This window comes from Corynebacterium sp. HMSC072G08 (assembly GCF_001809185.1).
Classification (GTDB): Bacteria; Actinomycetota; Actinomycetes; order Mycobacteriales; family Mycobacteriaceae; genus Corynebacterium; species Corynebacterium phoceense.
The window spans coordinates 57,672-113,996 of sequence record NZ_KV796420.1; the positions used below are offsets into that span (position 1 = coordinate 57,672).

Genomic DNA, 56,325 nt, shown 5'->3' on the forward strand with positions numbered 1-56,325 from the left:
TTTTCGATGGACGCGATGACGACCACGTTGTCGTCACCATCGCGCATAAGCTCGAGCTCGAATTCCTTCCAGCCGAGAATGGACTCCTCGATGAGCACGTTGGCTTCCGGCGAGGCGGCCAAGCCACCGCCGGCGATGCGGTCGAGGTCTTCGTTGTTAAACGCCAGACCGGAGCCCAAGCCACCCATGGTAAACGACGGGCGGACGACGACGGGCAAGCCCAGTTCCTTGACGGTCTCGTGGACTTCGTCCATGTTGCGGCACACGCGGGAGCGCGCGGACTCGCCGCCGACGGAGGCCACGATGTCCTTGAACATCTGGCGGTCCTCGCCGCGCTCGATGGCCGGAATGTCCGCGCCGATGAGCTCGATGCCGTACTTCTCAAGGATGCCAGCACGGTCGAGCTGGATGGCCGCGTTGAGCGCCGTCTGGCCGCCCAAGGTGGCGAGCACGGCGTCGATCTTGTGGCCCTCTTCGATTTCCTTCTGGAAGACCTTCTCGATGTAGGCCGGATCGATGGGCTCGATGTAGGTGTGGTCCGCGAACTCCGGGTCGGTCATGATGGTGGCCGGGTTGGAGTTGATGAGCGTAACGCGCAGGCCTTCTTCTTTGAGGACGCGGCAGGCCTGGGTGCCGGAGTAGTCAAACTCGCAGGCCTGACCAATAACGATCGGGCCAGAACCGATGACCAGGACGTGGTTGATGTCGTTGCGCTTAGGCATGAATTTCTTTCTCTTCCCTTTTTCCTGGTTGCTTACTTGTGGTCGTCCATAAGCTGGATGAACTGGTCAAACAGCGGGTTGGCGTCGTGCGGGCCGGCGGCGGATTCCGGGTGGTACTGCACGGAGAAGGCCATGCCGGACTTGAGCGCCACACCCTCAACGACGTCGTCGTTGAGGCAGGTGTGCGTCACGAGAGCCGGGCCGAAGTCGGTGTCGAACTCGGCGCCGCCGGCGGGCTTGCCCTCGCCAGCCGGGTTTTCGAGCGCGAAGCCGTGGTTCTGTGCGGTGATATCGATCTTGCCCGTGAGGTGGTTCTTCACCGGCACGTTGATGCCGCGGTGGCCGAACTTGAGCTTGTACGTGTTCAGCCCAAGTGCGCGGCCCAGAATCTGGTTACCGAAGCAGATGCCGAAGAACGGGGTGCCAGACGCGAGGATGTCGCGGGTGATGGCGACCATCTTGTCTGCGGTGGCTGGGTCACCCGGGCCGTTGGAGACGAACACGCCGTCTGGGTTGTACTGCTTGATGTCCTCGTAGGGCGTATTCGCCGGAACGACGACGGTTTCGATGCCGCGCTTGGCGAAGTTATTCGGCGTCGAGGTCTTAATGCCCATGTCATAGGCGACGACGGTGAACTTCTTCTCCCCCTCCGCCGGGACGGTGTAGGGCTCAGTGGTGGAGACGTCCTCGGCCAGGTCGAGGCCCGCCATAGACGGCTGTGCCTTGACCTCGGCGAGCAGCTCCTCGACGGGGCGCTCGGCAGCCTCGCCGGAGAAGACGCCGGCGGCGATGGAGCCGAAGTTGCGCAGATGGCGCACAAGAGCGCGGGTGTCGATGCCGCGGATGCCGACGATGCCCTGCTTCTCCATCTCCTCAGGCAGCGAGCGCGCCGCACGCCAGTTAGAGACGCGGTGTGCAAGGTCGCGGATAACGAGGCCGGCGACCCAAATCTTCGAGCCGTGCGACTCGTCGTCCTCGTCGTTCCAACCGGTGTTGCCAATCTGCGGCGACGTCGCGACCACGATCTGGCGGTGGTAGGACGGGTCGGTCATGGTCTCCTGGTAACCGGTCATGCCGGTGGTGAACACTGCTTCGCCGAGCGTGGTTCCGGTCTTGCCAAAGCCGAAGCCGCGGAAGACCTTGCCATCGGCAAGAACGAGCACGGCGGGGATAGGAGCAGAAGTCAAGGTTTCATCCTTTGATATTGCGTTCTGTGATGTAGATCGGGTTGTGCTATTCATTATGGTCTGGTTCCGCCTACTCGGCAGCAGATTCGTCAGCAGCCACGTCGTACGTGAGCGTGCCGCGCAGGAAGGTGTGCGTGACGCGGGCGTTGAAGTCCTCGCCGGCGTACGGGTTGTTCTCGGCCTTGGACGCGAGGTGCTCGACGTCCGAGGTCCAGGCGCGCTGCGGGTCGACGATGGTGAGGTTTGCCGGCTCCCCCACCGCGATCGGGCGACCGTGGCCCGGCAGACGGGTGATTTCGGCCGGTCGCTCGGACATGACGCGAGCGACGAAGCGCCAGTCGGCCAGGCCGGACTCGACGAAGACCTTCGCGATGACGGCGAGCGAGGACTCGAGGCCCAGCATGCCGGGTTTGGCGTGCTCGAACTCCACGCACTTGTCTTCCGAGCCGTGCGGCGCGTGGTCCGTGGCGACGCAGTCGATGGTGCCGTCGAGTAACGCGTCGCGCAGTGCGAGGGCATCGTGCTCCTCGCGCAACGGCGGGTTGACGCGGAAGAGTCCGTCGTAGTCGGCGATCTTCTCGTCGGTGAGCATGAGGTGGTGCGGGGTGACCTCGGCGGTGAGCGGAATGTCCTGGCCCTTCGCCCACTTGAGCAGCTCCACCGTACCCGTCGTCGAAGCGTGGCAGATGTGCATGCGATTGCCGTAGTCGCGTGCAAGCAGCGCGTCGCGCGCCACGATGGATTCCTCGGCGACGCGCGGCCAGCCACGCAGGCCCAGGCGTGCGGCGACCTCGCCCTCGTGGGCGACAGCCCCCTCGGTCATACGGGAATCCTCGGCGTGCTGCGCGAGCAGGACGTCCTGGCCCTTGGCGTACTCGAGGGCGCGACGCATGATCTGCGGGTCCTGGACGCACTTGCCGTCGTCGGAGAACATGCGGACCTTGGCGTCCGAGTTCTTCATCATGCCGAACTCGGTAATGGTCTTGCCCTCGAGGCCCTTCGTGATGGAGCCCACCGGGTGGACGTCGCACACGCCGAGCGCCTGGCCCTTGGCCCACACAGACTCGGCGATGATGGGCTGATCCATCACCGGCATGGTGTTCGCCATGGTAAACACGGCCGTGAAGCCGCCCTTTGCCGCGGCGCGAGAGCCGGTCTCGATGGTCTCGGTATCCTCGCGGCCCGGCTCGCGCAGGTGCACGTGCATGTCCACGAGGCCCGGCAGAAGCACGTGGCCCTCGCCGTCCACGACGCGGTCTGCACTCGCGTCCGCGTCGGCGTTCACGGACTCGATGAAACCGTCACGCACGAGCACGTTGACGGGCTCGCCCTCGCCGTACGGGCGGACGTTGGTGATAAGCAGCGTGCCGGCGGCGGGTGCGGACAGGCGACCGGTCGCCGGGAAGTTCTCAGGTGAAGTCATAATCTACTGAACGTCTTTCTGTACTCGAACCGGTTAGAATCCAGCATTCTCGCCGTTGGCCAGGAGGGTAAACAGGACGGCCATGCGCACGTGCACGCCGTTGTTGACCTGCTGCAAAACAGCGGAGCGCGGTTGATCCGCGACCGCGTAGTTGATCTCCATGCCGCGCAGCATGGGACCTGGGTGCATGACGATGGCGTGGTCCTGCATCTTCTTCGCACGGTCCTTGGACAGGCCGTAAAGCGCCGCGTATTCGCGGTGGGACGGGAAGAAGCCGCCGTTCATGCGCTCGGCTTGGACGCGCAGCATCATGACCACGTCGGCATCGACAAGCTCGGCGTCGAAGTCATAGGAGACGCGCACCGGCCACTTCTCCACGCCAAACGGCATAAGCGTAGGCGGGGCGACGAGGGTGACCTCGGCGCCGAGCGTGGTGAGCAGGTCGACGTTGGACCGCACGACGCGGGAGTGGAGGCAATCGCCCACGATTTTGACGCGCAAGCCTCGGAAGGAGGCGGCATCGGAAAGCCCGAGACGCTGGCGCATGGTGGTGGCGTCGAGCAGTGCCTGCGTGGGGTGCTGGTGCGCGCCGTCGCCGGCATTGATGACGGACGGGCCGTCGCCATTGGGGGCGACCCAGCCAGCGAGCTGCTTTGCTGCGCCCGAGGACGGGTGGCGAATGATGATGGCATCCGTGCCAATCGCCGAAATAGTCAAGCCGGTGTCCTTGAGGGACTCGCCTTTCTTCACCGACGAGCTCGCCGCGGAGATATTGATGACGTCCGCGGACATCCACTTGCCGGCCGTCTCGAAGGAAGAACGGGTACGCGTGGAGTTCTCATAGAACAGGGTGTAAACCGTGCGCCCGCGCAGGGTGGGCAGCTTCTTCACTTCGCGGCCATTAATGGCCTCGCGGAAGCGGTCGGCCTCGTCCATGAGCCCCAGGATCTCGTCTGCCGTGAGATCCGCGATATCGATGAGGTGCTTCATTTACTTGTCCTCTTCTGCTTTGCGCGTTAAAACAACCGCATCGCGGCCGTCAATGGCCTCGATGAAGACGGTGACATCCTCGTCGCGGGCCGTGGGAATATTCTTGCCCACGTAATCGGCGCGGATGGGCACCTCGCGGTGGCCACGGTCAACGAGGCAGGCGAGTTGGATGATGTCCGGGCGTCCAATGTCGCGCAGGGCATCGAGTGCTGCGCGGATGGTGCGTCCCGAATACAACACGTCATCGACAAGGATGACCGTGGCGCTATTAATGCCGCCGTCGGGGATCAGCGTGGGGCGCAACGCGCGGTGCGGCTTGCCGCGGAGATCGTCGCGGTACAAGGTGATATCGAGTGCCCCGGCCGGAATTTCCACCCCCGAGAATTCCTTGATTTTTTCAGCCAGGCGCTCCGCCAACGGCACGCCACCAGAGGGAATGCCAAGGAGCACGACGCGTGGTGCGTCGGCCGAATCGAGCGCCGTCTTTTCAATGATCTGGTGCGCGATGCGTGCAACGGTGCGCGCGACGTCATCCGAGCTGAGCAGCTCAGTTGCGTCCGCGGTAGCGTTATCAACACTCATCGTGACCTCCTTCCCCGCCTCACGGTGCGGTCTTTAAAGGATGCCTATATATGTGTGTCCTCAAATCGAACGACTCCAACTGTAGCACCCACCCGCCGTAATGGGGGTACCTCGACTAGAGTGGACGGAGTTCTTACGGCGCCGCCGCGCGTCCTCCCCGTCCAAGGAAGAATCCACCCCGTTGAGTTTTGAGGCTTCCCACGTCATCGACGCACCCCGCGAGCTCGTGTGGCAATGGCACACTCGCCCCGGCGCCTTAGCGCGTCTTACCCCGCCTTTCTTGCCCGTGACCCCGCGCCGCCAGGCCGAACGGCTCTCCGATGGCACCACGGTCCTCGGCTTTCCTGCGGGTCTCACATGGGTCGCGCGCCACGATCTCTCCCGCTACCAGCGCGGCCGCAGTTTCGCCGACGTGTGTATCAACGCGCCCATGCGCAAGCTCGCGAACTGGCGTCACACCCATACCTTCGCGGACTTTGAGACGGCCAGCGCCGCCCTGCGAGGCGAGCGCACACTCATCACCGACACCGTCGACACGCGTATTCCGGCATCGGCGCTGACGCCGATGTTTGCCTACCGCCAGCGCCAGCTCATCGCGGACTTCGACTTCCTCGCGCGAGTGCAGAGTATCAACGGTGCGGCCCGCCCGCTTACCGTCGCTATGACCGGCTCCCGCGGCGCCGTGGGTCGTGCCCTGACGGCACAGCTCACCACCGCCGGTCACACCGTCATCCAGCTCGTGCGTTCCAAGGCCAAAGAGGGCCAACGCGTCTGGAACCCCGCGAATCCTGCGCCCGATCTCCTCGCGGACGCCGACGTCCTTATTCACTTGGCCGGCGAGCCCATTTTCGGCCGCTTCAACGACTCCCACAAGGCGGCCATACGCGACTCCCGCGTGGGTCCCACGCGCAAGCTCGCAGAGCTGGTCTCCCGCACGCAGTCTGTCAAGACCTTTGTCTCCGCCTCCGCCATCGGCTACTACGGCCCTGACCGTGGCGATGAGCTCCTTACGGAGTCCTCGGACTCCGGCGACGGCTTCTTGGCCGAGGTCTGCCGCAACTGGGAGGCCGCCACGGCGCCTGCTGCCGATGCCGCCCGCGTTGTCCAGGTCCGCACCGGCGTCGCGCTCACCGGCAACGCCGGGTTGCTTCCGCTGCTCCGCGCGCTCTTCCACACAGGCCTGGGCGGCACCTTCGGCGACGGCGACTTTTGGCTGAGTTGGATCGCGCACGACGACCTCACCGATATCTATTTCCGTGCCGCGATCGACGACGCGCTCACCGGCCCCGTCAACGCCGTAGGGCCTGAACCCGTTCTCAACCGCGACATGGCGCATCTGCTGGCAAAGGAGCTCGGCCGTCCCGCTATCATCCCCATCCCCACCCTCGGTCCGGCCCTGTTGCTCGGCCGCGAGGGTGCTCAGGAGCTGGCGCTGGCGAACCAGCGCGTCGCGAGCGAGAAGCTCACGCCTGCGAACCACACGTACCGCTTCGAGACGATAGCCGCGGCGCTCACCCACGAGCTTGGCGGCGAGGAACTCGTCGCGCTGCCTGCCGTCTAAGGCCGCTCGCCACGCCACACGCCCGCATGCCTTAAGCTGGTGGGCGCACTTTATCGACACAAGTTAAGGATTCACGTGACTTCACCCGAGCAGAAGATCCTGCCGGATACCGAGGTATCCCCCGCGACGGTCGCCCGTATCGCGGAGATTTTTGACCAGCAAGGACTGCAGTACCGCACCGAGGAGCACCAGCACGAGGACGGCTCGACCGTCGAGGTCTTCCGCTCCGGCTTCGCGAACACCGCGATTGCCATGCAGGTGCGCGAGGACACCCTCATCATCGACTCCATCTGGCGCGGCCAGGTACCGGTTTCCGAGGGCCCGACCATCCTCACCCACATCAACCAGTGGAACGCCGAGCACTTCGCGCCCACGCTGCGCTTCTACGAAGGCGGCGCGGACGAGAAGGCACTCGTCGTCTCCGCCGTGCGCGAGCTCACCATCTCCGAGGGCGTTTCCCGCAATCAGCTCGGCGCCTTCGTCATGTCCTCGCTCAACTCCATCCTGGAGGCGTGGACCTTCATCGAATCGCAGTACCCGCAGCTCGTGACCTGGGAGGAACACAAGCATGACTAATCAGCAGACCCTCAACCCGGAGGATCCGAATTCGTTGCCCGTCGTGACGCTCGAGCGCGTTATCGACGCCATGGCGACCTTCGACGTCACCCTCGACAAGATCGAGGGCCGCGACGACTCCGCCACGGCGAACCTCAACGGTCTGCCCTGCCTATTCGCAGTGCTCGACTCCGTTCTCATCGTCCGCTGCGACGTGCAAACGGACGCGACCTTCTCGCAGGCGGACGCCGGTCTCTTCCTCGCCGCCAACCAGATCAACTCGGTGCAGATGGGTGCCCGCGCCGCCATCACTGATTTCGACGACTCGCTCGTCGTGCGCACCGAGCGCGACATTCCGGTCGCCGCCGGCATGAACGACACGCAGCTCGCCGCCGCCCTCAAGGCCGCCGTCGACGGCGTCATCGGCGCCCAGAATGCCATGGTCGCCGCCGCAGAGGAGATGGCAAAACTCGGTTCTGAAGCCGCCAACCAGGCTCAGAACGGCGAATAGCAATGGCCTCCAACGCTCCGTCTCACGCGGCCGACACCGAGGTACAGCCCGTCAACATTCACCGCCTCGTGGAGATCTTCGAGCTCCTCGGCGCAGACTACGTGCTCGTCTCGGCGCCCAACGACTCCGAGACTGACCCCGAGACCGACACGGATGCCGATGCTGCGGCCGCCGCGCCGGAGGACGAGCGCATCGTCCTCCAGACCGGCCTGCCGCATCTCACCATCCACTTCGACATTCAGGATGACACCCTGAGCGCCTTTGCGACGTGGGAGGGCCGCCTCGACGCGTCCGCGGAGGAAACTGTCGCGCCCATCATTGCGGACTTCAACTGGCAGATGGTTGCGCCGACGCTGAGCTACGCCTTCAGCGACGGTCAGGGCAAGCACCCCACCGAGCAGATCGTCATCAACGGCAACCGTGCGATGGCCATCGGCGAAGGCCTCAGCCGCAACCAGCTGGGCACGTTCATCCTGAGCGTCTTTGGCAGCTTCTCCGCCGCTTTTGAGGCCGTCGCGCAGGCCTTCCCCCAGGCCGTCACGTGGAACGAGGAGGACTAGTTCATGACTGATGCAACTCAGCAAGCACCAGAGTTCGAGAACCCCTACGAATTCTTCTCCCACACTGACCTTCCCGCCGTCACCCTCGAGCGCGTCATTGCCTCGCTCAACGAGGACGACTTTGGCGCCGTCGCCCACCCCGAGACTCCGAATATGGCCGTCGCTCAGCGCAACGACCTTGACTGGGTGTTTAGCATCACCGACGAGCTCGTGCGCGTCGAATGCGTCCTGCCCACCGAACTCGACTTCGCCGAGATCGCCCCGGTCTTCCACGTCATCACCAACGAGCTCAATGCCGCCGCCTTCGACGGCCGCGCGCTCGTGGGCGACGTGGACGGACACGCGGAGCTGCGCGGCGACGCCACGTTCACGGCCGGCCCGGGCATGAACGATGATCAACTCTTCCACGCACTTAACTACGCCGTCGTCGCGGCGCAGGAAGCACTGCTGGGCACGCTCGACAACTTCAACGAATTCGCCCGCACCGTCCAGGAGCGCGACGCCGAGTAATACGCACACCCGCTCACACGCTCATCCAAAAAATCCCTTCCGCACATATAAGCTCTGCCCGCCGCACCGAGCGGGCCCGTTATATGTCCTGAAGGGATATGTACCACCTAAGACTCCTCGATACGCGTGCGCACGGTCTCTGGATCACACTCCGCCGCCGGCCATGGCAGGTCCGGGTGACGCAGCACGTCGACGATGAGGAACATGAGCGCCATGCGCGCGTACTTCTTATTGTCCGTGGGGATGACGCACCACGGCGCGTGGTAGGCATCGGTGCATCGAATGGCGTCCTTATAGGCGGCCATGTAATCATCCCAATAGGCACGTTCCTCGACGTCGGACGGGTCGTACTTCCAGAACTTGTACTCACGCTCGGTGCGCTCGAGGAGGTTCTCTTTCTGCGCCTTCTTCGACAGGTGCAGGAAAACCTTAATGATGTGGACGCCGGACTTGGCGAGCTCACGTTCGTAGTCCTTGATGGCCTCAAAGCGGCGGTCGATCTCGTCTTCATCAACCCATGTGTGGACACGCTGGATCAGCACATCCTCGTAGTGCGATCGGTCAAACGCGACCACGTGGCCCGGCTTGGGGTCGTGCTTGCGGATGCGCCAGAGAAAGTCGTGCTTCATCCCTTCCTCGGTCGGCTTGCCAAAGCCCACGGAGTCCGTGCCCTGCGGATCAAACGTACTGAACACGTGGCGAATGACACCCCCTTGCCGGAGGTGTCCATGCCCTGCAGAATGACGAGCACCGAGGGGGCCTTCTCCCCGTAGGCACGACCATTGGCGTAGAGCTCCTCGTCGTAGTGACTGGGGCGCGCGGCCAGTTCGTCCTTGTCTCCGTCAAAGCCCGGCGTGGAGCTCGGATCGACGGAGGACAGCTCGACGTTCTTTCCGGCGCAGCGCTAGCGCGTCGGCAATCTTAAATGTCGACATTCCCCCACTGTAAGCGTGAGCCCTTCCCTTTTGCCTCGAATCACGCTACTATGTAATACATAGTAGTTGGCACAACAAAGGAGCTTGCATGGCAGATACACAGCTTCGCAAAGGCGTGTTGGAACTCATCGTTCTGCGTTCCCTTCACGTCAGCCCCGGCTACGGAGGCGCGCTTCTCGAGCGGCTCAACGCGCAAGGGCTCGAGGTCTCCTCCGGCACCCTCTACCCGCTCCTCGCGCGTCTAAAGAAAGCCGGATACCTCACCAGCCGCTGGGAGGAATCCCCCAGCGGGCCACCACGCAAGGTCTACGTCGTCACCGACGCGGGCCGCACTCAGCTCGCCGCTCTCACCGCCGAATGGCAGACCCTCACCACGATCGTCGACACCATCCTGAAAGGGCAGTAACCATGAAACTCTACGATCCCACCACCCACCGTTTCCTCGGTATCCCGGCCGACTTCTCGGGCCTTACCAACCCCGCCGCGCGACTCGGCGCCTTCGAACCGGAGAACCCGAAGCTCCTCGTCCCGCGCGCCGCAGGCATCGGCTGGGACTTCAACATCGGCGCCATTGCCAGCCGCCTAGGTCTCATCCGCCCCGACGACTCGCTCCCCGACCTCGAGGCCCACATCCCAGCCACCACGATCGCCGTCCTGCGCGGCGCACCGTGGACGCTCCTCGCCCTGAGCACCGCAGCGGCCCTCCCCGCCATCAAGGACGGTCGCCCGCTTCCCCGGAAGTGGTCAGCCACCTTCGCCCCCAAGAAATGGACGAGCCCCGCCCGCGCCATGCTGAGCTCCATCCTCCCCGCCGCAGCCGTCGCTGGCTTCGCCGAGTGGACCACGCGCCGCGACAACAAGCTGGATGTCACCGGCAGCCTTCTCGCGACCAGCCTGGGCGCCATGTCCCTGCTGCTCACTCTCGCCGCCCGCCAGGCTGCCGATGCCCCCGCTACCGCCCGCGCGCTCAGCGCCGCCGGCACGCTCGCCCTCCCCGTCGTCGAGGTCGCAGGCTTCGTCGCCGTCATCAAGTCGGCGCTCGCTCAGGTCGACCGCGAGCGCAAGCGCCCAGCATCGTCCGTAGCTGCGGCGTAAGGCCCGCGCATTCGACGCGCGCCGCCGGCGTGTAGTCGGCGGCACGCAGCCGTCCGCGTCGCACGGGCCTAGGCTTACCTTCCGGACCGCACGGCGTGGTCTCCCCGTCGTCCGGCAGCAGCTCGTAGCCCAGCTTGCGAGACACGCTTTCCGATGCCGCGTTCCCCACGACCCAGTCACTCGCAATGCTCGCCGCTCCCAGGTGGTCAAAGCAGAACTGCGCGACGGCATGGCGCACCAACGTTCCGAAGCCTTGGCCCTGGAACCGGTGGAAGACCCACGAGCCGGTGCTGACCTCGCGCGTATGCGCGAAGTCGCTGCTACGCATGTCGACGACGCCAATAGGCTCGCCGCCTGCGGTCACCAAGAAGTCGAGCGACCACTCTTCGGAGCTCAAGTTCGCACGGTTAAACCAGCGATGCTGCACCGAAGACTGCGGCGAATTATGGAAAACCCACGGAAACGCGTGTTCGGGCACATCGTCGCCGTAGACGTCGTGGACGCCCACGCCTGCAATACGCGCGACGTCTTCGTCGCGCAGGACGCGCACAGCAATCTCGTGCCGGTCATCGCGCGCCGCAATGCGCAATCCAAACGGCGGCCACATGTCCACCAGTGCAGCTTCGGAATCAACAGTCATGCGCAACATCGTACTGCGCGCACCACTACTAAAAGCGAAAACCCACGCCAAGCGGCGTGGGTTCGGCTCACAGCCGGTTACTTCTCAGCATCGTCCTCGTCGAGCGGAGGGAACTCAGGATCCCCGAACTCGTCGAGCGGCTGCGCCTCCGCAACCTCGTGGTCTGCTGGGGCTTCGCCTTCTCCGAGACCCGACTCGTTCATTGGGTTCGACAGCGAGCGCGACTGGGCGATGTCGTCGAGGACGGCATGCACGTAGGGTGCCGCCTTGTCTGTCGAGTACTCGCTGGCGAGCTCGACGCCTTCCACGATGGCCGTCGCCGTGGGCACGTCTGGGTTGAACAGCAGCTCCCACGCCGCGACGCGCATGATGGCGCGGTCGACGGCCGGCAGGCGATGGAACTCCCAGTCCTCTGAGAGGAAGCGGGCGATATTCTCGTCGATAATGTCGAGTTCCTCGGCCGCGCCGCGGACGATCTCTGCCGTGTACTCCGCGATGGGAGCCACACCGGACTCCTTGTCGCGGGCAAGCTGAATGCGGTCCTCCACGATCGCGACGGGATCGATATCGCGAGTCTCGGCCTCGAAGAGGATGTCGGCCGCGCGGCGACGCGCGCGGTAACGTGCGGTGTGTCGCTTGTAGTTGATGTCGCGCGACTTCTCTTTATCACTCACAGCGAGGGGGTGCCTTAGTTATTGACGCGGGAGAGGTACTCGCCGGTGCGGGTATCGATCTTGAGGACGTTGCCGATCTCGATAAACAGCGGGACCTGGATCTCAGCACCGGTCTCGAGGGTGGCAGGCTTGGTGCCGCCCGAGGAGCGGTCGCCCTGCAGGCCCGGCTCGGTGTGCTCGACCTTGAGGTCGACGGAGATGGGCAGCTCGCCGAAGAGGATCTCGCCCTCGTGGAAGGAGACCTGGACCTGCATGTTCTCCAGCAGGAACTTGCCAGCGTCACCGAACTTGTCGAACGGAACCTCGAACTGCTCGAAGGTCTTGTCGTCCATGATGACGTAGTTGGAGCCGTCGTTGTACAGGTAGGTCATCGTGCGGCGGTCGACCGTGGCGGTCTCGACCTTGACGCCCGCGTTGAAGGTCTTATCCGTGACCTTACCGGTGACGACGTCCTTGAGCTTGGTGCGCACGAACGCAGGGCCCTTGCCCGGCTTGACGTGCTGGAACTCGATAATCTGCTGCAGCTTGTTGTCCATCTTGAGGACAAGGCCGTTCTTAAAGTCGGTGGTATCAGCCATGGAAGGTTTTTCTCCTGGGTCTTTTACGAATGAATGGGCGTATGAAAACAGTGTCTAAGCCTACCACCGCGCACGGTCCCTGCTGGAATGGGACCCGCGCACGGGGACGCAGGCATTAAATCTCGCGCATATCCTTCGGGTACTGCGTAATGATCTGCGGCGCGCCCGAGGTGATGATGAGCGTGTCCTCGATGCGCACGCCGCCCTTACCCGGCACGTAGATGCCCGGCTCGATGGTAAGCGTCATGCCCTCGGCCAGCTCGCCCGTGCCGGTCTTCGCAGCGTACGGCCCCTCGTGGACGTCGAGACCCACGCCGTGGCCGGTGGAATGGACGAAATACTCGCCGTAGCCTGCGTCCTCGATGACGGTGCGGCTCGCGGCGTCGACGTCGACGAGCTTCGCGCCCGGCACCGCGGCGCGCACGCCGGCCAGCTGCGACTCGAGCACGACGTTGTAGATTTCCTTGGCGAAGTCGTTGGCCTCGCCCACGACGAAGGTACGCGTGCAGTCCGAGTTGAAGCCTCGGAGGTGCGCGCCGAAGTCGATGGTGACGAGGTCGCCGTTTTCAATAACGCGGTCGTCCGCGCCGTGGTGCGGCTTCGCGGAGTTCGGACCGGAGGCAACGATGGTGTCGAAGGACACGCGCTCCGAGCCGAGGGTGCGCATGCGGTACTCGAGATCCGCGGCGACCTGGCGCTCGGTGCGTCCCGCGGCGAGCTCGCCCGCGTCGATGAGCTGGGTGAGCGCCGTGTTGGCCAGCTCCGCGATCTCGGTGAGGCGGCGCAACTCGTGCTGGTCCTTGACCAGACGGATGTCTTCGATAACACCGGTGACGGGCACGAGCGTGATATCGGAGGGCGCGGCTGCGGTGAGCTTTTCCAGCTGGGAGACGGAGACGTAGTCCGCCTCGTAGCCCACGCGCATGGGGCCGGTGAGGGTCTTGAGCAGCTCCTCGCCTACCGCGCGGCCCAGAATGGCCTTGAGATCCGGGACCTCCTCGGCGATCTGCGTGGTGTAGCGGCCGTCCGTCGCCATCGTCGCCGTGAGATCCTTGCGCAGCAGCAGGCCGCCGTTGGATCCGGAAAAGCCGGACAGGTAGCGCACGTGCGTGAGGTGGGTGACCAGCATGGCGTCGATGCGCTGGCCGGCGAGCTGCGCGGCGAGCTTGCGGCGACGGTTACTAAAACGGGTATCAGCCAGGGCCATGGTGGTCTCCTCTGTCATACAACGGCCGGGACCCCAGCGCGTGACGCGCGGGGTCTCGTGCGGACGAAACGAACGCCCTCTATGGTAGCCCGGTCCACGGCCGGAAATGCTCGATTGGGGGTAATTGACGCCGCGCCGCTGCGCCTACGCCGACTGCGCGAAGTATTCGAGCGCCGCGAGGTAGCCAAAGGTGCCGAGACCCGCGATAACGCCGCGCGCAATCGGTGACAAATACGAGAAGTGACGAAATTCCTCGCGGGCGTGGACGTTGGAGATGTGGACCTCGACGAAGCCCGCGCCGTCAGCAATCTCCGCCAGCGCGTCACGCAAGGCGACCGAGGTGTGGGTAAAGCCGCCGGGGTTGATGATGACGCCCGCCTTCGCGTCCGCCGCGGCGTGGACTCGGTCGATCAAGGCACCCTCGTGGTTGGACTGGAAAAACTCGACCTCCAGGCCCAGCTGGGCGGCGCGGTCGGCGACCATGGCCTCCACGTCCGCGAGCGTCGTCGAGCCGTAAATCTCCGGCTGGCGCTTGCCCAAGCGGTTGAGATTCGGTCCGTTGAGAACGACAATCTTCATGAATTCTCCTTTACTCCGAAATGGCCTCGTACGCCGCACGCATCTCATCCTCGGTGGCGTCTTCAATGCGCGTCGTCGCGCCGATATCCGTGAGCGCGACGAAGCGGATATGGCCGCCGCGGTTCTTCTTATCGTGCGTCATGCCGGCGTAAAGCTCCTCGAAGTGGCCGCCCTCATACGTCGTGGGCAAGCCTATCGCGGTCAAAATAGCGCGGTGCGTTGAGAGCAGCTCAGGCGTAATAAGCCCGCGCGCCGCCGAGAGATTCGCGATAAACATCATGCCCACCGCGACGGCGTTGCCGTGGCGCCAGGTGTAGTGCTCGCGCAGCTCGACCGCGTGGCCGAAGGTGTGGCCGTAGTTGAGGGTTTCGCGCAGGCCCGACTCTTTGAGGTCCTGGCCCACGACGTGGGCCTTAACCGTAATCGAGCGCGTGACCAGCTCGGGCAGGAAACCGTCCACGTCGAGGCACGCAGCCGGATCTACGAGATAACGCTCGATAATGACGGGATCGTGGATGAAACCGGTCTTAATGATTTCCGCTGAGCCGGCGCGCAGCTCGTCTTCCGGCAGCGTGCGCAGGAGGTTGAGATCCACGAAAACGGAGTCCGGCTCATGGAACGCGCCCACGAGGTTCTTGCCTGCTGCGGTGTTGATGCCGGTCTTGCCGCCCACGGCGGCGTCGACCATGGCCAGCAGCGTCGTGGGAGCTTGAATGACCTTGATGCCGCGCATCCAGCCAGAGGCCACGAAGCCGGCGAGGTCCGTCGCCGCGCCGCCGCCCAGGCCGATGAGCGCGTCGGCGCGCGAAAAATTCGCCTCGCCCAGCTGGTCCCACAGCTCGCCGCACACGGCGAGCGTCTTACCCGCCTCCGCGTCCGGGATGGGCAGGAGCACCGGCGTCACATTGAGCGATTCCAACGCCGAAGCGATCTGGCGCGCCGCCGCCGCAAGCGCCGGCTGGTGGACGATGCCCACGTTACGCGCACCGATGGTGCGCACCCGCGCGACGATATCGTCAGACAAATCGTGGCCAATGCTCACCACATAGGGGCACGGGCCGTTGACGGCAACGGTGTCCTGGATCATGTCTTCTCCTTAGAGGCTTTCGAGGAAGCTCAAAATATCGCCCACCACTTGCTGCGGCGAGCGGCCGTCGGTACGCGCGCGGAAGTCCGCGACCTCGCGGTAGTACGCGGCGCGGTCCTCGAGCAGCTGGCGGTAATGCGCGACGGGATCTGCAGCGGCGAGCACCGGCCGGGTGTTCTCGTTGGCCGTGCGGCGCACGCCTTCCTCCGCGCTCACGTCGATGAGTACGACGGTCATCGCCTCGAGCAGATCGCGGTTGGCCTGCGAGATCACGGCGCCACCGCCCAGCGAAACCACGCCATCCGACAGCAGCGCGTTGGCCACGTGCTTTTCTTCCAGCTCACGGAAGGCCGGCTCGCCGAGAGCTGCGAAGACCTCGCCACAGGAGCGGCCCTCGGCGGCCTCGATGAGCGCGTCCGAATCCACGAACTCACAGTTGAGCGCACGAGACAGGCGGCGGCCGATGGTCGACTTTCCCGCCCCCGGCGGGCCCACAAGCACGACGCGCGGACGGTGACCGAAGTGGATGGCCTTCTCGACGGTCTCCGGCCCCGCGGCCGTGACCTCGTCCGCGACAGGCTGCGGGCTATTGAGTCGGTCGGTCATCTACTCCCCCTCCGGAAAGCTCAGGCGTTTAGCGACATACTCCTGGTACGCCGCGATATTGCGCTTCGTCTCGGCGAGCGAATCCCCACCGAACTTCTCCAGGACCGCACGCGCGAGCACGAGCGCCACCATGGCCTCGGCGACCACGCCGCCGGCAGGCACCGCACACACGTCGGAGCGTTGGTGAATACCGCTCGCTGCCTTGCCCGTGGCCATATCCACGGTCTTCAGCGCGCGCGGCACCGTCGAAATCGGCTTGAGCCCCGCGCGCACGCGCAGCGTCTGGCCATTGGTCATGCCACCTTCCAGGCCGCCCGCGCGGTTCGTGAGGCGCGTGACGCCGCCCTCCGCGCGCACCATCTCGTCGTGCGCCTCGGAGCCACGGCGGCGAGCTTCCTCAAAGCCGTCGCCAATCTCTACGCCCTTGACTGACTGGATGCCCATGAGCGCGGCCGCCAGCTGGGCATCCAGGCGATCCTCGCCCGAGATGTGCGAGCCCAGCCCGATGGGCAGGCCGTCCACGATGACCTCCACGATGCCGCCTAGCGTGTCTCCCTGCTTCTTCGCCGCCTCAATCTCGGCGACCATGGACGCCTCCGCGCTTGCCGATGCCGCCCGCACCGGCGAAGCGTCGATACCCTCCAGGTCAGCGAAGGTAGGGGTGGCATCGGAAGGCTCAGACGCCCCGATGGAGATGACGTGGGAAAATACCTCGACGCCGAGGGTCTCGCGCAGGAAATTGCGCGCGACGGTAGCGGCCGCAACGCGGGCGGCGGTCTCGCGTGCAGAGGAACGCTCGAGGATGGGGCGCGCGCCATCGTGGTCATACTTCACCATGCCGGCGAAATCGGCGTGGCCTGGGCGCGGGCGGGTGAGCTTGGCGCCGCGGCCCGACTCCATGCCCTTGGCGACCTCCGGATCGTCCATGTCCAGCGGTGCCGGGGACATAATCGTGGTCCACTTGGGCCACTCGGTGTTGCCGATCTGGATGGCGATGGGGCTGCCAATCGTCTTTCCGTGGAGGATGCCGGCGAGCAGCGTGAGCTCATCCTGTTCAAACTTCATGCGCGCGCCGCGGCCATAACCCAGACGACGGCGGGACAGTTGCAAGGCAATCTCTTCTTCTGTGATGGGAACGCCAGCGGGCATGTGCTCAATCATCGCGATGAGCGCCTGGCCGTGGGATTCTCCGGCAGTAGTCCAACGAAGCATGCGGATTATTATCGCACGCCGCGCGGGCCCATGCTGGCACTAGGTCGCCAGTGCTTTTAAATTCATATGCCGTGCGGCCCCCACATACCCCACGCGAGGACGCTGCCCGCCGCAGCAAGCATGCCAGGGCCATGCGCGGGAGCGGGATCACCTGCGCCAGCCCAGTGCCACCGCGCTGCCTGCGCGACGAGCGTCGCAACGTTCGCGAGGAAGACCGCCGCAAGCACGCCCGGCCACCCCGTTACGTGTGCCACGGCGATGCCCAGCGATAGCGCAAGCTTGATATCCCCGCCGCCGATGCCGCCCCGGGCCACCCCCAGCGCCAAATACAGTCCCGCCCACGCGCAGCCGGCGAGGCTTATCCAGGGCAGCGCGCCAGCCGCGGCGGGCAGCGTGAGCCACGCGGGCAGCCGGCGCTCGCGCACGTCGAAGCGCCACAACGCAGCCGCCCAGGCTACGACGAGTATCCCCACGAGTCCACCCCACATGCCGCCCGATACTAGCGGTCCCGAGCGTGACGCGCAGGCTTAGCCGATCTGCAGCACGCTGCGCAGCTCGGGCTGCTCTACACCATCGTCGTGCTCTTCTGTCTCCAGGGGTGAGTACGTCATAGCGCAGCCCTGGGCCGTCGCGCGCGTCGCGCTGCCGCTGCTGTGCTACTTCGTCGTGATGTTCGGCGTCGCACTCGTCGCGGCCCGGGCCGCGGGCATGCCCTACGATCGCTCCGCGTCCGTCGCCTTTACGGCAGCGGGCAATAATTTTGAGCTTGCTATCGCCGTGGCCATCGGTACCTTCGGCGCCGAGTCCGGCCAAGCGCTCGCCGGTACGGTGGGCCCGCTCGTCGCGCTCGTCTACTTCATGCGTTGGGCGGGCCCACGCTCTTCCCCGATGACGCGACGTTGCCACCGGCGCGCGTTTAGTCGCGCTTCTTCAGCGTTTCGAGGAGCGCGTCCACCATCGCTGCGCGCGGCGCCGAGAGCCCGGTGAACTGCTCGAATTGGCTGAAAGACTGGTGCGCCAGCATGATGTGCCCACCCACGGTGGGATAACCGTCCGCCGCAGTGTATGCCATGAGCGGTGTGGGTAGCGTGTCGTAAATGACGTCGAGCACCGGCGCATGGCTGAGCGCCTCGAGGTGGTCCGTGAGTGCAGCGGACGGCACTGTCGAGACGATGACGTCAGCCTGCTTGACGCGCGCCCGCAGATTGTCGGCGTAGCTCACCGGGGTGAGGTTGAGCTCGAGGGCATCGGCAAGCTTGGCAAACTCTGCCGTGCGGTCCCGGCGGTTGAGCACATCGATGTCGCGGTAGCCGCGTTGCGCCAAGCCCCACAGTGCCGGGCGGGCCGTGCCACCGGCCCCAATGACCAGTGCCCTGCGGCCCGTGCCAGGCGTGGCCCCCATGAGCTCAGCCAAGGCGCCGGCGATGCCCTCGGTGTCTGTGTTGTCCGCGCGCCAGCCGCCGCCCTCGAGGCGCACGAGCGTATTCGCCGAGCCCATAAGCCGCGCGCGATCGGTGACCTCCGTCGCGAAGTTGAGGGCAGCGAACTTGCCGGGCATCGTCACCGAGAACCCACGGAAGTCGGACTCGGACTCCCCCACGCGCTCCGGCAGCTCCTCGGCGGTGGTCTCGAAGCACTCATAGCTCCAGTCGTCGAGCCCCAAGGCCGCGTAACCCGCATTGTGCAGGACGGGCGAGAGCGAGTGCGCGATGGGTGAACCAAGAACGGCGGCGCGGGGCATGGAAAGGGCCTTTCACTAGGACGAACGTGAGCGGCAGACGGCGGAGGGGACCCGGCGAGAACCTACGGTTCCGTATCCACAGTCTGGATCTTTGCCCATTATATTGGGCAAGAAAATCGGGGTTATCCACAGGCGCACGCACGGGCCATTGCCGCGGTAGTGACGCTGGCCATAGCGTCGCAGGCATGACTATCTCCTATGTTGAAGCGACCACCATTGGCGTCGACTCTCTCCGCGACCTCGTCGGTCTCGAATCCAAAGACCTCCGCGCCCAGGGCGTGCCGAAGACCGATGCCTTCGACGGCGTGAAGCTCGCCCACATCTACTGGGGCCCGACGCACGCGACGCGCTTACAGCGCAAGGCTCGCGATGCTGCGCGCACCCGCAGGCATACCGTGAAAACGTTGAAGAAGATCGAAAACCACGTCAAAAAGGAAAAGAAAACTCCCGACCGGCTGCGCGTGAAACTTTGCGATACGCCCGCCGAGAAAATCGACGAGGTGGCCGCGAAATGGCTGCCCGCGCCGGAGAAGAAGCCAACGGCGCGCCACACGTACCGCAAGGACGGCTGGCACAAGCTCGTCCTCGACACGAACGAGCCGTGGCTCATCGACTTGTTCAATCTTCTACCCGGAGTCAACGAATCCGGGCCGCAGAATTTCGACAACCTATTAGAAGGATTCAAGGCGCTCACCGAGGGCAAAGCCAAAGACACCGTGCCCGGGCGCGCGGCGCATATCGTCATCACTCTCGATGATGTTGAAGAGATCCTCGATGGAACCGCGGGCGAGAAGAAGTTTCGCGCCACGGACGGGACGGTGCGCACGGGCAAACAGCTCGTCGAGGAGAAGCTGCTCGGCGCGGGGCTTGTCACGCTGGCCACGCGGTGGAACGAGCCGGTGGATTGCTACCGGGTCACGCCGCTGTTCAATCGGAAGCAGACCGCCATGGCGTGGGCGCTATGGCCGCAGTGCATCCACCCGGGTTGCAAGGCGCCTGCCATGAAGTGCCAGCGCGACCATCTCATCGCCTGGGCGAAAGGCGGGATGACGAACGCGTCGAATCTCGTGCCGCTGTGCGCCCACCATAACGGCAAGAAAGCAGATGGGAATTCCTATTTTCGAGACGAAGATGGCGTGCTGTGGTTCGTCACACCGTACGGCAAGCGCATCGAGTGCACGGTGGACTAACACGGCAAGCGCCCCGCCCGCGGAGTGCGGACGGGGCGGCATGCGGCGGCGTTACTGCTCGGCGTTGCCTGACGCGCCGGCGCCTTCGCCCTCGCGCTGCGAGTCGAGAATGCCGGAGTTGATGGCGCGGTCGACGTTGGCCAGGTGCTCATCGTAGTTGTTGCTGAACACCGTGGTGCCCTGCTCGTCGACGGTGACGAAGAACGTCCAGTCGCCCTCAGCCGGGTTCTCCATGGCCTGGATGGCGTCTTCGGATGGCGACGCGATCGGAGTATCCGGCAGACCGTCCTTGGCGTAGGTGTTCCACGGGGTCTCGCGGGCGCGGGCCTCGTCCGTCGTGGCGAGTTCGACGTCCGCGAGGTCATAGTTAACCGTGGAGTCGAACTCGAGGCGCATAGGCTCGGCGAGACGGTTGAGGATGACGCGGGCGACCTTGTCGAACTCGCCGGCTGGCGCCTCGCGCTCGACGAGGGAGGCTGCGGTGAGCAACTCGTAGGGGCTCAGGTTCATCGCCTGCGCGCGCTCCACGATATTGGTCTCGTTGTACTGCTTCGTCGAACGCGTGATGAGGTCGGTGAGGATCTCCTGGGCCGACATATTCGGGTCCAGCACGTACTGGCCAGGGGCGATGAGGCCCTCAAGGCGCTTCGGGTCGTTGCCGCGCGCACGGATAGCGTCGAGTGCCCATTCCGGGGCACCAAGCTCGACCGGGTCGACGTTGGCCGCGACGCGCTCCAGTTCTGCCTTGTCCACGCAGGAACCGTCAGAGCAGGAGACCTTGGAGATCTTCGAGTAAATGCCGTAGCGGATATCGCCGCCGACGACGACCACGTCGCTGAGCGTGAGGCCGCCGGGCACGTCGAGCATGTCCACCTTATTCTCGTCGTTGAGCAACGCGGATACGGCGGACTTCGCGCTCATCTCCTCCTGCAGGCGGAAGAAGCCGGGCTGAATCTGCGAGGCCATCGGGTTGTTGGCGACGGCGGTCTGGAAGGACTCCTCCGAGGCGACGACATTCTTCTCCACGAGCTGGGGTCCCAGCTGCGACATAGAGCTGCCCTCTTCGACTTGTACGAGCTGCGTCACGCCGTTGCCCTCACCTTCGTAGTCCTTAGGCACGCCGAGATCGCGCAGGTTATGCCACGCGACATAGCCGATCGTTCCGACGATCAGCACGATGGACGCGACGAGCACGGCCAAGCCGTTTTGGCGTCGCTTGACGTACTTCGGTTCCATGCGCTTGCCGATGCGCTGTTCGTTACGGCTCACTGAAGCTTCAATCTCCTCGTTTCCGGGGTGCCGCGGCCAGGCGTCGCGCCGAGCCGCGGGCGGGGGCTTAGTCCGCCAAGGCGTTAGCGCGGCCGTCTAGCCACGACTGCAAAATCTCTACCGCCGCCGCTTGGTCGATGACCGCGCGGCCCTTGCGCTCGCTCACGCCAGACGCACGCAGTGCATGAGTCGCAGCGACTGTGGTGAGCCGCTCGTCCGCCATGCGTACGGGAGGTAGAACTTTATCCATAGTGGCACCTGCGGCCAGCCTACGGCGGATGCGAAACGCGATTTCTTTAGCATGTTTCACACTTTTTGACCCATTGGCGTGCAAATCACGGGGCAAACCGACCACGACTTCCACGACATCGTAGTCCTCGATGAGTTCGAGGATGCGGTCGATGTCGCCTTTGTCGCGGTCCTTGAACCCCGTCTCGCGCGGCACGGTCTCCACGGGCGTGGCGAGCTTCGCGTCACGGTCGGACACGGCGACACCAATGCGCACCGTGCCCACGTCGAGCGCAAGGCGGCGGCCCAGGCCCGGGTCGTCGACGCCGGGCTTATCGGGTTCGACTTTCGCCATTGGCTTAGAGCGACTCGACGTAGCTCTTGAGGGCGGCGAAGCCCTCTTCGATGCCGGCGGCGTTGGAGCCGGAGCCCTGCGCCATGTCCGGCTTGCCGCCGCCCTTGCCGCCGACGAACTCGCCAAAGCGCTTGACGAGGTCGCCGGACTTGACGCCGCGGGCGATGGCGGCATCGGAAGCAGCGGCGATGAACGGCACCTTGGGGCCGTCCTCGGCAGCGAGGAAGATGATGGCAGCCTCGTCGCGGACGCGGTTGCGAATCTCCGTCGCGACGGTGCGCAGGTCCTTGCCGGACGTGCCCTTGGGCAGGCGCGTGGTGAGCACGCGGAAGCCGTTGATGTCACCGGCACCGGCGAGGAACTCCGAAGCCTTCGCTGCGAGCTGGGCGGAACGCAGATGCTCGATTTCCTTCTCCGCGGCCTTAAGCTTCTCTGCCAGCTGGGCGACGCGCTCCGGCAGGTCCTCGGTCTGGACCTTGAGCTCGCGGGAGACGCCCTCGATAAGCGCGGTCTCCTTAGAGTAGTAACGGAAGGCGTCGAGACCCGAGTAGGCCTCGATACGGCGTGCGCCGGAGCCCACGGAGGACTCGCCGAGCACGGAGACCGGGCCGATCTGAGCCGTGGCGCCGACGTGCGTACCGCCGCAGAGCTCGAGGGAGAACGGGCCGCCCATCTCAACGACGCGGACCTTCGAGCCGTAGTTTTCGCCGAAGAGCGCCATGGCGCCCATGGCCTTGGCTTCCTCGAGCGAGGTCTTGATGGTGTTGACCTGGAAGTTCGCGTCGACAGCCTGGTTGGTAATCGTCGCGATTTCCTGCAGCTGCTCCGGAGTGAGCTGCTCGGTGTAGTTGAAGTCAAAGCGCAGGTAGCCCGGGCGGTTCATAGAACCGGCCTGGACGGCCGTGGGGCCGAGCACCTGGCGCAGGGCGGCGTGGATGAGGTGCGTGGCGGAGTGCGCCTGGACGGCGCCATGGCGCCACTCTTCGTTGACCTCCGCCGTGACGGACTGGCCGAGGTCCAGGCCGCCAGCCGTGACGGTCGCCTTGTGGACCCACAGCTTCTTGCCGATTTTCTGAACGTCGCCGACCTCAAGCAGGGTCTCGCCCGCAAAGAGGCGACCGCGGTCAGCCATCTGGCCGCCGGCCTCGGCGTAGAGCGGCGTCTGGTCGAGGATGACCTCGACCTCGTCGCCCTCGGAGACCTCGGTGACCTTTTCGCCGCCGCGCAGCAGGCCGATGACCTTTGCGTCGGAGGTGAGCTCCTCGTAACCGGTGAATACGGTCGGGTTATTATCGACCCACTCGCGGTAGATGGACAGGTCCGCATGGCCGTGCTTCTTGGCCTGATTATCGGCCTTAGCGCGGCGACGCTGCTCGCCCATTGCCTCGTTGAAGCCGTCCATGTCGACCTCGAGGCCGGCCTCGTTAGCCATCTCAAGCGTGAGGTCGATCGGGAAGCCGTAGGTGTCGTGCAGCTCGAAGGCCTTGTCGCCAGAAAGGACCTTCGGCGTCTTGGCGCGTGAGGTGTTCTTGAGTTCCTCGACGGCCTCGTCGAAGAGCTTCGTGCCGGACTCGAGGGTCTTGAGGAAGGCCTTCTCCTCGGTGAGGGCGACGCGCAGGATGCGCTCGCGGTTGTCTGCAATTTCCGGGTAGGACGGCGTCATGGTGTCCATGATGGTGTTCATGAACTGCTCCAGCGTGGCGCCCTTGGCACCCAGCAGGCGAGCGGAACGCACGATGCGGCGCAGCAGGCGGCGCAAGATGTAGCCGCGGCCCTCGTTGGACGGGGTGACGCCGTCGAGGATGAGCATCATGCCGGTACGGGAGTGGTCAGCGATGACGCGGAAACGGATATTGTCTTCCTTCGGCGCGCCGTCGCCGTACGTGGAGCCGGTAAGTTTCTCCGCCTCGTCAATGACGGGGCGCAGGAGGTCCGTCTCGTAGACGTTGTCCACGTCTTGGAGGATGCAGGCCACGCGCTCGATGCCTAAGCCGGTATCGATGTTTTTCTTCGGCAGCGGGCCCACGATCTCGAAGTTGCCCTTGCCGATGCCCTCGCCGCGCTCATTCTGCATGAAGACCAGGTTCCAGATCTCCATGTAACGGTTATCGTCAGCAATGGGGCCGCCCTCAGCACCGTACTCCGGGCCACGGTCGTAGTAGATTTCCGAGCACGGGCCGCACGGGCCGGGAATACCCATGGACCAGTAGTTGTCTTCCATGCCTAAACGCTGGATGCGGTCTTCGGGCACGCCAATCTTGTCGCGCCAGATGTCGCGCGCCTCGTCGTCGTCGAGGTACACCGTCACCCACAGCCGCTCCGGGTCGAGGCCGAAGCCGCCGTCCTCGAGCGAGCCGGTGAGCAGCGCCCAGGCGTGCGTGATGGCGCCTTCCTTGAAGTACTGGCCGAACGAGAAGTTGCCGGCCATCTGGAAGAACGTGTTGTGGCGCGTCGTAATACCGACTTCCTCGATGTCGAGGGTGCGCACGCATTTCTGGATGGACGTCGCCGTGCCGTTGGGGAACGGCGGGTTCTGCTGCCCCAGGAAGTAGGGCTTAAACGGCACCATGCCGGCGTTGACGAACAGCAGGTTCGGGTCGTCGAGGATCAGCGAGGCGCTGGGCACGGCCTGGTGGCCGGCTTTGACGAAGTGCTGGGTAAAGCGTTCCCGAATCTCATGGGTTTTCACGTCGCAAACATCCTTATGTGCGGTAGCGTCAGCGGGGCGCAGCGCGCCCCTGGGTTTAACTCGCACAACTTTACCCGCTCCCCGCACATCGGGCGGAACCGGGGCGCCTACGCGCCGCTATTTTTTCCCGCGAATGAGGTTGCGCAGCCGCCCCAGGTAATCGCGGATGCGCGACTCGGCGCCGTGATTAGTGGGCTCGTAGTAGACCGCACCCGCCAGCTCGTCCGGCAGATACTGCTGCGCGACGACGCCGCGCGGGTCATCGTGCGGGTATTTGTAGCCCACCGCGTGGCCGAGCTTTTTCGCGCCTTCGTAGTGGCCGTCGCGCAGGTGGGGCGGGACGTGGCCAATCTTGCCCGCGGCGACGTCCGCCTGCGCCGCAGAAATCGCCGCGATAACCGCGTTCGACTTCGGCGCCGTCGCGAGATGAATGGTCGCCTGCGCGAGCGGAATGCGCGCCTCGGGCAGACCGATAAGCTGCGCCGCCTGCGCGGCCGCAACGGCCGTGTGCAGCGCCGTGGGATCCGCCATGCCGATGTCCTCAGACGCATGCACCATGAGCCGCCGCGCAATAAATCGCGGGTCCTCCCCCGCCTCAATCATGCGCGCGAGGTAATGCAGCGCCGCGTCAACATCCGAGCCACGGATGGACTTAATAAACGCGCTCACGACGTCGTAGTGCTGGTCACCGTCGCGGTCATAGCGAACGACGGCGCGATTGACGTTGTCCTTAATCGCCTGCGGGGTGATCTCCCCGCCGTCCGGCACAGCCTCCGCCGCGGCCTCCAGGTAGGTCAGCGTGCGCCGGGCGTCGCCGCCCGCGAGCAGGACCAGCTGGTCCAGCGCCTCTTCCGTGGCTCCCACGCGCTTGCCGATGCCCCGTTCGTCCTCCAAGGCCCGCCGCGCCAAGGTTTTCAGATCCTCCGGCTCCAACGAGTTGAGCTGGAGCAGCAGCGAGCGCGAGAGCAACGGCGCCACGACCGAGAACGACGGGTTCTCCGTCGTCGCGGCGACGAGCAGCACGGTGCGGTTCTCCACGGCGGCAAGCAAAGCATCTTGCTGCGTCTTGGAGAAACGGTGGACCTCGTCGATAAAGAGCACGGTGCGTCGGCCTTGGATGAGCTCTTGGCGCGCGTGCGTAATGACCTCACGGACTTGTTTTACGCCCGAGTCGAGCGCGGACAGCCCCACGAAGTTCTGGCCCATCGCCGACGCGATGAGCGAGGCGATGGTCGTCTTCCCCGTACCAGGCGGGCCGTAGAGGATGACGGAGGCCTCGCCGGAGCCCTCAACGAGGCGACGCAGCGGCTTACCCTCGCCGAGCAGATGGTCCTGGCCGAGTACCTCGTCAAGCGTGCGCGGGCGCATGCGCGCGGCGAGCGGGCTGCCGGCATGCGTAGCGAAGAGATCGCGGCCGGGGCGGGGCGCTGCGCCGGAGGGGGCATCGGCAGGCGCACCGAAGAGGGATTCCTGTGCCATATCAGTACGTGGATGGCGGGAGAAGGCGTGCGGCGACGTTCTGCGCGAAGACGGAGACGGGCAGGCATTCGTCAGTCTCACATTGTGCAGCGAAACGGCCGAGCGCCTCGAAGGTTTCGAAGAGGTCCTGGCGCACGAGCAGTTCGTCCTCGCTGAAGTGGCCCTCATCCGGGCTGCGGAGGATGGACTCACGGTTTTCCGTGGCGAGGATGTCCTCGCCGCGCGCGAGCGCGAGGATGCCCTCCAAGCTATCGGCGTAGAGCATCGTCACCGAAGACAATGCCCAGCCGATGAGCGAGGAAACAAGCAGGCGGTGGAGCTTATGCTCGTCCGCGTAGCGTGGCCAGGTCTCCGCGATTTCGCGGGCCCACGCGCCGACGAAGACGTCGGCCTCTTCGTTGGAGATGGGGCGCGAGAAGAGGAACTGCGGGAATCCGGCGATGACACACGCGACGTCGAATCCGACGTTGCGGAAACCGGCCCACTCGTAGTCGAGGAAGTAGATCTTGTCGCCGACCACGATATTGTCCGGCGAGAGATCAAAGGGCGTAAACGCGCGGGAGCGGCCGGACTGCTGGATTTCGGTGGCGTGCGTGGCCAGCTCCGTGAATTCAGCGGGCGGCTCGAGACCCGCGTCGCGCAAGAGGTCAAGGCCCATGAGAATAGAGCGCTGCAGTGCATCGTCGCGCTTAGCCTGGTTCGCGCGGTAATCGGGGTGCTTGTGCAGCATCCGCGCGAGCAGCGCCTCATAGTCCTGTTCGCGGCCCGCAGTGCCCGCATGCATGAGGCCGAGCTGCTCGCCGAGCAGGCGCACGATTTTGATGCGCTCCGCGTCATCGGCGGCGCGCAGGCGATCGACGAGGGTGTCGGCATCGCCGATGTCGGTGAGCACGACGATGCGCTGGTCCATGTCATAGGCCAGCAGCACCGGACCAGGGCGCACCTCCTCGGGAAGCGAGGTCGTGAACTGGTACGCAACGACCTCACTCATGAACGCCGAGTCGTCGATGGCGTGGCCTGTGACGGGCATGTGCTTGACCACGACGGAGCGATGCGGAAGGAACGCCGACGAGGACAGCCGCGCGCGGACGACCGTGGCGTTGCCCGAGCCACCCAACAGCTCGACGTCGCCAAGGTCCGGCGTGCCACCAAAGCGCCGCGCCAAGAGGTCGCGGGCGATGGCGACGACGCGATCGACGTCGAGGTCTTCTTGGGGAGCGTGCGGTGCGCCTAACGCGCCGTCTGGCGCGGGACTACCCGTCGCTGCGTCCATGATCTCTACAGCCTCCTGCACGAGTGCGTGCGGCGTGGATGCGCACGCGAAATAGAAAGTCTTGGCGGCGCGGCTGCGTAGGCCGCGCCATGGGCGTGGGCTCAGGCTACCTGCGACCGGTTCGCGTGAAGCACGCCGGTCCGCGGCAGCCGAAGCCTCGACAGGCTCGCCTTAAGCCTGGGCGGCGTCCTTCTTCGCCTTCTCCGGCTTGAAGTCCACGCCGGTCTCCTTGCGCTGCGCGGCCGGAATCGGGGCCGGGGCATCGGTAAGCGGGTCGACGCCGCCGCCGGACTTCGGGAAGGCAATGACGTCGCGAATGGACTCAAAGCCACCGAGCAGGGAGACGATACGGTCCCAGCCGAAGGCGATGCCGCCGTGCGGCGGAGCGCCGTACTGGAAGGCGTCGAGCAGGAAGCCGAACTTCTCCTGGGCTTCCTCTGCGCCAATGCCCATGACGTCGAAGACGCGCTTCTGGACATCATCCTGGTGGATACGGATGGAGCCGCCGCCAATCTCGTTGCCGTTGCAGACAATATCGTAGGCGTAAGCCAGCGCGGAGCCCGGGTCCTTGTCGAAGGAGTCGAGGAACTCCGGCTTCGGCGAGGTGAACGCGTGGTGCACAGCAGTCCACTTGGAGTGGCCGAGCGCGACGTCGCCGGAGGCGGTGGCGTCTGCGGACGGCTCGAACATCGGGGCGTCGACGACCCAGGTAAAGGCCCAGTCGCCGTCCTTGATGAGGTCGAGCTTCTTGGCGATCTCGCCACGCGCGGCGCCGAGCAGCGCGCGGGAAGACTTGGTGTCACCGGCAGCGAAGAAGATCGCGTCGCCCGGGTTCGCGCCGACATGGGCAGCGATGCCCTCGCGCTCAGCGTCGGTGATGTTCTTAGCGACCGGGCCGCCCAGCGTGCCGTCCTCGCCCACCGTGATGTAGGCCAGGCCCTTAGCGCCGCGCTGCTTCGCCCACTCCTGCCACGCGTCGAACTGACGGCGCGGCTGCGAGGCACCGCCTTCCATGACGACGGCGCCGACGTACTCGTTCTGGAACACGCGGAAGGTGGTGTCCTTGAAGAAGTCCGTGCACTCGACGATCTTGATGTCGAAACGCAGATCCGGCTTATCGGAGCCGTAGTACTTCATGGCGTGGTCGTAGGTCATGCGCGGGATCGGCGTGGTGATCTCGTAGCCGATGAGCTTCCATAGCTCGACGAGGATTTCCTCGGCCAGCGCGATGATGTCGTCCTGGTCGACGAAGGACATCTCAACGTCGAGCTGGGTAAACTCCGGCTGGCGGTCAGCGCGGAAGTCCTCATCACGGTAGCAGCGGGCGATCTGGTAATAGCGCTCCATGCCAGCGACCATGAGCAGCTGCTTGAACAGCTGCGGGGACTGCGGCAGGGCGTACCAAGAACCCGGCTTCAGGCGAGCCGGCACGAGGAAGTCGCGGGCGCCTTCCGGCGTGGAACGGGTGAGCGTCGGAGTCTCGATTTCCGTGAAGTCGTGGGAGTCGAGGACCTTGCGCGCAGCACGGTTGGCGGCAGAGCGCAGGCGCAGGGCATCACCTTGGGACTTGCGGCGCAGGTCGAGGTAGCGGTAGCGCAGGCGGGCTTCCTCGCCCACCTCACCGGAGGTGGAGGGGTCATCGATCTGGAACGGCAGCGCAGCAGACTTGTTGAGGACCTCGAGGTCAGACACGTTGACCTCGATCTCGCCCGAGGCGAGGTTCGGGTTGGCCGAGCCCTCCGGGCGCGGCTCGACGACGCCGGTGACCTTGACGCAGTACTCGGATCGCAGATCGTGGGCGCGCTCAGCAACCTCGGACTCGCGGAAGACGACCTGGGCAATACCGGAGCGGTCGCGCAGATCGATAAAGATCACTCCGCCGTGGTCGCGACGGCGGGAAACCCAGCCCGTCAGCGTCACGGTCTCACCGGCCAGCTCCTTGCGAAGCTCGCCTGCCAAATGGGTACGCAGCACTAGTGCTCATTCCTTTCAGATTTTTATTTCTCGGGGCCATCCGCCACGCGTAAACGGCGCGCGCAGTATGACCCACAAGTCGTGTTCCCGCCGAATGGGTCCTCGTTGGCCCCGGGGCGGCACCCCGCCTGGCGGCGTGCTCCGCGGCGCGGCGCACTGTGTCATAAAGGGCGGCCCTCAAGTTTACCCGCCCTCGCCCCACCGGGCAGTGATGAGGTCACCCCCACCCGTCCGGGTGAGTGGCCTGCAGACGCCGGATACACACTCGTCACTTATCTTTTACCCCAACCTGCGGGACGCGCAGTCCGAAACTGTGGTTGGATTGATTTTATGACATTTCGCTCAGGAGCAAATTACGAAGGCAGGCGCGCACGATCGGGTTCAGGCGGTCGCCGCGGCGGAACCATTGCGGCCGGCGGCGGCATTGGCACCCTGCTCCTCATCGGCCTGTTCCTGCTCATGGGCGGCAACCCCGGTGATCTAGGCGGGATGCTGGGCGCGAACGATTCTCAGGGCCAGATCGAGTCCGGCGAATCCACAGACGGAACCGATCCGCTCGCGCACTGCGACTCTGCAGAAGCTGCCAACACGTACGACGACTGCCGCGTCGAGGCGACGGCTCGTTCCGTCGACCAAGTGTGGACGGCCATCCTGCCGGAGCAAGCGGGGCTCGACTACACGGAGCCGGGACTTGTCATCTTCCAAGACGCCACCAATTCCGGCTGCGGCTATGCCAGCGCACAGACCGGCCCCTTCTACTGCCCGGGCGATCAGTCGGCGTACTTCGACACGTCCTTCTTTGACCAGCTCACCCAATTCGGCGCCGAGAACGCTCCGCTTGCGCAGGAGTACATCGTCGCGCACGAGTTCGGTCACCACATCCAGCAGATTGAAGGCACACTCGGCCTGTCGAACTACAACCAGCCGGGCGAAGACTCCAACGCGGTGAAGATCGAGCTGCAGGCCGACTGCTACGCCGGCATCTGGGCGCACCATGCCTCTGAGCCAGGCGCCAACGGCGAGGAGCCGTACATCGAAAAAATCACGGACGAGCAGGCGCAGTCCGCCATCGATACCGCCCGCGCCGTGGGCGACGACAATATTCAGCGTCGCTCCGGTGGCAAGGTCCGCCCCGACCAGTGGACGCACGGTTCTTCGGAACAGCGTGGCAACGCTTTCCTCACGGGTTACCGTGAGGGCACGATGTCCGCATGCGACTACTTGGAGCGCGGCGCCTACAACTCTTAAACGTCACACTGCGAGAGTCACGCATCATAGGCCCGCGACAACAGTGGGTAATCTCACGTGGTCACGGGCCGTTATGTATACAGTAGCCAACTCCACGCCACTGTCCGTTAACCTCCTGGCAACCTTGATCTTTTAGGTTTGACGGGTCCCGTTCGCGGGCTCTCGACTTAGAAGGAAAGGAAAGCCGTTGTCCCAAGCGATACACGCTGCCGCCCCCGCACCCAACAGTGCGCCGGGCAGCACAAAATCCAATGACTGGATATGGCATCTCTCGTTCGGCTTGCTCACGGCCGTCACGCTCGTCTGGTTTCTGCTGTGGACGAACGGTTACGTGGCCGAAGGCTCCAACAAGCTCGTCTTTATCACCGCCGTCATCTTCGCGATGTTCATGGCGTTTAACATCGGCGGTAACGATGTCGCTAACTCCTTCGGCACCTCCGTGGGTGCTGGCACGCTGACTATGAAGCAGGCGCTCGCCGTCGCCGCCATCTTTGAGGTCTCGGGCGCCATCCTGGCAGGCGGCGAAGTTACAGACACGGTGCGTTCCGGCATCGTGGACCTCGACGCCATCAATGGTCTCGATCCCATGGAGTTTGTCTACATTATGATGGCCGCACTCCTCGGTGCAGCAGCCTGGCTCTTAGTCGCCACGCGCATGGGCTGGCCGGTTTCGACGACACACTCGATCATCGGCGGCATCGTCGGCGCGGCTCTCACCGTCGGCTTCACCACCCACAAGGGCGGCTGGGAGATGGTCCAGTGGAGCGGCATCGGCACCATTGCTATCTCCTGGGTCCTCTCCCCCGTACTCGGCGGTGTGGCGGCCTGGCTGCTTTTTGGCTGGATTAAACGCTCCATCCTCTACTACAACGACGAAGCTGACGCAAAGCTGCGGGAAATTAAGACCCGCCGTTATGAAATGCGCGAAAAGCACAAGTCCAGCTTCGACCGCATGGACGAGCTGCAGAAGATTTCCTACACCAACGCCATGGCCCGCGACGCCGCCCTCGTGGCTGAAGAGAACTTCGACGCTGACCAGCTCGAGTCTGATTACTACCGTGAGCTCTACGCCATCAACATGGAGCAGTCGAGCGTCAACGCGCACCGCGCCTTGGAAAACTGGGTGCCCATTCTCGCCGCCGCGGGCGCTGTCATCATTTCCGCGATGATGCTCTTCAAGGGCCTCAAGCATGTGGGCCTTGACCTATCCTCGCTCCAAAACTTCCTCATCATGGGCATGGTGGGCGCCGTGGTGTGGATGGCCGTGGCCATCTTCGCGCGCACCCTCAAGCGCCACTCGCTGCAGCGCTCGACTTTCCTGCTCTTTAGCTGGATGCAGGTCTTTACCGCTTCCGCCTTCGCCTTCTCTCACGGCTCCAACGACATCGCCAACGCGATTGGCCCCTTCGTCGCCGTCATCGACGTGCTCAAGACCGGCCAGATCTCGGATGAGGCAGCCGTCCCTCCGGCCGTGATGATCGCGATGGGCATTGCGTTGATCGCCGGACTGTGGTTTATCGGTCGCTTCGTTATCCAGACCGTGGGTTCCGGCTTGACCCAAATGCACCCTTCCTCCGGCTTCGCCGCTGAGCTTTCCGCCGCTGCAGTCGTCATGGCCGCGTCCCTGTTGGGCCTGCCGGTCTCCTCGACCCATATCCTCATCGGCGCCGTCCTCGGTATCGGTATCGTCAACAAGGCAGCCAACTGGAACCTGATGAAGCCCATCGCCTTGGCATGGGTCATCACGCTACCGGCCGCCGCAGGTATCGCCGCTGTGACGGTGTCCATCCTTCGCGTCGTCTTCTAATAATCACCTCAGTCGCCTAAGCCGCCGCCCGGTCACCCGGGCTGGCGGTTCCGTCGTTTTCGCGCGCTGTCAGCGTGTGGTCACGCAGGTAGACTCGGGCACCATGACGCACACCTCCGCAGCCTTCTTCGCCGCATTCAACGACATCGAACAACATCTGCGCTCCCGGCTCAACGCCAAGAATTCAGACTCCTTCTGGTGGATGGCGGACCGCGCCGTAGAGCGGCACATCCTCTCAGGCAAGCAGGCGGAAACGCTCAAGGATTATTCCAACCTGCGCAACGCTATCGCGCATGGCCGCTACTACGACGGCGACCCCATCGCAGAGCCGCACCCGCGCGTCGTCGAAAGCATCGAAGGATTGCGCGACCTGCTTACTAATCCGCCCACGGCCTTGAGAATCCTGGGGGGACAGGACGTTGTCGTGCTGGAACCCAATGCATCCATCTCACAGGCGCTAAGCCTCATCGCCCAACACGACTTTTCGCAAATCCCCATCTATGAGAATGGTTCGTTCCTCCAGCTGCTCACCACCAACGTCATCACGCGGTGGGTCGCCGCGGACCTTGAGGATAATAGCCAGCTCGACGCCGTGACCGTGCGAGAAGTCCTCGCTTTCGGCGAGCCTGCAGACCGCGCCGTGTTCCTTGACCGCCAGGCCACCGCGCAGGAGGCCATAGACGCATTGACGGATCCCGCGAAGGACGGCACGCACGCATGTGCAGCCGTCATGACGGAGCACGGTAAGAAGAACCAAAGCCCCATTCGCATCATCACCCCCTCTGACCTGTCTGAACTCATCGACGCCGTCGAGTGGGAATAGATGAATTTCCGGTTGTTGTTACGTCATATAGAATTATTCAAGGATTAAACGTAAATAGCGAATGAATTAATTATAGGGAAAGGCCACGGCCATGCAGTTTGGTATTTTCACCATCGGTGACGTCACGAAAGACCCCACCAACGGCACCTCACCCACCGAGGCGCAGCGCATTAAGAACATGACGGAGCTCGCGCTCAAGGCCGAGGAAGTCGGACTTGACGTCTTCGCTACCGGCGAGCACCACAACCCGCCATTCGTGCCATCCTCCCCCACGACGCACCTAGCTTTCATCGCGGCGCAGACGAAGAATATTCAGCTCTCGACGTCTACGACGCTGATTACGACCAACGATCCCGTGAAGATCGCCGAGGATTACGTCTTCCTTCAGCACCTCGCTGGCGGCCGCGTGGATCTCATGATGGGCCGGGGCAATACCGGCCCGGTCTACCCGTGGTTCGGCAAAGATATCCGCCAGGGCATCCCGCTCGCCGTTGAGAATTATCACCTCCTTCGTCGCCTGTGGCGCGAACCCGTCGTCAACTGGCAGGGCAAGTTCCGCACGCCGCTGCAGTCGTACGTCTCCACCCCGGCCCCGCTCGACGGCGTGCCGCCGTTTGTCTGGCATGGGTCCATCCGCTCCCCACAGATTGCAGAGCAGGCCGCGTATTACGGCGACGGTTTCTTCCACAACAACATCTTCTGGAACAAGGAACACACCGCGAAGATGGTCGCGATGTACCGCCGCCGCTACGAGAAGTACGGCCACGGCCGCGCAGATCAGGCCATCGTCGGCCTGGGAGGCCAGGTCTTCATCGCAGACACGGAGCAGGAAGCCAAGGACACCTTCCGTCCTTACTTCGACAACGCGCCGGTCTACGGCCACGGTCCCTCGCTCGAGGACTACACCGCACAGACGCCACTGACCGTCGGCACCGTGGAGCAGGTTATCGATCGCACCATGCAGTTCGCGGACTGGGTGGGCGACTACCAGCGTCAGCTCTTCCTTGTCGACCACGCAGGGCTCCCTCAGGAGCTCGCGCTCAAGCAAGTGGAAATCCTCGGCACTGAGGTCGTGCCCGAGCTGCGCCGCCGCATGGAGGCCCGCCGCCCGGACCACGTCCCGTCCGATCCGCCCACCCACGGCTGGCTCCAGGACCACCGCGACGCCCCGCACTTCCAGGTCGCACCCGCCAAGGAGGAAAACCATGCGTAACCTCGTCGTCATCACCGCCGGCCTGTCTACTCCCTCCTCCACCCGCAAGCTTGCCGATGCCCTCTCCGCAGCCACCGAGTCCACAATCGGCGCCCGCGGCGAGGGCGTTAAGACCACCGTCTTCGAGCTGCGCGAGCTCGCCGGTGAGCTCGCCGAGGCCATGACGAACTGGGGCGCGGTGACCCCGCACCTCGACGAAGCCAAGCGCGCGATCTCCACAGCGGACGGGCTCATCGCCGTGACCCCGGCGTTCCAGGGCAGCTTCTCGGGACTGTTCAAGATGTTCTTCGATACGCTCGACACGCACGCGCTCGACGGATTGCCCACGCTCATTGGCGCCACGGGCGGCTCGACGCGGCATGCGCTCATGCTCGACTACGCCATGCGACCGCTGTTTAACTACCTCCACGCCGTCGTCGTCCCCACGGGCATCTACCAGTCCACGGACTCCTTCGGCTCCGAGGAAGGCGCTCAGACTGCACGCCGCATCGAACGCGCCGCGGCCCAGCTGGCCGACCTCATGGTGGGGCCCTCGGACCGCGTCGGGGGACTCAGCGGCATCGGCAGCAATGATGACTCCTCCCCGCGCCGGAAGACCGGCCTCGACCTCGAGGAAGACTTCGTGCCCTTCGAACAGCTCTTGGGCGGTCATACCGGCGACTAGTCCGTCGCCGCCGCGGCCTTCTGCATTATTGCAGGCGGCCGTAAACTATGCATGAGCTGGGCGAACCTTGCGAATACCCCCATTTAACCCCACTCTCGTGAGCCAGCGCGGCGCGGTCGCGGCCACGCGTTAGGATGGGTCGTCATCCCTTTGGCAACCCCGAATTTTCCGAAGGACTCATCTTTCCATGACTATTAGCGTCACCGATATCTTTTCGATCGGCATCGGCCCCTCCTCCTCGCACACCGTCGGTCCCATGCGCGCGGCCAAGGTTTTCGTGGAGTCTCTGCCCGAGTTCCCGGCGAAGGTCCACACACAGCTACGTGGCTCGCTCGCCGCCACGGGTAAGGGCCACGCGACCGACCGCGCGGTCATCCTGGGACTTGCCGGCTGGGAGCCGCTTACCGTGCCGCTCGACGCCAAGCCCGCACCCGGCTCGATTATCCCCTCCGCCGGCCGCGTCAAGGGCCCGCTGGGCTCGCTCGACTTCTCTATCGGCTTCGACCCGACGCCGGTGCCAGAACACCCCAACTGCCTCATCTTCAGTGCCTGGGACGCGGACGGCAACCTCGTAGCGTCGAACTCCGAGTACTTCTCGGTGGGCGGTGGTTTTATCCTCTCGCGCGCCGAGCTCGACGCCCAGCTGCGCGCCTCGGACGAGGTCCCCGCGGGCATGGCCGCCGCCTCCGTCGATGACGTGGTGCCTTATCCGTTTACCACCGGTGCCGAGCTCCTCGCCCACTGCGAGCGCACCGGCTTGCCGGTGTGGAAGGTCGTCCTCGCTAACGAGGAAAAGCTCCATGCCGACGAGGGTGGCGCCCAAGCCGTACTCGACCATCTCGACCTCGTGTGGGATACCATGCGCGAATGCGTCACCCAGGGCATCGCGACGAAGGGCATCTTGCCCGGCGGCCTCGACGTCACGCGCCGCGCGCCGAAGCTCTACACGCAGCTCCTCAACCGCCAGGATGACGAATCCTGCGGCTTCTCCGCCATGGAATGGGTCAACCTCTACGCACTCGCCGTCAACGAGCAAAATGCCGCGGGGGGCCGCGTCGTCACGGCGCCCACGAACGGCGCGTGCGGCATTATCCCGGCCGTCCTCCACTACGCGCGCGATTTCCAGGCAGGCTTCACGCGCGAGTCTGCTCGCCGCTACCTGCTCACCGCGGGTGCCGTGGGCATGATCATCAAGCAGAACGCGTCGATTTCCGGCGCTGAGGTCGGCTGTCAGGGCGAGGTCGGCTCGGCCTCCTCGATGGCCGCAGCCGGCATGGCCGAGCTCCTCGGCTGCACGCCGCGCCAGGTCGAAAACGCCGCCGAGATCGCCCTCGAGCATAACCTGGGGCTCACGTGCGACCCGGTGGGCGGCCTCGTGCAGATTCCGTGCATCGAGCGTAACGCCATCGGTGCTGTCAAGGCCATCAATGCCGCGCGCCTGGCGAAGATGAGCGACGGCGAACACCGCGTCTCCCTCGATGACGTCGTGGAGACGATGGCGGAGACGGGCCGCGACATGATGGACAAGTACAAGGAGACCTCCATCGGCGGCCTGGCGAAAACGCTCGGCTTCGCCGTCTCTCAGGTCGAGTGCTAAGCAGTCCCGTTCTCACCAGTTTCTCTTCGCGCACACCCCGGAGCTGGGCTGTCGATTATAAACGACACCCCAGCTCAAAGCGGCAGACATCGAGCTGGTCTTAGAAAACATCGTCTTTCAAGAGCTGCGCTGACGCGGATTGTCCGTCACCGTTGGCCAGAGCCCGGCATACGGTGACCACCAGCCCAAGAAATCAACGTCGTCGCCGAACGCGATGGGCAACGTCATTACTACCAGGTCACGGACCTTCTTGCCGCGGAGAGCACACGCGAGCGCGAGTTCGGCGCGCTGCGTGCGGTCCCCGATAACATCCCCAAGACGGATCTGGGCCTCGACGGCACTGAGCACCGCAACCTCGTTGACCTTCTGCTCGGCCTGCTGCCCGATGCCGCCTCCCGCGCGCCAACGCAGTGACCAACCGGTAGCGCCCCTGGACCGCGCCGCGTCGTACACGAAACCCGTCTCGTCTATATCTAGAAAGTAGTGTCTCCACATGCGTGCCGATGCCCTCCGCCGCCGCGATGCCCTCATCGACGCCGCCATCGAGCTCTTCCGCGCCCAGGGTCCAGAGGTCACCCTTGACCGCGTCGCCGAGCGTGCCGGCGTGGGCATTGCCACGCTCTACCGCAACTTCGCCGACAAGGACGTCCTCGCCATCGCGTGTACCGAGCGCATGGGCCTCGCGTTTCTCGAGCGTCAGCAAGACATCAACCACCAGCTCGAGGACGCGGACGCCGCGGCAGCACAGGCACTCGTGCATGACTACGCCCAGGCCTTGCTCGATATCGGCGCGGCCACACTCGTCCCGGTATTCGTCCCCGAGCAACTCTCTGCGCTTGACCCGACGCTGCTGCCCGAGCTGGAGAAGCTCATCGCCGGCGGCGACCGTTTTATCGCACGCGGTCAGGCGGCCGGCGCCATCGGTCCGGGCGTGACCCACCTCGAATTCGTGACGGGACTGCTTGCCCTCACCCGCCCCCGCACGGTGGATCTCGCCGAGTATCAGCCCGACATCGAGGCGCAGATGGTTGACCTCTACCTCGCCGGCGTGCGCGCAGGACACCAAGAATAGGAAAATCCCCGCGCCACGCGGGCGCGGGGAGGACGAGTTGCTAGGCCAGACGCGAAGAAATCTCGGAGGCAACGTCCGCGAGCTGCACGTCGTGCTGCTCGTGGGCCGCGAGGTCCTTGAGCGCCACCGTGCCGTTGGCAAGCTCCTGGTCGCCGAGAACGAGGGCGAAGCGGGCACCGGCGCGGTCCGCGCCCTTCATCGCGCCCTTGAGGCCGCGGTCGCCGAAGGACATATCGGCGGAAATGCCAGCCTTGCGCAGGTCGTTGACGATGAGCGCCATCTTCTTCTTCGCCTCGGCACCCAGCGCCACGCCGAAGACGTCGACGCGGGAGGAAGTGCCCTCGAGCTCAATGCCCTCGGCCTCGAGCGCGAGCAGCGCGCGGTCGACGCCCAGGCCGTAGCCGATGCCGGAAAGCTCCTGGCCGCCCAGTTGCGACATGAGTCCGTCGTAGCGGCCGCCGCCGCCGATGCCCGACTGCGCGCCAAGGAGCGGGTGGACGAACTCGAAGCACGTCTTCGTGTAGTAGTCGAGGCCGCGAACCATGCGCGGATTGATGGTGTACTCCACGCCCATGTCGTCGAGGAGACCCGTGACGGTCTCGAAGTGCTCCTGGCACTCCGGCGACAGATAGTCGAGCATGAGCGGCGCATCCGCGGTCATCTCCTGCACCTCGGCACGCTTATCGTCGAGCACGCGCAGCGGGTTGATCTCCGCGCGGTGGCGGGTCTCCTCATCGAGCGGCAGCTTGAAGAGGAACGCCTGCAGCTTCTCCCGGTAGGCCGGACGGCACGTGTTATCACCCAGGCTCGTGAGCTCGAGGCGGAACTGAGAGAGACCGAGGGCGCGGAAAGAGCGGTCGGCCAGGGCTACGACCTCAGCGTCGAGCGCCGGATCGTCGACGCCGATGGCCTCGACGCCCACCTGCTGGAGCTGACGGTAACGGCCGGCCTGCGGGCGCTCGTAGCGGAAAAACGGGCCAAAGTAGTTGAGCTTGACCGGAAGCTGGCCGCGGTCCAGGTTGTGCTCGATGACGGCGCGCATGACACCGGCGGTGCCCTCTGGGCGCAGCGTCACGGATCGGTCGCCACGGTCGGCGAAGGTGTACATCTCCTTCGTCACGACGTCCGTGGACTCGCCCACGCCGCGGGCAAAGAGCGCGGTGTCTTCGAAGATGGGCAGCTCGATGTGCTGGAAGCCAGACAGATGCGCCTCGCGCACCATGGTCTCGCGGACCTTGTAGAAAGTAGCCGACTGCGGCGGAACATAATCCGGCACACCCTTCGGCGCGGACAGGGCCTTAAACTGCTTCTTATCACTCACGGCCACTTACATTACCTCCCCAATCTGGATGAGGAACGGATTGGTCGCCCTCTCCGCGCGCATGGTGGACGTGGGCCCGTGGCCAGGCAGAATAGCAAGCTTATCGTCAAGCTCCCACACAGGTCCGCGCAGCGAGGCCTGCATAGCCTCCGGATCCGAACCAAAAAGATCCGTGCGGCCGATGGAGCCGCGGAAGAGCACGTCGCCCGTGAGCGCAAAATCCTCGCCGATAATGAGCACGCACCCGGGCGAGTGACCGGGGGCATGGCGGAGGGTAAAGGGGGCATCGGCAAGCTCCAGGGTGGAGCCGGAAAGATAGCGCAGGTCCTTGATGGGGAGCATATTCTCCGCATCGAAGAGCTGGCGGGACTGCTCGGACATGCCCTTGGCCTTGTCGAGGAAGAATTCATCGTCCGGGTGAATATAGACCGGAATATCGAGCTCCGCCGCGAGGTCCCCCGCCTCGCGCGAGTGGTCCACGTGGCCGTGCGTGAGCACAATAGCCTCAAGCGTCAACGAGTGCTCCGCCACGAGATCGAGCACACGCTGGCGCGCATGGAGGCCAGGATCGACAACAAAGGCGCGCACACCGTTGGCGACAACATAGGTATTCGCCTTGTAGGGGCCGGCTCCGAATCCATAAATATCCATGGAGACGAGACTACCGCGCGGTGAATAGAGCGCGTCGATGGCTGCGTCGTCATCGGACTGGCGCTCAAACTCAGAGACTGAGCTCCGAATAGGGGTCTATGACCACAACACCGCTCGCACGCAGGCCGTTCGCCGGCGAAGTGGGGATGGTCTTGCCGCAATCATCACCACACGTGAAGCGGAAGTCCGTCACAACGTTTTCACTATTCTCCGCCGAGCAGAAACGCGCCAGCGCGAACGGCAGGTGATTCGATATACACCTCCATGCAGGCCGCGCGCTCATTCAACTCGCGTACAGAGGAACTGCACGCTTCCGTATCAATCAACGGGAAGATGGACAGCACCAGGCGCTTGCCAGCGAAGCCCGAGTCCTTCATCGGCTTGAAGTGAGCGCCCACGAGCTCGAACGGGAGAAGACTTCGGCACCTCGCCATTCGGCGCTGCGGAGTTTTTGTAAAAGTGATTGCGGCCATACCAAGGGGCAATACAGTTAACGTCAATCCAGCGATAAGGGATGATCAGCGTGCCCACGTGTGAAACCGTGGACACCGCGTCGCGTAAGATAATGGCGCTAGCTTCCTCACGCCGCGGGCCCCACCGCACGCGGCGCGAACGGAGGCCCCGAAACGTGCCCGTTACCTACAGAAAGCGTAGAACTCCAGTGGCTGATAACTCCCAGCGCGGCGCAGAGGCGCTCAACCAGCTTGAGCGCGAGCTCAAGTCCCGCGACCGCAAAGAAAAGGCCCGCCCGCTCGGCGTCGTGCTCGCCTCCCTCCTCGCGATTCTCGCCATCGGCGGCGGCATTACGTACATGGCCACCCGCAGCAACGACGACGCAGCGTCGGTCGCCGAGTCCTCCCAAGACGCCACCACGACCGCCACCCCGGAGGCCGTTGCCCTTACCGGCAAGCGCGCCACGCCGCTGGCAAAGACCGTGGAGTGCACCTACAACGAGTCCCAGGGTTCCGACGACAACGGCGCCAAGGTCCCGGACGGCAAGGACATCTCCACCGAGGGCACCGCTAAGGTCACGTTCAAGACCAACCAGGGCGATATCCCCATGGAGCTCGATCGCGCGCTCGCACCGTGCACCGTCAACGCCATTACCTCCCTGGCCAAGCAGGGCTACTACGATGACTCGGTCTGCCACCGCATGACCTCGTCTGGCATTTTCGTCATCCAGTGTGGCGACCCCACCGGCACCGGCTCCGGCGGCCCGGGCTTCCAGTTCGCTAACGAGTACCCCACCGATGAGATCGAGGATCAGTCCTCCCCGGTGACCTACCCCAAGGGCTCGCTCGCCATGGCGAACAGCGGTCCGGACACCAACGGCTCGCAGTTCTTCATTAACTACGCCGATTCCCCGCTGGCTCCGGCCTACACCTACTTCGGCACCGTGACTGACAAAGGCATGGAGACCGTGGACAAGATCGCCCGCCTCGGCATTCAGGACGGCGCCACCGATGGCGCCCCCGCCAAGGAAGTCAAGATCGAGTCCGTCTCGGTCGCCTAATACTGCTATCCCAGCCCGCCCTCACCGGGGCGGGCTTTCTTCGTTTTCCCTAGCTTTCCGATGCCCCCTTCACCCACCGTCGCACGCGCCGGCGTTCTGAAAGCCTCTCCTCCACTTAATATTCACCTCAAGCCAGCTGTGACGGTCGACATAAAATTACACCCGCGTCATTTAATTTCTGGCGACAAAACTTAAAACTCTCAGGCAAGCGCCCAGCTCATAGACCTAACAGGCGCATTCCACCCAACGTTCAAGCTCACAGGGAAATAACAGGTTGGGGTTGATCATCAAAAAGCGCTTGCAAAGCTATAACGACGCCGTTACTATCAGACGCGTCTGTAACACCGCGACTTCTTTTTAAGGATTCACAACATGAAGTTCTTCTCCCGCAAGGCGCTCATTGCCTCCGCTACCGCCGTTGCCGTTGCTTTCGGTGGCGCTTCCGTTGCCTCCGCTCAGGACAACCCTGGCACCGCTGCCCCCGCCGAGACCAACAACACCAACACCGCCGCCGATGCTGTCGAGACTGCGCAGAAGGCTGCTGCGGACGCTAAGGCCGCTGAGGAGACTGCCGCTAAGGCCGCCGAGGAAGCCAAGGCTGCTGAGAAGGGCAACGTCGCCAACGCCGATGCTGCTGTCAAGAAGGCTAAGGACGCCGTCGCCGCTGCCAAGACCGCTGTTGCCGCTGCCGAGAAGGCCGCTAAGGAGACCGAGGACAAGGCTGCTGACGTTTCCGTCACCAACGCCAAGGAGTCCCTGGCCAACGCTGAGAAGTCCCTCAAGGCCGCCAAGGCTTCCCTCGAGGCCGCACAGAAGGCCGCAAGCGACTCCAAGGACGAAGACGACAAGAAGGACGAGGGTTCCTCCATCAAGGACATGAAGCCGAAGGAAATCCGCGACTGGATCGCCGTCTTCACCGCTGTCATCGGTGCCCTGGGCACCCTGCTTGCATTCCTGGGCAAGTACTTCGACCTTCCGTTCTAAGAAGAAGTCAGAGCGCACCGCGCATTTTGTGACTGAAGAATAGATAGCCGCCCTCCGCCTTTTCTAGTTGCGAGGGCGGTTTCGTCTAAGCATTCCGTCTCACCTGTCTACTTATCCCCACCCCATCACCCTGAATCAAAGGAACTTCCATGCAGCACTCCATTCGTAAGACTCTCGTTGCTGGTGCGACCGCCATCGCCCTCACCTTCGCTGGCACTGGCTTCGCGGCCGCTGAGGACGACGTCACCGCTACCGAGTCTGGCTCGAGCGACAGCTTCTTCGCCAGCTCTTCCGACGATGACGAAGAGGTGAGCCCGGGCGAGATCCGCGACTGGATCTCCATCTTCACCTCCATCATCAAGGCGCTCGACAGCGCCATGTCTTTCGCTGCGTAGTCTCTACCTGCGAACGCACCAACGCCCCGGCGGCGACTCCTAGATTCTGGAGTCCACCGCCGGGGCGTTTCTCATGTGCTCCGACGAATCCGCGCTAGTTCGAATCCTTAGGGGGATTCGCCGGGTTGAGGTCGAGCGTCGGCGGATTCGCTGGTTGCTGAGCCGTGCCCCTGCTTTCAACCCGCGTCTCTCCCCCGCTGGATTCTTCAGCTGCGGCAGCTTCTGCTTCGCGTTGTTCGGCCTCGATCTGTTCACAAAGCTCCACGGCGCCGCGTGCGTCGGCGAGAATGGCGTTGTCGAGCGGTTGGCCCGATTTCACGATGGATATCTGGCCGGTAGGCTCAAGAACCATAGCCTGCACATCTTGGAAGCGTCCCAAGCCGGCCTTGCGTATGGCCGAGATGATGTCCGAATTACTGATGTGCGCAAACTGCATGTTCTCCACGTGCTTGCGGCCCTTGTACATGAGGAGGACAGGACGGCGGTCGATGAAACGCGACCAGCCCACGTAGCGACGCACGGTACCAAAGGCGGCCTCGAGCGCCATAAGGGTTGCCAGGCCGACAACGCCCGCGGCGAGCGTGGGTGGATTACCCACGATGACACGGCCTGAGACGGCACCGAACATAATGATGATGACGGCATCCGACGCGGACATGGACGTGAGCACTCGCGAACCGAAGAGTTTGACCAGAATCATAAAGGCCAAATAGATCCCCACGGTCGCGACAACAACGACGATGATGCGATGGGGTTCGATGCCGAGTTGGTACACGAGCTCATTGCCTAGAACTTTCACACCTTCGACCCTACTATCCGCAGCAACACGAAAGCGGGGCGCCCCTGCCGTTTCTGGAGGGAACGCCCCGCTGAGTGCGGTTGGCAGCGCTAGAACTTCAGTGTTAGATCTTCAGCTGAGCGCGCAGCCGCGCGATGATGGAGCGCACCGGCTCCGGCAGCGCGTTGCCCGCCATGGCGAGCGCGCCAGCAACCGCGGCGATGGCGGCCACGAGAGCCGCAATGCCGCCGCCGATGGAGGAACCGTCGGCGCTGGAATCCTTGTTGCTGGAGCCGTTATCGCTCGAACCCTTGTCGCTCGAGCCGTCGCCCTTGTCGTCGCCGCCGAAGTCGAACGGCAGCGCGACGTTGGTGCCCGCGTCGGTGGTGATCTTCAGCTCCTGCGCACCGGTGATGCCTTCCGGAACAGTGAGCTTGACGGAGGCGCGGCCGCGCTCGCCGTGCTGGGCGTCGCCTTCCAGCGCCGCGTTGTCGATGTCCGCGGTAACCTTTGCGTCGCCGAGCTGCACGGTGACGGTCTTCGCCATCGGCTCGCCCTCGGTCGAGTAGTTGAGGGAGGACAGGTTGACCGTGATCTCCTTGCCCGGGACAACCTCGCCGTCGATGTGGACGCCCACGTCGGACTGGCCAGCGCGGACCTTGGCGTCGCCCGCCTTGATGTAGTCGATCATGGCCTGGGTATCCATGTAGCCCAGGTCAGTCACGTCCTTGATAGCTCCCTCGGCGAAGAAGCCGTCGCCACCGCCGATGAGGAACGTGGACAGCGCGATGGTGTAGTCCTTCTCAGCCTCAACCTGCTTGCCGTCGATGGTGACGGACTGGACGCGCATGCCTTGCTCCGCCGTCTGATCGTAGACAACCGAGACGTTGTCCGAGACACCCAGGGACAGGCGCGGGCGGGAATTGCCCGGCTGCCACTGGTTCTCAAAAGCCTGGATGAGGTCCTTGCCCGAAATCTTGCCGTACGCGACCGAGTTGCCGAAGGGCTGGACGGTGAAGACTTCCTCGTAGGTGGTCTCGCCCTTGTCGAGGTCTGCGCGCACGCCGCCGGCGTTCATGACACCCAAGTCGATGGTCTTGCCGGTGGCCTTGGCCACGGAGTCACGCTGTGCCTGCGCAATGAAGTTATTGAGGGTGGACTCGACGCCGCGGTTGGAGCCGGAACCCTTGCCCTCGTCAGAGCCGCGGAACATGGCCTGCTCGGTCGTGCCGACGACATCCTTGCCCAGCTCCTCGGCCTTGGTCTTTGCCTCGGCGACGATCTGCGCGATGGCCTCGTCCTCGGTCAGCTCCGCGGCAGCGGTGGCATCGTACTGGGTGAGCTTGATGTCAGTGATCTTGTCCGCATCGCGGTCGAAGGTGATGTCCACGTCGTTGAGCAGCTTGCCATACTCCCAGCCCTGTGCCCACTGCAGCGGCAGCGCGCCCTCGCGCTCCACGGTGCCTTGGGTCTTCAGGTGGGTGTCGCCACCGAAGAGAACGTCAACATCCTTGTTAAAGCCCTTGGCGTACTCTTGAGCGTCCTCGTGGAACAGCGCGATGACAACGTCAGCCTCGCCGGACTCCTTGAGGCGGGTAGCCTCCTTGTTGGTGGCCTCGACCGGGTCGCCAAACTCCACGCCCTCGATGAGCGACGGAGCAACCTTGTTCTCGGTGTTCTTCGTGACGGAGCCGACGAAGCCGACCTTGACGCCGTCGATCTCCTTGACCACGGAGGCATCGAGAAGCGGCTTGCCGTCCTTCGTGATGTTGGCGCCAAGGATCGGGAAGTCCGAGCTCGCGTCGATGCGGCCCATGAGGTCCTCGGTGCCCTTGTCGAACTCGTGGTTGCCGACTGCCGATGCCGCCACGCCCATGGCGTTGAGCGCGTCCATCGTGTACTCATCGCCGGAGATGGCGGAAATGTAGGCGGAGCCGCCGACGTTGTCACCGGAGGTGGTGAGCGCGTAGTTCTGGCCCTCGTTGACCTTCTTGATGAGCGACTGCAGCAGAGCGACGCCCATCTCGTCGCCCTCCTGTGTGCCTTCTTCGGTGTTGAGGCCATTGGCGATGTGGCCGTGCAGGTCCGTGATGTTGGAGACGGAGAAAGTCACGGAATCCTCGGCGAAGGCGGCGGGTGCGCCGGTGAGGACGGTAGCGGTGACGGTCGTGGCCGCGAGCAGCTGGCCAAAGCGACGGAAGTTGGTCATGGAAGCTCCAAAAGAGAAAAGAGGGATGATCACTACGACGGTTCTTTATAGCGCCAATTCCCACCGCGCGCAGCGCGAATCCCCACGAATGAACAGGAGCTTTACCCGACTGGCCCGCGAAATTCATCAAGGCTTCACCATGATGTCGCGCCGCGTTTCTTTACCGGCATGCGAAACGCCCCGCAGAAGAATCTGCGGGGCGAAGGGCGGCGGGGCGGCGCGGCTAGGCCGTGACGCGGTAGACGTCGAAGACGCCTTCCGTGTTGCGCAGCGAGGTCATGAGCTGACCCAGCTGCTTGATGTCGGAGACGGAGAATGTAAAGCGGATGGTCGCGATGTTGTCGTCGCCGCGGTTGGAGCTCATGTTGAGCACGTTGAGCTTCTGGTCGCTGAAGATCCGGGTGAGCTCGAAGAGCAGGCCTTGACGGTCGAGCGCCTCGAGCTGCACGGTGGCGGCAAAGGCGCCATCGGAAGGCGTGCTCGTCGCCCACTCCACGCGCATCATGCGCTCAGGCTCAGAGCGGAGCTTCTCGGCGTTCGTGCAGTCCGCGCGGTGGACGGACACGCCGCCGCCGCGGGTGACGAAGCCAAAGATTTCGTCACCGGGCACCGGCTGGCAGCACTTCGCGAGCTTCGCCATGACGTCCGGGTTGCCCTCCACGAGGACGCCCGTCGCCGAGTGCGAATCCGCGGTGTGTACCTTGGCGGTGGCCTCGAGCTCGGACAGCGAGGTGCGCGACGCGAGGGCATCGACAGCGTCGTCCTGGTCGCCAAAGAGCGCCATGAGCTGGTTGGCGACATGCTGCGCGGAGACGTGGCCCGCGCCGATGGCAGTGTAGAGCGCGTCCACGTCGGTAAAGTGCAACTGCTGCACGACCTGCTTCATGGACTGCGCGGTAAACAGGCGGTGCATGGGCAGACCGCCGCGCTGGACCTCGGCGGCGAGCGCGTCACGGCCGGCCTCAAGGTGCTCCTCGCGGCGCTCCTTGGCGAACCACTGGCGCACCTTCGCCTTGGCGCGCGGCGAGACGAGGAACTCCTGCCAATCGCGGGACGGGCCGGCGTTCTCGTCCTTGGAGGTGAAGATCTCCACCTTGTCGCCAGATTTCAGGGTCGATTCGAGGGCGACGAGCTTGCCGTTGACCTTCGCGCCGATGCAGCGGTGGCCAACCTCCGTGTGGACGGCGTAGGCGAAGTCCACGGGCGTAGAGCCGGCGGGCAGGTTGACCACGTCACCCTTGGGCGTAAAGGCAAAGATCTGCTGGCTCGTGAGGTCATAGCGCAGCGAATCAAGGAACTCGTTGGGGTCCGCGGCTTCCTTCTGCCAGTCGAGAAGCTGGCGCATCCACGCCATCTGGTCGACTTCCTCGTTTGAGTGGCCGTTCTTGCCTTTCATCTCCTTGTAGCGCCAGTGCGCCGCTACGCCGAACTCCGCGTTGTAGTGCATCTCGTGCGTGCGGACCTGAACCTCGAGGGTCTGGCCGCCAGCAGCCATCACGGTGGTGTGCAGGGACTGATAGACGCCAAAGCGCGGCGAGGAGATGTAGTCTTTGAAGCGGCCCGGCAGCGCCGAGTACAAGGAGTGGACCACGCCGATACCCGCGTAACAGGAGTTCACGTCGTCCACGAGGATGCGGATGCCCACGAGGTCAAAGATCTCAGCGAACTCGTGTCCGCGGACGATCATCTTTTGGTAAATCGACCAGTAGTGCTTCGGGCGGCCCATGACCTCGGCGTCGATGCCATTTTCGCGTAGTGCGCGCGAGACTTCGTCGATGATTTCTTTCAGCGCCTTATCGCGCGAGGGCGCGCGGTCAGCGACCATGCGCACGATCTCGTCGTACTTCTTGGGGTACAAAATCGCGAAGGCGAGGTCCTCGAGTTCCCACTTCACGCTCGCCATGCCCAGGCGGTGCGCGAGCGGTGCGATGACGTCGAGCGTCTGGCGGGCCTTCTTCGCCTGCTTCTCCGGCGGAAGGAACCGCATCGTCCGCATGTTGTGGAGACGGTCGCAGACCTTGATGACGAGGACGCGCGGGTCCGTGGCCATGGCGACGACCATCTTGCGGATGGTCTCGGCCTCCGCCGCCGCGCCGAGGGCCACCTTGTCGAGCTTCGTCACCCCGTCGACCAGGCGCATGACCTCCGGACCAAAGTCGCGGGTTAAGTCATCAAGCGAGTAATCCGTATCTTCCACCGTGTCGTGGAGTAGGGCCGCGACGACGGTGGTGGTGTCCATGCCGATCTCCGCAGCAATGGTCGCCACGGCGAGCGGGTGTGTGATGTACGGGTCGCCCGACTTGCGGAACACGCCCTCGTGCAGGCGCTCGGCGGTCGTGTACGCACGGTTGAGCAGGGCCACGTCGGCGCGGGGGTGAAACTGCTTGTGGATGGACAGCAAGGGGTCAAGGACCGGGTTGACCTTGACGCGGCCACCGCCCGTGAGCGACCGCGCCAGGCGGGCCGACATGCTGCGCATGCCCGAGCCGGAGGAACGTTTGGTGCCGCGGTCGTTAGTCATATGCGCGCCCACTTTCTTGCTCGAAGGCTCCCCCACGCCGGGAATTAGGCCGCGGCACGGGGAACAGTGCTAGGACTTCTCAGTCTAGTCTGTGTTCCCCAACACAACGAGCGGGGGTCCCGCTAGGCGCTCACGCCCGCCCAATCCCTTCACTTCGATGATGACGACGTTGCCCACGACCTCGGCGCCGGCCTTCTCCAGGAGCAGCTTCGCGCCGTAGAGCGTGCCGCCGGTGGCGAGCACGTCGTCGACGAGGGCAATCTTCTTGCCCTTGAGCTCCGAGCTATCGGCGGGGATTTCCAGGGCCGCGTGGCCATACTCGAGCGAGTAATCCTGGTGCAGGACCGGCGGCGGAAGCTTGCCGGCCTTACGAATGGCGAGGATGCCCAGGCCCATTTTGTAGGCCACGGCCGAGCCCAGCAGGAAGCCGCGGGCATCGAGGCCGCCGATAAGCTCGGCGCCGAGCTCCTCGCAGGCCTCCGCGAGACCGTCGACGACCGTCCTAAAGGCCTCCGCGTCCGCGAGCACCGGCGTGAGGTCCTCGAAGAGCACGCCCTCGGCCGGGAAGTTAGGCACAAGGCGAATCTTGTCTTTGAGCGCCTCTGCGGCGCTGGCGTAAGTCTTGCTCATAACGTCTTTATATCCTAGAAACTAGTCAACTAACGGGTCGTCGAAGCCGCCGCAGGGGCGTTCCCTACGCGCCAACGGTCCATGTTCCAGCCTATGCCAGACGCGCCGGTATTCGGCAGCACTCCTTCCACGGACTGGTCGACGACGAAGGTGCGCGGTTGCGCGGCCACCGGAATGGCAGGCACGGAGTCCCACAGCGCAAGCTCGTCCTTCTTGAGCGCCTCGACCTCCCCGATGCGAGCATCAGCCGAGCTGTATTGGCTCAGCGGATCCACCGCGCCGAGGAAGGCATCGATGGTCGGAGCGCCGGTATCCGGGTCGAGCTCGAGGTAGGCCTTAGACATGAAGTCAGAGGAGGAATCCTCAATGGTGATGCCGGCCGGGGCGCAGGCGTCCTTGAGCGCCGCGACCATTGCGGCCAGGCGCTCATCCGGTCCCTGGTAACCCACGCGCACCGTCGTGCCAGAGGCTGCCGATGCCCCCTGTACATCCACCGCCGCGTGCGCGTCGCCAATGGACTTGAGTTGGGCCGCGATTGGGTCGCCGGCGCTCAAAGTGTGCAGGTAGACCGGCGGGACATCAACGCCGGAGACGCGGGAACTGGCCTTCGCCATGGCCGCAGCATCGACGCACTTGGCAAAGGCCTGGCGCATCGACTTATCAGCGAAGAGACCCTCCTCGGACAGCGTGAGCGTATCCGTGAGCGCGCCCACGTGGGACTCGACCTCGTAGGGGTTGTCGTCCATGCTGACGTCGAGCCACTCCGGCTTCGCCGACGGGGAGTCCGCGATACGCAGCGCGCCCGTGTCCTTGAGTGTGCGCGAGTCCGCGTTCGCCGGCCAAATGACGAGAGTGTCAAGCGCGGCCGGATCGCCGTAGTAGTTCTCGTTGCGCTTGAGGACGACCTCGCCCTCGGAGCCCACCTTATCGATGACAAACGGGCCGTAGGACACCTGCGTAGCAGGGTCGAATTTGGTGAGCATGAAGCCGAAACGCCACGCGTCCGCGATGGGTTCGACGGTGGTGGGATCCCAGGACTGAAGCGCCGTGACGAGTTCTTCCTGACTCATGCCCACCTGCTTGGCGATGACATGAGACGGCAGCACCGTACCCGGGCCAAAGAGGTGACGCCAGCGCCCTCCCTTGTCCTTCTTGAGCACGAGCGTGAAGTCCTTGGCGCCGGCAGCGCACTGCAGGTCCTCCACGTCGCTGGCCATGACCGGCATATCGGAGCCGAACGTTCCGGGCATGGAGCCTGCGGTATACGCCAGCAGGAAGTCCTCGCACGAGACCGGGATGTCATCCGAGTAGGTCGCCTTCTCGGAGATGGTGTAGCGAATCTGGCGCAGGCCGTCGGCTCGCTCCGGAAGCTCTTCCGTCTTCACCAAATCCGTGTTCGGGATGATCTGCCCTTCGGGCCCAGGCACGAAGGCCGCCGGATAGAGGCGCGAGGAAAGCACTTGCGCATTCGTCGCCGTGCCGAAAGCCGACGCGGCGTTGGTGGTCACCAAGCGCGAGGCGACCTGGTAACCAAAGTAGTCCGTGCTCACCGGCGCAGACGGCACAGCGTTGTCTTCGGAGTCCCCTGCCCCACAGGCGACGAGGGTCGATGCGGTGGCGAGGGCGGCGAACGTTGCCAGAAGGCGTTTCACGGGGTGCTCCTTAGAAGAAGACGAGGCGGGCACTGACTCGGGCGCGCGGGACGCTTAGCGGCCCGGGCGCCACGTGGCGCCAGCGTGGCGTTCCGACGCCGGAGCGGACAACGCGTCCGGCTCGGCGGCGACGGGCGAAGCGACGGTGCGCGGGGCGGCATCGGCAAGCTCGGGGTCTGCGTCCTCACCATGCCGAGCGCGGAACGCCGCGACCTCCGCATTGTGGGCCTTGATGTCCTTGGTGCGATTGGCAATGGACACGAGCAGCGGGGTGGCGAGGAACAGCGAGGAGAAGATGCCCTCGATGACGCCGATGAGCTGAATGAGCGCGAGGTCGCGGAGCGTACCAATGCCGAGGAGCCAGACGGCGACGACGAGCAACGCGATGATCGGCAGGGCCGAGATGACCGAAGTCGAAATCGAACGCATGAGAGTCTGGTTGACGGCGAGGTTGGCCTGCTCCGCGTAGTTGTGCTTGCGCTGGCCTGTGATGCCCTCGGTGTTCTCGTTGACCTTGTCAAAGACGATGACGGAGTCGTAGAGGGAGAACGTGAGGACGGTGAGCAGACCGATGATGACGGCCGGCGAGACCTCGAAGCCAAAGAGCGCGTAGATGCCGGCGATGATGACGGCGTCGACGATGAGCGCGAAGATGGCGGCAAACGCCATGGAGCGCTGCAGGCGGACGGCGACGTAGACCGTAGCGACCGCAAGGAAGACGATCATGGCGAGCAGCATGCGCTGGGTAATGGAGGAACCCCACGACTCGGACACGGTGGAGACACCAATGGCGTCCGGGGTGGCCTTACCCGACTGGTCGACGGGCTGGTACTTGTCGTAGATGGCCTGGCGAGCCGCGTCCGTCTGTTCCTGGCTCAGGCGCTCGGAGGTGACCTCCAAGGTGGCCGAGTCGCCGGAGCCAACGACCTGAGCAATCTCCGGGGTAACTCCCGTGGCTTCCTCGAAGGTGTCAGCGACGTCCGTCGCGACGAGGTCAGCGGCCGGCATGTTGACCGTGGTGCCGCCCTCGAAGTCGATGGAGAGGTTGAAGCCGCGCAGCAGCATAGCCAGGAAGGACACGATGACAAGGCCGACGGTGATGCCGTACCAGAGCTTGGAGCGGCCAATGACGTTGAAGCCGCTGCCTTCGGTGTAGAGGCGGTCGAAGCGGGAAATCTTCTTGCTTGCCATGATTTAGTTCTCCTTCTCCGCGGTGTCCGGGGTGGCCGGGTTCTTCGCGGCGGGGGTGACGGCCGTCTCGGTCGAGGCGGACTTCTTGGCCGGCTTGGCGTAGAAGCCCTGCTCGCGACGCTCCTCGACGAGGTTGAAAATGCCGCCCAGGCCGTTGAGCGCAGGCTTAGCCCACGCGGGCTTGGAAGCGATGAGCTGCATGAGCGGCGCCATGACGAGGAAGGACACAACCAGGTCGAAGGCCGTGGTGAGGCCCATGGTGAACGCGAAGCCCTTGACCTCGCCGATGGCGAGGAGGTAGACGACGACGGCGCCGATGAGGGTGACGGCGTTACCAGTCACGATGGTGGCGCGGGAGCGCTCCCATGCCGTATGAACCGCCGAGCGGAACGTGCGGCCTTCGAGCAACTCATCCTTGATGCGCTCGTAGTAAACGACGAAGGAGTCCGCCGTCGCGCCGATGCCGATGATAAGACCAGCGATACCGGACAGGTCGAGCGAGTAGCCAATCCAACGGCCCAGCAGCACGAGGGTGCCGAAGGTAAGGAAGGCCGAGGCGATCAGCGTGAGGATCGAGAAGACCGACAGCGCACGCATGTAGAACACCGAGTAGATGAGGATGAGGATAAGACCCACGATGCCGGCGATAAGACCAGCCTCCAGCGCGGCCTTACCCAGGGACGGCGGGACGATTTCGGTCGTGCCACCCGGCTCGCCGTTCTCACCGACGAAGGACAGCGGCAGCGCACCGTACTTCAGGTTATTAGCCAGCGACTGTGCCTCGTCCTGAGTGAAACTACCGGTAATCGACGTCGAAGAGCCGTACGGCGTCTGGCCCTGAATGACCGGGGCAGAGATAACAGCCGAGTCGAGCGTGATGGCGATCTGCTGCTGCAGACGTTCCTGCGTGAGGTCCGCCCACGTCTGGGAACCGCTCGGGCCGTCGCCCGTCTTGAAGGCGAAGGAGATTTCCATCTGGCCGGTCTGCGGGTTAAGGCCGCCGTTGATCGGCTTATCGGTGTCGATCTCGTTACCGGTAAGACGCGTGCCGTTTTCGTCCGAGATGCCGTTGAGCAGCGGGGCTTCCTCGAGCAGCAGCGACTGACCCGTCGTCGAGTCACAGGACGCGAGCGGCTTGGACGGATCATCCGCACCGGCCAGCGGGTCGATGGCACCCGGGGTGCACTGCAGCAGCGTCGAGGCCGCCGAGAGCGTGGTGACGTCCTCGGACTGGCGATCCTTGAGCAGCATCGCGGTGACTTCGTCGCGGCGCTTGGCCTCCTCGATCGAGTTAGACGGCTCCGGCAGCGGCTTCTCCGTGACCTTCTCCGCCTCTGCCTGGCTGCCCGCCTGGGTAAGCGTCTGCGACAGCTGCGTGAGGCGCGAGTTGGCCTCGTCTGCAGTGAGCACGCCGTACTTCACCCAGCGGTTGGCCATATCGCCAGCGACCTTGCTGATCTTCGAGGTATCCGGCATGGGCTGCGCCATGACCGGGCGGAAGAGCAGCTTGGAGGTTTGGCCCACGGCCTGCGCCTGCGCCGTGTCCTCACCCGGGACGGTAATAACGAGCGTGTTGCCGTTTGTCACGACCTCGGCACCGGACACGCCCTGGCCGTTTACACGCTGCTCCAGAATGGTGCGCGCCTGGGCCAGCTGCTCGGACGTCGGCTCCGCGCCCTGGGGCACGAGGGTGACGCGGGTGCCGCCCTGCAGATCGATACCGAGCTTCGGTGTCGGCGACTTGCTGCCGGTGAAGAAAACCAGGGCGTAGACGACAGCGATGATAAGTACGAAGAGGGCGAGCGCCTTCTTCGGCCATGATCTGCTGCCGCTACCCACGCGAGACTTGCTGCTCAAGGCATGTACTCCTCTGGGGACGTTGAAATAAAAGGGTCAAAATAATCACTGCGGCGCGAAGGTGACACACCTAGGCCGCAGACACGATCCACAATCGTACCTCCTTGCACCTCCGATTCCTTAACGCGCCCCAAGAAAACGCGCGCGTGTGTGACAAGTCCAACCCTGTCCCACACGCGCGTCGGTTCACGCTCCCCGATTGAGTTCTCTCACATCGCGAAAGGCGCCGCCCACACGGACGGCGCCATCTCTCTTGCCTTCGGTTAGCGCTGCGCGCCACCTTGAGCGTCACCCTGTGCATCGTCGCCGTCCTCGTTGAGCGGCGGGTAGTCCTCGCTCGCCGTGGTATCGGCAGCCGGCGTACTGACTGCAGCATCAGACTCCGGACGGATGACCGCGGTGCGTTCCACCGTGGCGGTGACACCCGGCACAATCTCTACGTCGAGCTCGGTCTCGCGCACCGCAACGACGGTCGCGTGGAAGCCGCCCGCAGTCACCACGCGCGCGCCCGGCGTGAGAGAGGCCTGGAAGGACTCGACCGTCTTACGCGCCGCGCTCTGTTTGCGCATCATAAGAATGTAGGGCACGAAGAGGACAAGCAGAAGGACGATAAGCAAAAGGAAATCCATGGCACCCAGTCTGCCATGCCGCTTCCCTGCCCGTCTGCAGCCTGGCGGGGCGTTCGCTCACAGCGTGCGGGGACGAGCGCGCCGTTCCTTAAAACCGATGACGCACCCACGCCGTGGCACTTGCCAAAAATGGTGAAGATTCCGCGCGGAAGGAACGCATTGTTGGCACTCTCGGAGCAAGAAGCTAGAAGAGCGTCGCGCCGATGGTGCCCTCGGGCGGCTCGAGGCCGAGGTGCTGCCAGGCGGCGGCGGTGGCGACGCGGCCGCGGCCGGTGCGGGCGACCATGCCGGCGCGCACGAGGTAGGGCTCGCAGACTTCCTCGACGGTGGAGGGCTCCTCGCCCACCGCGACGGCGAGGGTGGACACGCCCACGGGGCCACCGCCGTGGCCGACGATGAGCGCGCGAAGAACGGCGCGGTCGAGACGGTCGAGACCCATCTCGTCGACGTCGAATACCTCGAGCGCGCCTTGGGCCGCGGCGAGATCGATGTGGCCGTCACCATTAACCTCAGCAAAGTCCCGGACACGACGAAGCAAGCGGTTGGCGATACGCGGTGTGCCGCGGGAACGGGAACCGATTTCTACGGCGGCATCAGGGTCGATCTTCACGCCGAGGATGTGCGCCGCGCGGGTGATGACACGCGTGAGGTCTTCCGTGTCGTAGTACTCCATCTGCGCGGTGAAACCGAAGCGATCGCGCAGAGGGCCGGTGAGCATGCCCGCGCGGGTGGTCGCGCCCACAAGCGTAAACGGCGGGATCTCGAGCGGGATGGAGGTAGCACCGGGGCCCTTGCCCACGATGACGTCAATACGGAAATCTTCCATCGCCATGTAGAGCATTTCCTCGGCGGGGCGGGCGATGCGGTGGATCTCGTCGATGAAGAGGACGTCGCCTTCCATCAAGTTGGAGAGCATCGCCGCGAGGTCGCCAGCGCGTTCGAGGGCCGGGCCCGAGGTCATGCGCAGCGACGTCCCGAGTTCCTGGGCGATGATCATCGCCATCGTCGTTTTACCCAAGCCCGGAGGCCCGGAGAGCAGGACGTGGTCCGGGGTCACGCCGCGCTGCTTGGCGCCAGTGAGCACGAGGGCGAGCTGCTCGCGGACCTTGGGCTGGCCGATAAACTCGTCGAGCGACTTGGGGCGCAAGGAACGCTCGATGTCGTACTCGCCGGGCTGCTCGAAGGCGTCGACGTCCGCGTTGCGGTTCGTCGCGGGAATACCGGCCGCCGAGGCCGCCGCGGCCTGGGCCGCGAGATCATCCGGAAGCTTGAATTCGGTGCGCTCTACATCGCTCATGGTCTTTTATCCTAACGAGTTACTTGGCGCGGCCCAGCTGCGCGAGAGCGGCGCGCAGGACAGCGGAGGTCGCAGCAGTGGGCTCGGCGGCGACGACGGCGTCGACAACAGGGCGCGCCGCCTTGTCTGTGAAGCCCAGGCCGATGAGGGCCTCGGTGACTTCGTCGACCGTGGCGGTGGCCGAGGCGGGTGCCGTGGGCGCCGAGGTTCCGGCGTCGGGTACGGCAGAAGTAAAGGCAGACACCTTGTCCTTGAGCTCCAGGGCCATGCGTTCGGCCATGCGCTTGCCCACGCCGGGGATGGACTGGAGGCGCTTGGTGTCCCCGCCCGAGATTGCTGCGGCGAGGTCGCCCGCGCCCATGACGGACAGCGCCGCCATGGCGAGCTTGGCGCCCATGCCGGAGACGGTCTGCAGCGTGTGGAACATGTCACGGTCTGCAAAATCACTAAACCCGTAGAGGGTCATGGAGTCTTCCTTGACCACCAGCGAAGTCAGCACTCGGGTCTCCTCGCCGCGGCGCAGCATGGACAGCGTGGTGGGCGTGGCGAGCACGCTGTAGCCCACGCCCGCGCATTCAATGACGGCGTGGTCGAGTGCGATATCAATGACCTCGCCGTGCAGGGAAGCAATCATGGAATCCTCCTAGAGATGAGACGTACGGGTGCGTGAGGCGTTCGTGCCGCCAGTGGTGCCAGGCGCGACGCCGGAGCCTGTGCCGAGTGCCTGGGCTTGGCGGGCGAGCAACGGGGCGCGCCAGGCGTGGCAGACGGCCAACGCGAGGGCATCGGCGGCATCGGCAGGCTTAGGCGGAGCTGTCAGGCCGAGGATACGGGTAATCATGGCCGTCATCTGCTTCTTGT

The 56,325-nt window shown here is 64.5% G+C and carries 54 protein-coding genes and 2 pseudogenes (2 of these 56 running past the window's edge); 19 read left to right on the plus strand and 37 right to left on the minus strand.

The features are described from left to right. The 5 genes in view from carB to pyrR are tightly spaced (at most 33 nt apart) and all read right to left on the minus strand, a layout consistent with a single transcriptional unit that may run on beyond the window. A protein-coding gene (gene carB, locus HMPREF2559_RS05140) for a carbamoyl-phosphate synthase large subunit (protein WP_070539754.1) crosses the window boundary here: on the minus strand, nucleotides 1–722 show its 5' portion. The gene continues 2,614 nt to the left of window position 1, outside the view; 722 of the gene's 3,336 nt are visible here — the first part of the coding sequence; its start codon is at nucleotides 720–722; its stop codon lies off the left edge, out of view. 32 nt (nucleotides 723–754) lie between these two features. After that, entirely contained in the window at nucleotides 755–1,963 is a 1,209-nt protein-coding gene (carA, locus tag HMPREF2559_RS05145) for a glutamine-hydrolyzing carbamoyl-phosphate synthase small subunit (RefSeq protein ID WP_068801800.1), read from the minus strand. 16 nt (nucleotides 1,964–1,979) lie between these two features. Next, entirely contained in the window at nucleotides 1,980–3,332 is a 1,353-nt protein-coding gene (locus HMPREF2559_RS05150; protein WP_068801801.1) for a dihydroorotase, read from the minus strand. Between the two features lie 33 nt (nucleotides 3,333–3,365). After that, nucleotides 3,366–4,322, minus strand: a complete 957-nt coding sequence (locus HMPREF2559_RS05155; RefSeq protein WP_066493151.1) for an aspartate carbamoyltransferase catalytic subunit — start codon at nucleotides 4,320–4,322, stop codon at nucleotides 3,366–3,368. Then, a complete protein-coding gene (pyrR, locus tag HMPREF2559_RS05160) occupies nucleotides 4,323–4,904 on the minus strand; it encodes a bifunctional pyr operon transcriptional regulator/uracil phosphoribosyltransferase PyrR (protein WP_070539756.1) in 582 nt (193 codons plus the stop codon). Nucleotides 4,905–5,085: 181 nt separating this feature from the next. Between pyrR and HMPREF2559_RS05165 the strand changes: the two genes are divergently transcribed. From HMPREF2559_RS05165 to HMPREF2559_RS05185, 5 genes are all read left to right on the plus strand, one after another. Further along, entirely contained in the window at nucleotides 5,086–6,465 is a 1,380-nt protein-coding gene (locus HMPREF2559_RS05165) for a TIGR01777 family oxidoreductase (protein ID WP_070539759.1), read from the plus strand. Between the two features lie 75 nt (nucleotides 6,466–6,540). After that, nucleotides 6,541–7,041, plus strand: a complete 501-nt coding sequence (locus HMPREF2559_RS05170; protein WP_066493144.1) for a YbjN domain-containing protein — start codon at nucleotides 6,541–6,543, stop codon at nucleotides 7,039–7,041. Beyond that, a complete protein-coding gene (locus HMPREF2559_RS05175; RefSeq protein ID WP_066493143.1) occupies nucleotides 7,034–7,531 on the plus strand; it encodes a YbjN domain-containing protein in 498 nt (165 codons plus the stop codon). The genes HMPREF2559_RS05170 and HMPREF2559_RS05175 overlap by 8 nt, the downstream gene beginning before the upstream one ends. A 2-nt stretch (nucleotides 7,532–7,533) precedes the next feature. Continuing rightward, nucleotides 7,534–8,091, plus strand: coding sequence for a hypothetical protein (locus HMPREF2559_RS05180; protein WP_066493138.1), 558 nt, complete (start codon nucleotides 7,534–7,536; stop codon nucleotides 8,089–8,091). Nucleotides 8,092–8,094: 3 nt separating this feature from the next. Then, a complete protein-coding gene (locus HMPREF2559_RS05185) occupies nucleotides 8,095–8,601 on the plus strand; it encodes a hypothetical protein (protein ID WP_066493137.1) in 507 nt (168 codons plus the stop codon). 107 nt (nucleotides 8,602–8,708) lie between these two features. Here the strand turns inward: HMPREF2559_RS05185 and HMPREF2559_RS05190 are convergent. Then, nucleotides 8,709–9,536, minus strand: a pseudogene (locus HMPREF2559_RS05190) (PPK2 family polyphosphate kinase). A gap of 88 nt (nucleotides 9,537–9,624) precedes the next feature. Between HMPREF2559_RS05190 and HMPREF2559_RS05195 the strand changes: the two are divergent. Together HMPREF2559_RS05195 and HMPREF2559_RS05200 are read left to right on the plus strand one after the other, a co-directional pair. Continuing rightward, nucleotides 9,625–9,942, plus strand: coding sequence for a PadR family transcriptional regulator (locus HMPREF2559_RS05195; RefSeq protein WP_066493136.1), 318 nt, complete (start codon nucleotides 9,625–9,627; stop codon nucleotides 9,940–9,942). Between the two features lie 2 nt (nucleotides 9,943–9,944). Beyond that, nucleotides 9,945–10,631, plus strand: coding sequence for a DUF5808 domain-containing protein (locus tag HMPREF2559_RS05200; RefSeq protein WP_083297781.1), 687 nt, complete (start codon nucleotides 9,945–9,947; stop codon nucleotides 10,629–10,631). Here HMPREF2559_RS05200 and HMPREF2559_RS05205 read toward each other — a convergent pair. The 9 genes from HMPREF2559_RS05205 to HMPREF2559_RS05245 form a co-directional block, all read right to left on the minus strand. After that, on the minus strand, nucleotides 10,564–11,271 hold the full coding sequence (locus HMPREF2559_RS05205) for a GNAT family N-acetyltransferase (RefSeq protein WP_168162234.1): 708 nt from the start codon (nucleotides 11,269–11,271) through the stop codon (nucleotides 10,564–10,566). The two genes, HMPREF2559_RS05200 and HMPREF2559_RS05205, sit on opposite strands and share 68 nt — an antisense overlap. Before the next feature lie 77 nt (nucleotides 11,272–11,348). Further along, a complete protein-coding gene (gene nusB / locus HMPREF2559_RS05210; RefSeq protein WP_066493129.1) occupies nucleotides 11,349–11,945 on the minus strand; it encodes a transcription antitermination factor NusB in 597 nt (198 codons plus the stop codon). 14 nt (nucleotides 11,946–11,959) lie between these two features. Then, nucleotides 11,960–12,523: an elongation factor P gene (gene efp, locus HMPREF2559_RS05215; protein ID WP_066493128.1), complete on the minus strand. Its 564-nt coding sequence runs from the start codon at nucleotides 12,521–12,523 to the stop codon at nucleotides 11,960–11,962. Between the two features lie 115 nt (nucleotides 12,524–12,638). Beyond that, nucleotides 12,639–13,730, minus strand: a complete 1,092-nt coding sequence (locus HMPREF2559_RS05220; RefSeq protein ID WP_066493125.1) for a M24 family metallopeptidase — start codon at nucleotides 13,728–13,730, stop codon at nucleotides 12,639–12,641. Between the two features lie 144 nt (nucleotides 13,731–13,874). Then, complete coding sequence (aroQ, locus tag HMPREF2559_RS05225; protein WP_066493119.1) at nucleotides 13,875–14,309, minus strand: type II 3-dehydroquinate dehydratase; 435 nt, start codon at nucleotides 14,307–14,309, stop codon at nucleotides 13,875–13,877. 10 nt (nucleotides 14,310–14,319) lie between these two features. Further along, nucleotides 14,320–15,396, minus strand: coding sequence for a 3-dehydroquinate synthase (aroB, locus tag HMPREF2559_RS05230; RefSeq protein WP_066513376.1), 1,077 nt, complete (start codon nucleotides 15,394–15,396; stop codon nucleotides 14,320–14,322). A 9-nt stretch (nucleotides 15,397–15,405) separates the two neighbouring features. Further along, nucleotides 15,406–16,002, minus strand: a complete 597-nt coding sequence (locus HMPREF2559_RS05235) for a shikimate kinase (RefSeq protein WP_082723333.1) — start codon at nucleotides 16,000–16,002, stop codon at nucleotides 15,406–15,408. Further along, a complete protein-coding gene (aroC, locus tag HMPREF2559_RS05240; RefSeq protein WP_066513377.1) occupies nucleotides 16,003–17,214 on the minus strand; it encodes a chorismate synthase in 1,212 nt (403 codons plus the stop codon). It lies immediately after the preceding gene. 62 nt (nucleotides 17,215–17,276) lie between these two features. Next, nucleotides 17,277–17,702: a prepilin peptidase gene (locus HMPREF2559_RS05245; RefSeq protein WP_066493112.1), complete on the minus strand. Its 426-nt coding sequence runs from the start codon at nucleotides 17,700–17,702 to the stop codon at nucleotides 17,277–17,279. 60 nt (nucleotides 17,703–17,762) lie between these two features. Here HMPREF2559_RS05245 and HMPREF2559_RS13230 point away from each other — a divergent pair. Then, nucleotides 17,763–18,134: pseudogene (locus HMPREF2559_RS13230) on the plus strand (arsenic resistance protein); the annotation flags it as partial. On the opposite strand, the gene HMPREF2559_RS05250 reads toward HMPREF2559_RS13230, so the two are convergent. Further along, nucleotides 18,131–18,955 carry a shikimate dehydrogenase gene (locus HMPREF2559_RS05250; protein WP_070539761.1) on the minus strand — a complete coding sequence of 275 codons (825 nt, stop codon included), beginning with the start codon at nucleotides 18,953–18,955 and terminating at the stop codon, nucleotides 18,131–18,133. The pseudogene HMPREF2559_RS13230 and the gene HMPREF2559_RS05250 overlap by 4 nt on opposite strands. Nucleotides 18,956–19,140: 185 nt before the next feature. On the opposite strand from HMPREF2559_RS05250, the gene HMPREF2559_RS05255 reads away from it, so the two are divergent. Then, complete coding sequence (locus tag HMPREF2559_RS05255) at nucleotides 19,141–20,145, plus strand: HNH endonuclease signature motif containing protein (RefSeq protein ID WP_066493106.1); 1,005 nt, start codon at nucleotides 19,141–19,143, stop codon at nucleotides 20,143–20,145. Nucleotides 20,146–20,196: 51 nt separating this feature from the next. Here the strand turns inward: HMPREF2559_RS05255 and mltG are convergent, their stop codons facing one another. The 6 genes from mltG to aspS form a co-directional block, all read right to left on the minus strand. Next, nucleotides 20,197–21,381 carry an endolytic transglycosylase MltG gene (mltG, locus tag HMPREF2559_RS05260; RefSeq protein ID WP_066513473.1) on the minus strand — a complete coding sequence of 395 codons (1,185 nt, stop codon included), beginning with the start codon at nucleotides 21,379–21,381 and terminating at the stop codon, nucleotides 20,197–20,199. Between the two features lie 100 nt (nucleotides 21,382–21,481). Then, nucleotides 21,482–21,997 carry a Holliday junction resolvase RuvX gene (ruvX, locus tag HMPREF2559_RS05265; RefSeq protein WP_066493103.1) on the minus strand — a complete coding sequence of 172 codons (516 nt, stop codon included), beginning with the start codon at nucleotides 21,995–21,997 and terminating at the stop codon, nucleotides 21,482–21,484. Between the two features lie 4 nt (nucleotides 21,998–22,001). Continuing rightward, nucleotides 22,002–24,686 carry an alanine--tRNA ligase gene (gene alaS / locus HMPREF2559_RS05270; protein ID WP_066493100.1) on the minus strand — a complete coding sequence of 895 codons (2,685 nt, stop codon included), beginning with the start codon at nucleotides 24,684–24,686 and terminating at the stop codon, nucleotides 22,002–22,004. A 117-nt stretch (nucleotides 24,687–24,803) separates the two neighbouring features. Further along, a complete protein-coding gene (locus HMPREF2559_RS05275; protein ID WP_066513391.1) occupies nucleotides 24,804–26,165 on the minus strand; it encodes a replication-associated recombination protein A in 1,362 nt (453 codons plus the stop codon). A 1-nt stretch (nucleotide 26,166) separates the two neighbouring features. Next, nucleotides 26,167–27,438: a phosphotransferase family protein gene (locus HMPREF2559_RS05280; RefSeq protein ID WP_230384125.1), complete on the minus strand. Its 1,272-nt coding sequence runs from the start codon at nucleotides 27,436–27,438 to the stop codon at nucleotides 26,167–26,169. A 171-nt stretch (nucleotides 27,439–27,609) separates the two neighbouring features. Further along, entirely contained in the window at nucleotides 27,610–29,412 is a 1,803-nt protein-coding gene (gene aspS, locus HMPREF2559_RS05285) for an aspartate--tRNA ligase (protein ID WP_070539762.1), read from the minus strand. Nucleotides 29,413–29,742: 330 nt separating this feature from the next. Between aspS and HMPREF2559_RS05290 the strand changes: the two genes are divergently transcribed. The 6 genes from HMPREF2559_RS05290 to HMPREF2559_RS05315 all read left to right on the plus strand — a co-directional run bounded on the left by HMPREF2559_RS05290 (nucleotide 29,743) and on the right by HMPREF2559_RS05315 (nucleotide 36,764). Further along, nucleotides 29,743–30,660: a KPN_02809 family neutral zinc metallopeptidase gene (locus HMPREF2559_RS05290; RefSeq protein ID WP_070539764.1), complete on the plus strand. Its 918-nt coding sequence runs from the start codon at nucleotides 29,743–29,745 to the stop codon at nucleotides 30,658–30,660. A 187-nt stretch (nucleotides 30,661–30,847) separates the two neighbouring features. Continuing rightward, a complete protein-coding gene (locus HMPREF2559_RS05295) occupies nucleotides 30,848–32,467 on the plus strand; it encodes an inorganic phosphate transporter (RefSeq protein ID WP_246818453.1) in 1,620 nt (539 codons plus the stop codon). A gap of 103 nt (nucleotides 32,468–32,570) precedes the next feature. Further along, nucleotides 32,571–33,290: a CBS domain-containing protein gene (locus HMPREF2559_RS05300; RefSeq protein ID WP_066513397.1), complete on the plus strand. Its 720-nt coding sequence runs from the start codon at nucleotides 32,571–32,573 to the stop codon at nucleotides 33,288–33,290. A gap of 91 nt (nucleotides 33,291–33,381) precedes the next feature. Next, nucleotides 33,382–34,503, plus strand: coding sequence for an LLM class flavin-dependent oxidoreductase (locus tag HMPREF2559_RS05305; RefSeq protein WP_066513400.1), 1,122 nt, complete (start codon nucleotides 33,382–33,384; stop codon nucleotides 34,501–34,503). Continuing rightward, nucleotides 34,496–35,167, plus strand: coding sequence for an FMN reductase (locus HMPREF2559_RS05310; protein WP_068801811.1), 672 nt, complete (start codon nucleotides 34,496–34,498; stop codon nucleotides 35,165–35,167). Before HMPREF2559_RS05305 ends, HMPREF2559_RS05310 begins: the two co-directional genes overlap by 8 nt. 187 nt (nucleotides 35,168–35,354) lie before the next feature. Continuing rightward, nucleotides 35,355–36,764, plus strand: coding sequence for an L-serine ammonia-lyase (locus HMPREF2559_RS05315; RefSeq protein ID WP_066493081.1), 1,410 nt, complete (start codon nucleotides 35,355–35,357; stop codon nucleotides 36,762–36,764). A gap of 117 nt (nucleotides 36,765–36,881) precedes the next feature. Here the strand turns inward: HMPREF2559_RS05315 and HMPREF2559_RS05320 are convergent, their stop codons facing one another. Beyond that, complete coding sequence (locus HMPREF2559_RS05320) at nucleotides 36,882–37,259, minus strand: hypothetical protein (RefSeq protein ID WP_066493079.1); 378 nt, start codon at nucleotides 37,257–37,259, stop codon at nucleotides 36,882–36,884. On the opposite strand from HMPREF2559_RS05320, the gene HMPREF2559_RS05325 reads away from it, so the two are divergent. Further along, nucleotides 37,258–37,836: a TetR/AcrR family transcriptional regulator gene (locus HMPREF2559_RS05325; protein WP_066493077.1), complete on the plus strand. Its 579-nt coding sequence runs from the start codon at nucleotides 37,258–37,260 to the stop codon at nucleotides 37,834–37,836. The genes HMPREF2559_RS05320 and HMPREF2559_RS05325 overlap by 2 nt on opposite strands. Before the next feature lie 40 nt (nucleotides 37,837–37,876). Here HMPREF2559_RS05325 and hisS read toward each other — a convergent pair whose 3' ends face one another. The 3 genes from hisS to HMPREF2559_RS05340 all read right to left on the minus strand — a co-directional run bounded on the left by hisS (nucleotide 37,877) and on the right by HMPREF2559_RS05340 (nucleotide 40,281). Beyond that, nucleotides 37,877–39,157 (minus strand): histidine--tRNA ligase, encoded by a 1,281-nt coding sequence (hisS, locus tag HMPREF2559_RS05330; protein WP_070539821.1) that lies wholly within the window; start codon nucleotides 39,155–39,157, stop codon nucleotides 37,877–37,879. A 6-nt stretch (nucleotides 39,158–39,163) separates the two neighbouring features. Then, complete coding sequence (locus HMPREF2559_RS05335; RefSeq protein ID WP_066493076.1) at nucleotides 39,164–39,808, minus strand: MBL fold metallo-hydrolase; 645 nt, start codon at nucleotides 39,806–39,808, stop codon at nucleotides 39,164–39,166. A 203-nt stretch (nucleotides 39,809–40,011) separates the two neighbouring features. Next, nucleotides 40,012–40,281, minus strand: coding sequence for a thioredoxin domain-containing protein (locus HMPREF2559_RS05340; RefSeq protein WP_141759195.1), 270 nt, complete (start codon nucleotides 40,279–40,281; stop codon nucleotides 40,012–40,014). Between the two features lie 188 nt (nucleotides 40,282–40,469). On the opposite strand from HMPREF2559_RS05340, the gene HMPREF2559_RS05345 reads away from it, so the two are divergent. The 3 genes from HMPREF2559_RS05345 (at nucleotide 40,470) to HMPREF2559_RS05355 (ending at nucleotide 42,700) form a co-directional block, all read left to right on the plus strand. Beyond that, complete coding sequence (locus tag HMPREF2559_RS05345; RefSeq protein ID WP_070539766.1) at nucleotides 40,470–41,321, plus strand: peptidylprolyl isomerase; 852 nt, start codon at nucleotides 40,470–40,472, stop codon at nucleotides 41,319–41,321. 372 nt (nucleotides 41,322–41,693) lie between these two features. Further along, complete coding sequence (locus HMPREF2559_RS12965) at nucleotides 41,694–42,305, plus strand: hypothetical protein (RefSeq protein ID WP_066493073.1); 612 nt, start codon at nucleotides 41,694–41,696, stop codon at nucleotides 42,303–42,305. A 149-nt stretch (nucleotides 42,306–42,454) separates the two neighbouring features. After that, complete coding sequence (locus HMPREF2559_RS05355; protein WP_066493072.1) at nucleotides 42,455–42,700, plus strand: hypothetical protein; 246 nt, start codon at nucleotides 42,455–42,457, stop codon at nucleotides 42,698–42,700. Between the two features lie 94 nt (nucleotides 42,701–42,794). On the opposite strand, the gene HMPREF2559_RS13490 is transcribed toward HMPREF2559_RS05355, so the two are convergent. The 11 genes from HMPREF2559_RS13490 to ruvC form a co-directional block, all read right to left on the minus strand. Then, the gene (locus HMPREF2559_RS13490) at nucleotides 42,795–43,499 is read right to left on the minus strand and encodes a DUF421 domain-containing protein (protein ID WP_369799448.1); all 705 of its coding nucleotides are present in this window, start codon (nucleotides 43,497–43,499) and stop codon (nucleotides 42,795–42,797) included. 103 nt (nucleotides 43,500–43,602) lie between these two features. Further along, the gene (locus tag HMPREF2559_RS05365) at nucleotides 43,603–45,687 is read right to left on the minus strand and encodes a bifunctional metallophosphatase/5'-nucleotidase (protein WP_070539768.1); all 2,085 of its coding nucleotides are present in this window, start codon (nucleotides 45,685–45,687) and stop codon (nucleotides 43,603–43,605) included. A 223-nt stretch (nucleotides 45,688–45,910) separates the two neighbouring features. Next, nucleotides 45,911–48,208, minus strand: coding sequence for a RelA/SpoT family protein (locus tag HMPREF2559_RS05370; RefSeq protein ID WP_070539770.1), 2,298 nt, complete (start codon nucleotides 48,206–48,208; stop codon nucleotides 45,911–45,913). Between the two features lie 84 nt (nucleotides 48,209–48,292). Further along, entirely contained in the window at nucleotides 48,293–48,838 is a 546-nt protein-coding gene (locus tag HMPREF2559_RS05375; protein WP_066493063.1) for an adenine phosphoribosyltransferase, read from the minus strand. A gap of 29 nt (nucleotides 48,839–48,867) precedes the next feature. Beyond that, complete coding sequence (locus HMPREF2559_RS05380) at nucleotides 48,868–50,490, minus strand: ABC transporter substrate-binding protein (RefSeq protein WP_246818454.1); 1,623 nt, start codon at nucleotides 50,488–50,490, stop codon at nucleotides 48,868–48,870. A gap of 54 nt (nucleotides 50,491–50,544) precedes the next feature. Next, nucleotides 50,545–51,681, minus strand: coding sequence for a protein translocase subunit SecF (secF, locus tag HMPREF2559_RS05385; RefSeq protein ID WP_066493059.1), 1,137 nt, complete (start codon nucleotides 51,679–51,681; stop codon nucleotides 50,545–50,547). Nucleotides 51,682–51,684: 3 nt separating this feature from the next. Then, on the minus strand, nucleotides 51,685–53,538 hold the full coding sequence (secD, locus tag HMPREF2559_RS05390; protein ID WP_070539772.1) for a protein translocase subunit SecD: 1,854 nt from the start codon (nucleotides 53,536–53,538) through the stop codon (nucleotides 51,685–51,687). 263 nt (nucleotides 53,539–53,801) lie between these two features. After that, entirely contained in the window at nucleotides 53,802–54,167 is a 366-nt protein-coding gene (gene yajC / locus HMPREF2559_RS05395) for a preprotein translocase subunit YajC (protein WP_070539774.1), read from the minus strand. Nucleotides 54,168–54,351: 184 nt separating this feature from the next. Next, complete coding sequence (gene ruvB / locus HMPREF2559_RS05400) at nucleotides 54,352–55,464, minus strand: Holliday junction branch migration DNA helicase RuvB (RefSeq protein WP_070539776.1); 1,113 nt, start codon at nucleotides 55,462–55,464, stop codon at nucleotides 54,352–54,354. Between the two features lie 19 nt (nucleotides 55,465–55,483). Continuing rightward, complete coding sequence (gene ruvA / locus HMPREF2559_RS05405; RefSeq protein ID WP_066493051.1) at nucleotides 55,484–56,098, minus strand: Holliday junction branch migration protein RuvA; 615 nt, start codon at nucleotides 56,096–56,098, stop codon at nucleotides 55,484–55,486. A gap of 9 nt (nucleotides 56,099–56,107) precedes the next feature. Continuing rightward, on the minus strand, nucleotides 56,108–56,325 hold the 3' end of the coding sequence (gene ruvC / locus HMPREF2559_RS05410; protein ID WP_066493289.1) for a crossover junction endodeoxyribonuclease RuvC. It continues 346 nt past the right edge of the window; only the last 218 of its 564 coding nucleotides appear in the window; the start codon falls outside the window, past its right edge; the stop codon is at nucleotides 56,108–56,110.

Bases quoted from the DNA above. Each gene is read 5' to 3' on its own strand.
- carA (WP_068801800.1), bottom strand. From the start codon at position 1,963: ATGAATAGCACAACCCGATCTACATCACAGAACGCAATATCAAAGGAT.
- HMPREF2559_RS05150 (WP_068801801.1), bottom strand. From the start codon at position 3,332: ATGACTTCACCTGAGAACTTCCCGGCGACCGGTCGCCTGTCCGCACCC.
- HMPREF2559_RS05155 (WP_066493151.1), bottom strand. From the start codon at position 4,322: ATGAAGCACCTCATCGATATCGCGGATCTCACGGCAGACGAGATCCTG.
- pyrR (WP_070539756.1), bottom strand. From the start codon at position 4,904: ATGAGTGTTGATAACGCTACCGCGGACGCAACTGAGCTGCTCAGCTCG.
- HMPREF2559_RS05175 (WP_066493143.1), top strand. From the start codon at position 7,034: ATGACTAATCAGCAGACCCTCAACCCGGAGGATCCGAATTCGTTGCCC.
- HMPREF2559_RS05180 (WP_066493138.1), top strand. From the start codon at position 7,534: ATGGCCTCCAACGCTCCGTCTCACGCGGCCGACACCGAGGTACAGCCC.
- HMPREF2559_RS05185 (WP_066493137.1), top strand. From the start codon at position 8,095: ATGACTGATGCAACTCAGCAAGCACCAGAGTTCGAGAACCCCTACGAA.
- HMPREF2559_RS05195 (WP_066493136.1), top strand. From the start codon at position 9,625: ATGGCAGATACACAGCTTCGCAAAGGCGTGTTGGAACTCATCGTTCTG.
- HMPREF2559_RS05200 (WP_083297781.1), top strand. From the start codon at position 9,945: ATGAAACTCTACGATCCCACCACCCACCGTTTCCTCGGTATCCCGGCC.
- HMPREF2559_RS05205 (WP_168162234.1), bottom strand. From the start codon at position 11,271: ATGACTGTTGATTCCGAAGCTGCACTGGTGGACATGTGGCCGCCGTTT.
- efp (WP_066493128.1), bottom strand. From the start codon at position 12,523: ATGGCTGATACCACCGACTTTAAGAACGGCCTTGTCCTCAAGATGGAC.
- HMPREF2559_RS05220 (WP_066493125.1), bottom strand. From the start codon at position 13,730: ATGGCCCTGGCTGATACCCGTTTTAGTAACCGTCGCCGCAAGCTCGCC.
- aroQ (WP_066493119.1), bottom strand. From the start codon at position 14,309: ATGAAGATTGTCGTTCTCAACGGACCGAATCTCAACCGCTTGGGCAAG.
- aroB (WP_066513376.1), bottom strand. From the start codon at position 15,396: ATGATCCAGGACACCGTTGCCGTCAACGGCCCGTGCCCCTATGTGGTG.
- HMPREF2559_RS05235 (WP_082723333.1), bottom strand. From the start codon at position 16,002: ATGACCGACCGACTCAATAGCCCGCAGCCTGTCGCGGACGAGGTCACG.
- aroC (WP_066513377.1), bottom strand. From the start codon at position 17,214: ATGCTTCGTTGGACTACTGCCGGAGAATCCCACGGCCAGGCGCTCATC.
- HMPREF2559_RS05245 (WP_066493112.1), bottom strand. From the start codon at position 17,702: ATGTGGGGTGGACTCGTGGGGATACTCGTCGTAGCCTGGGCGGCTGCG.
- HMPREF2559_RS05250 (WP_070539761.1), bottom strand. From the start codon at position 18,955: ATGCCCCGCGCCGCCGTTCTTGGTTCACCCATCGCGCACTCGCTCTCG.
- HMPREF2559_RS05255 (WP_066493106.1), top strand. From the start codon at position 19,141: ATGACTATCTCCTATGTTGAAGCGACCACCATTGGCGTCGACTCTCTC.
- mltG (WP_066513473.1), bottom strand. From the start codon at position 21,381: ATGGAACCGAAGTACGTCAAGCGACGCCAAAACGGCTTGGCCGTGCTC.
- ruvX (WP_066493103.1), bottom strand. From the start codon at position 21,997: ATGGCGAAAGTCGAACCCGATAAGCCCGGCGTCGACGACCCGGGCCTG.
- HMPREF2559_RS05275 (WP_066513391.1), bottom strand. From the start codon at position 26,165: ATGGCACAGGAATCCCTCTTCGGTGCGCCTGCCGATGCCCCCTCCGGC.
- HMPREF2559_RS05280 (WP_230384125.1), bottom strand. From the start codon at position 27,438: ATGGACGCAGCGACGGGTAGTCCCGCGCCAGACGGCGCGTTAGGCGCA.
- HMPREF2559_RS05290 (WP_070539764.1), top strand. From the start codon at position 29,743: ATGACATTTCGCTCAGGAGCAAATTACGAAGGCAGGCGCGCACGATCG.
- HMPREF2559_RS05300 (WP_066513397.1), top strand. From the start codon at position 32,571: ATGACGCACACCTCCGCAGCCTTCTTCGCCGCATTCAACGACATCGAA.
- HMPREF2559_RS05305 (WP_066513400.1), top strand. From the start codon at position 33,382: ATGCAGTTTGGTATTTTCACCATCGGTGACGTCACGAAAGACCCCACC.
- HMPREF2559_RS05310 (WP_068801811.1), top strand. From the start codon at position 34,496: ATGCGTAACCTCGTCGTCATCACCGCCGGCCTGTCTACTCCCTCCTCC.
- HMPREF2559_RS05315 (WP_066493081.1), top strand. From the start codon at position 35,355: ATGACTATTAGCGTCACCGATATCTTTTCGATCGGCATCGGCCCCTCC.
- HMPREF2559_RS05325 (WP_066493077.1), top strand. From the start codon at position 37,258: ATGCGTGCCGATGCCCTCCGCCGCCGCGATGCCCTCATCGACGCCGCC.
- HMPREF2559_RS05320 (WP_066493079.1), bottom strand. From the start codon at position 37,259: ATGTGGAGACACTACTTTCTAGATATAGACGAGACGGGTTTCGTGTAC.
- HMPREF2559_RS05335 (WP_066493076.1), bottom strand. From the start codon at position 39,808: ATGGATATTTATGGATTCGGAGCCGGCCCCTACAAGGCGAATACCTAT.
- HMPREF2559_RS05340 (WP_141759195.1), bottom strand. From the start codon at position 40,281: ATGGCCGCAATCACTTTTACAAAAACTCCGCAGCGCCGAATGGCGAGG.
- HMPREF2559_RS12965 (WP_066493073.1), top strand. From the start codon at position 41,694: ATGAAGTTCTTCTCCCGCAAGGCGCTCATTGCCTCCGCTACCGCCGTT.
- HMPREF2559_RS05355 (WP_066493072.1), top strand. From the start codon at position 42,455: ATGCAGCACTCCATTCGTAAGACTCTCGTTGCTGGTGCGACCGCCATC.
- HMPREF2559_RS05365 (WP_070539768.1), bottom strand. From the start codon at position 45,687: ATGACCAACTTCCGTCGCTTTGGCCAGCTGCTCGCGGCCACGACCGTC.
- HMPREF2559_RS05370 (WP_070539770.1), bottom strand. From the start codon at position 48,208: ATGACTAACGACCGCGGCACCAAACGTTCCTCCGGCTCGGGCATGCGC.
- HMPREF2559_RS05375 (WP_066493063.1), bottom strand. From the start codon at position 48,838: ATGAGCAAGACTTACGCCAGCGCCGCAGAGGCGCTCAAAGACAAGATT.
- secF (WP_066493059.1), bottom strand. From the start codon at position 51,681: ATGGCAAGCAAGAAGATTTCCCGCTTCGACCGCCTCTACACCGAAGGC.
- yajC (WP_070539774.1), bottom strand. From the start codon at position 54,167: ATGGATTTCCTTTTGCTTATCGTCCTTCTGCTTGTCCTCTTCGTGCCC.
- ruvB (WP_070539776.1), bottom strand. From the start codon at position 55,464: ATGAGCGATGTAGAGCGCACCGAATTCAAGCTTCCGGATGATCTCGCG.
- ruvA (WP_066493051.1), bottom strand. From the start codon at position 56,098: ATGATTGCTTCCCTGCACGGCGAGGTCATTGATATCGCACTCGACCAC.